Consider the following 57,671-nt stretch of genomic DNA (forward strand, 5'->3'; position numbering starts at 1 on the left):
CGCAAAGGAGAAACTCAATGGCACAGACATCGCGCGGACGCGCTCAGGATCGTGCGAAGGTCGCAGCAGGACAGGATCATGAGGTAAAGTACGAAGCCAAGAAGGAAAGTGTGTCGAAAGAGACCGTCAAGAAAGCGGTCAAGAGCGCCGGAAACTCGCGGAAGAAAGTTGAAGCGGAGATCGGCCGCCACTAACGAGGCGAGGTAACTGATGTCCAAGCCAGCACAAGATGGCCGCTCAATGATGTCGACCGCGGTGAAGGAATGGTATGTGTATTACAACGTGGGCTGGGACGATCAGGCCTCATCGTTCTTATGCGATGCCGCAATTGAACTTTACAACGAGGGCTGTCGGTCCGCCGAGGATATGGCCGCCATCCTCATCAGAACGTATGTCGGACTTGCGGCGACCCGCGTAAACGCACCGTCCTCGAATTCAGTGCACTGATCAGGGCGGAACTGGGCGAACCCGTTGCATGTTGTCCGACCGCGCATCTCCAGGGCCACGAATTCAAGAACGATCACAACATGGTCCGGAACTTCGACGCCCTCCCGAAGTTCTGTTTGCGGCCACGGAGGACGTCATGGACTACGAAGAAATCAGACGGCGTGCATATGAGAAGTGGGAAGCTGAAGGTCGTCCGGAAGGCGAGCACGATCGCCACTGGACCGAAGCCGAGAAGGAAGTTGCCGGCGGCGAGCTCCCGCAGACGTCGTCGCCCGCTCACCACAGCGGAGTAAACGTCCCGGAAGGCAATGCCCAGACGACGTCTGATGCGGTTCCCTCCGACAGCGGCCGACCGGGAAGCTTCAAGCCCGGCGAACTCGCTTCCGAGAACAAGTAGATACAAGCGGCCTCCTACCTCCTGGACGGATTCGCCGATAGCTATGATCTGCCACGGCTCGTCGTCCCGAGGATCGGCCCAGCGTGTCCGAACATATGCTCTTACAGCATTGCCAACTCACCGCAGAAGCTCGGACTTCGACCCCGATCGGCCCTTGGCACGGTCAAGGAGACGCCTGACCATTACAGTGGAATGCGCGTTTACGGACGATTGACGACACCTCTGCATATACCGCTGCGAACGACATGGCAGCACGGACGCGGCTGTGGGTGGCGGCGCGAGAGGCGGGACCTTTGGCTGACTGGTACCACCTCCCCATTATCGGGCGTTGACGAATGCTCGCCGGGATTTTGCGAAGGTAGTCTGCAGTCTTCAATCCGAGTCAGATCGCAGACGATGGAGCTTTGTTTCCCTGCCGGAGAATGTGGCCACCAACCTTCTTGCCGGATCCTCGCCATCCTCGTCCAACTCACCTCGGGCGTAACGTCAACTTCTTCGTCCGGAGCGATCTTTATCCCTGCGGAGTTTAATAATGTCACGGGCAGGAAGCGCCGTGTTGTGTTGCAAAGACCGCACCGGACGACGAGGAGGTCCCCGACTGCGCTCGCGTCTGTCAAAGACCAACGCGAGAGCTTCTTCGCCTTGTTCATTTCTGCCAGGGTAGCCTCGCCGTTGGTGTTGAGGCGGGGCGAGATGTCAGGCCAGATATCCTCTTTCCCTCACGCGGTCGTACAGGACTTTGAAGGCGAGATCGATGTCTTGCTCGAAGGCAAACCACATTGGCTCCTCCGCGCTTACTTCGCTGACGCTGTAGACTCCGCAGGCTCGATCGCGAGCCTCGCCAGAAGCAACCACCAAGGTTCCCATGGGGGCGCAGGTTTCCATATCGAAGGCATGGGATAGGTGTAATTCGAACTGGCCCATTTCCAAGCCAGTTCCGATGGCCATGGATATTGCGGCGCGAACCGCAGGGGAAAGCTCGTGAATGCTCACCGGGATAGGCGGCGTCCAATAGGTACCAACGGGGTTCCTCTCAAAGTCGTCTTCTTGGCGCAGTTCATCGATCGGCAAATTGATCATAGCCGTCATCCTTTGGTTCTGATGGTGAAGCCTCAGAAGAGGCGCTAAGGGCCGCGCAGCTTGGTGTAAAACAAGGAGGTAGCCGCGCGACCCGTTCTATCCCTTGGGATGTTCTTATTATGTTCTTGATTCCGGCAGAGTCAAGGACAGAGATTCGGAAGTTCTAAAATGCTATCGCTCCGACAGTCGCAACGAGTCTGCATCCTTCTGGATGAATGAAGCAGTTTCGCCTGCGTCATCTGTGATCACCTGCTCGCCCTTCTTATAAGATCGAGCGCGGCAGCGAGATGCCGGGGGTCGTACATACCCTGGTCAAAGGCGGAGCCGATGGCGGGCCAGGACGGAGTAGATGTGACAGCCGTCTTTGTAGGGCTCGCTCTCGTTGATCAATCAGCTGAGCGTAACAAACGTGCGTTCGTTCCGGCTTTAGCTGCCAAATCGGGTCGGTGAGTGGTGAGTACAAGGACCGCGATTGAAAATGATGTGTGCAACGGATCGGGGCAGCGCGCGGATGCCCCGGTTTGCCAAGAAGATTTTGACGATTGTCCGCGAACGAGGATTTCTACCGGTCATGTGTCACGCCTCTTGGTGCGGCCTGGTTAGCCACGGACCGGGATGCAGTTCGAAGAACCGCAACCACATCGGCTCATAGAGCTTTGTCCTCGCGCGCGGGGCTGGCTTACTGTCCACTGCCGCCTGAAACCGGGCAATACCGGTCTGATAAGATGAGCGAGGTCAGGCAAAACGCACCGGCGCAGAAATGACACGCGCTGCCTGACTGCGAACATGACCGATCGCACGCTTGCCGGCGATCGAAAGTGCAGCATTCTGGATATTCTGACCATTGGCAACGCCCCTTACGAAAGAAAGGGCATCGGCTGCATAGGGCGACGGCGGCAAAGCCCTGCCGGCAGCAGCAAAAGCCGCATCCTGCAGCCGCTTGCCCTGAGCAAGCGCCAAGGCTCCGTCGAACGCCGCTTTGGCAGCCGGCCCGCCAGGAAGGCGTTCCCGCGCCGCAGCCAATAATGACTGGGAGACGTTCTTGCCACTGGCAAGGTTAAGCGCGACGTCGAAACCGGCCTGCGCGATCGCTCCCCCAGGAACAGCGCTTCGCGCTGCAGATAACAACGCCTGCGTTATAGGCCTGCCGGCTGCAAGTGCATTGGCGGCACCGAGAGCGGCTGCGACGCCGGTGCCGATACCCGGCACGAAGGGGGCAACCATCTCGGCCAGTCGTAGCTGATCGCGTGCCGCATCAATCTGACCTTTTACCGCGCCCTTCAGGGCACGATCGATGCGCTCCCCCTTCGCCACCCTCAAACCGGCATCAACCGCGATGGCCATTGGTCCGGCTGTGAGCCGGACCGCATTGGCTCCCATGCGAGCGACATCACCGACCACCGGGATACGGCTGACGGTCCTGGCCGCTCCGCCGACGACATTCGATACCTTCTTCACAACTTTGCCGACGCTACGTACGACCCCGCCGAGAAAATACTCCATCTGCGGATCGTAATCGAAGGGGTCGAACGAAATCATATTTTCGTCTGCCCATTCCCCTTCGGATTCCAGGGTTACCGCAAGCGCCGGTGTGTAGAGTTCAGCCGCGGCCGCGAGCGCGCCCAGCGCTTCACGCCGGCCGCCATATCCGCCGAATTCCATCACCGCATGCCGGGCGGCTTCGCCAGCAAGGCGTGCGAAACGCCGGCTCTCGGCCAAGGCGCGGCGACGCCGGTCCGTTTCTCCATACTCCATATCGGTGTCGCTGCCGAGGGCGCCACTGAGCAGTCGGTGGCTGGCAACGTTCTTAAGAAGGCCCCCGAGCGCGGCGCCGAGCTGCGGACTGAGCGTCCCTCCAGATTTCGCCGCAGCGTGAGAAAGTGCGGCTCCGAGCAAATGATCAAAGGACTTTTCCGATCGGCTGCGTGAAAGGCGAATACCGAATTCGTATGCTTCGGCTTCACTCAGTGCTTCGTCGAATACCGGAATGGGAGAATAGCGCACGGCGGGGCTCCCGTAGGACTGCTCAATTGCTGCAATCGTCATCTCCGTTTCTCCGTGGTGATCGGCTGCGCCGCCGCAATCTCCTCCTGCAAGCGCAGTGCCAAGCCGAGATTGTCAGGCAGATCGCTGTAGGTGGGGCAGCTGAAAGCGAGCGCAGGCGCAATCTCTGAGCGTGAATCTTGAGTAAAACCAGGCGCTTGGTCGGGCGCCTTGCCTGAAAGACGTGATGGTTTCGTCAGCGCCCAAGCATTGGCTGGCGTCCAAGTCCAAGGCGAAAACAGTTTCGCCGGATTCCATCGATCCTTGACCGGCGGCGAAACCAGTTTCGCTACCAAAAAGCTTGGCGGCTAATAAAATCAACGGCTTAGATCTGGCACGGAAGTTGCGATGCTCTTTTTGTCACCGCAGGCCTCGCGCCGGCGAAACGAGTTTCAAAACTGGAGAGCATGACGATGAACGGTTTCGAGAAGGAAGCACTCGCAAGAGATGCGTTCGAGTTGAGCCCGCAGAACGAAGCTTTCGAGAGCGAGTTCGAATGGGGCGGCGAGGCTGAGGCCGAATGGGGACATGAGGCCGAAGCGGAATGGGGAGGCGAGGCCGAGGCCGAATGGGAGGCAGAAGGAGAGGGCGAAGCCGAATGGGGCGGTGAATATGAGTGGGAAGCCGAATCCGAGGCGCTCGGCGAAGCCGAGGTCATGGAACTCGCCGGCGAACTCCTCGAAGTCTCAAGCGAAGCCGAACTCGACCTATTCCTCGGCAATCTCATAAAAAGTGCCGCCCATGCCATCGGCCAAGGGGTAAAATCGCCGCTTGGTCACGCGATCGGAGGCTTTCTCAAAAGCGCTGCGAAGAAGGCCGTTCCGCTTGCCGGCGGAGCGCTCGGCGGTCTTGTTGGCGGCCCACTTGGCGCACAGATCGGCAGCGGGCTTGCGTCTGCGGCCGGCAATGCGCTTGGCCTGGAAGCGGAGATGGAAGCCGAGGATCGTGAATTCGAAGGCGCCAAGAATTTCGTGCGTATGGCTGGAGATGCCGTCAACAAGGTTCTGACATCATCCTCAAGTGGCGATCCCGCAGCTGTCGCCCGGGCCGCCGTCATGGAAGCTGCGGCGAAGTTTGCGCCAGGGCTGCTGCAGGGCGCCGGCCGACACGGCCATCATCGTCCCCAAAGCGGCCGTTGGCATCGCCAGGGCCACAACATCGTCATCGTCGGCATCTGAAGCCGGAAAACGTTTCAATAGGAGGCTGCGATGCCCACACCGCTCACGCCCGGCGACAGCCATTTTCGTGCCCGCCGCAGCGCAAGGCTGTCGGCTGGCCGGCCTGCACTTTGCAAGGGATGCGGTGAGCGGCTCGGGCAATGCCGCTGTGATTGCGCTCACTCTGCTCAAGTCGACAAAACATCATGGAGAAGGTCAATGCATGACATAGATCGCGTGCGGCTCGACATGGGCTCCCGGGAACAGGAGTTCGAAGCCGAGCAATTCGAATTCAACGAGATGGAAGCGTGGAGCGGCGAAGCCGAGACTGTCTTCGGCGAGATGGAGAATATGGAACTCGCCAGCGAATTGCTTGAGGTCGGCAGCGAGGCCGAGCTCGAATATTTCCTCGGCGGGCTGATCAAGAAGGCTGGCCGCGCCTTGGGCGGCTTCATCAAGTCAGGCGACGGGCAAGCGCTCGTCGGAATGCTCAAGAATGCTGCCGGCAAGCTTCTGCCGCAGGCCGGCGCGGCGCTTGGCGGGGCGATCGGCGGTTCCGAGGGCGCGCGCCTCGGTGGCCAGGCGGCTTCGCTTGCGGGCCGCGCCTTCGGCCTCGAACTGGAGGGATTGAGCAATGAGGATCGTGAATTCGAGGTGGCGCGACGCTTCGTCGATCTTGCTGGCGAGGCGGTCAAGAACCTCGTGCAGGCATCGCCGGGGCGGGCCGTCGGCGGTGGCGCCGCGGGTGCGCTTGCCGCCGCCATCCAGGCAAAGGCACCAGGCCTCGTTCCATCGACGACCGGTCAGCCCCACCACGGCCGCACAAAAAGCGGCAGCTGGGTTCGGCGCGGCCATACGATTATTCTCATCGGAGCGTGATAGCCATGTCGGCCGCCCCGCTTGCTCATTGGATGCTGGAACAGGAGGCGAGAGCCCTGCTGACGCGGCTCGCCCGGCTGAAGCCATTCGTGCTCAACCAGCCGATGGTCCCGGCGGCAAGCTTCCTGCCCACGGCGCAGCTTGCGATCGAGCGCTTTCTGGCGAAGGGGCGCAGCGAACTGAAGGCCCGCATTCGCCAGTTTATAGTCTGGGTCAACGGCCCCGGGCGACGGGTACCGGCAGCCGAGGCACAGCAGCGGTTCGTCTTTCTCAGGCTGCGTTTCAACGCCGTGCTGTCGCAGCTCGATCTTTTCGACCATGTGCTCGCGCAGCGCGGACAGAACGAGCTTGGTGTCTGGCTTTCGGGCCTCGACGCTGTGTCTTCCGACGCCCTGGCACTGCCCGATTATTACAAGGCGCCGCCGGTGGTCTGCTATCTCGATCGCGGCGTGGGGGCAGCCATCCGGCGCGCCCGCACACGCCTGCCTGGTGGCGGTGAGAATCCGGTCTCGATCATCCGCATTCCGCGCGAACGCATGATCAGCAGCGGCATCTCTTCGTCGCTGATCCATGAAGTCGGGCATCAGGGGGCAGAACTTCTTGGGCTCGTCGCTTCGCTGCGGCCGGCAATATGCCAAAAGGGCGCAAGATCTCGGGATCCTCTGGTCTGGAACCTCTGGGAGCGCTGGGTCTCCGAAGTGATCTCTGATTTCTGGTCGGTCGCCCGCCTCGGTATCGTATCGACCTTGGGCCTGATCGGCGTCGTAGGACTGCCGCGCCCCTTCGTATTCCGGCTCAATGTCGACGATCCGCACCCCATGCCCTGGATCCGGGTCAAGCTCAGCTGCGCGATCGGCGACGCACTCAACCCGCACCCTCAATGGCAGCGTGTCGCTCGGGTGTGGGAAAGCTACTATCCGCTCGACAGGCTTTCAGGCGCTCAGCGCAACTTGATCCTCCGGCTCGAGGAAAGCCTGCCGGCTTTTGCTGAACTGCTTGCTGGTCATCGCCCGCCGTCGCTTAAGGGACGCTCGCTCGCCGAGGCGCTTGAGGCGCACGACCGCCGGCCCGAGCGGCTCGGCTCCCTGTTTCACGCATGGCGGCGCGAGCCCGCGCAAATGTACCGGGCGCCGCCCTCGCTCGTCTTTGCCGCCATCGGCCAGGCGAAGGCCGACGGCTATCTCGGCCCGGAAGACGAAAGTGATCTTCTGGCGCGACTGCTGACCCATTGGGCGATCGGCAGCACCTTGAATGTCGTCCCGGTCTGGACGGCCGTGCCCGGCCGACCACCCGAAACTATCCCCGCAATCTGATCATGGAGTAACGAGCATGACCCTAGCCTCTCCTACGACAAATTACTGGTCCTGCAGGATCATCTATTCACCTGCGAAACTCTATGAAGGCTCGCGGGCGGAAGTTCGCGTCGTGTTAGGACACGACACGGACGGGGACGTGAACCCCGACAAGCATCCGGATTTTTATGGTCTCTTCGATTACAGTTTCACGCTTGACGGAGAGGATCTGGTCAACGCGCAGCAATTGAAGGCTTTCCAGAATCCGGACGTATTCATTGTCAACGTCCCCGAGGGAAGGCATGAGCTCAGGGTGACGGCGAAGCTCATGCGCACGCCGCGGCGCAAGATCAAGAATTTCGATCAGATCCCTTCCACCCTCGATAACGCCGTGACGATCGTGGTCTCCGACAGAGATGATCTTACGACGAAGGTGGCACTGCAGCGCTCAGTATCCTCGCCGACGCCCGACCAGGCTCTCTGGGCAGCGATCCGCAATCGCACCTCGGCGATGAGTTTTCCCCGATATCAGCGCTTCATCGACAACTTGCTCGGCGACAAGCAGGTCTTCGACAAGCTGGTCAAGACGGTGGAGGACAGGGTCACTGGTCTCGGGCGCCAAAGCCCGCCTCTCGGCGTCTTCGGTCCCCACGCCTACGGCATTCTCAAGCTCGCGACACAAGCCTTTGTGACTTTGGAGAGCGGTCTGGCCTTCCGCGACCGGGATGTCTTCGGACGTCGCGACGACATTTTCAGTGCCGAGCACGAAGACATCCGGATGGACCGGGAGGGCGTCACGGCCGACGAACTCGAAATGCATCTTCAGGAATACCTCAGAACGGCAGATGGGCAGCCTGTCGCCCCGCCCTACCTCAAACGCATTGTCCGCGCCTTCATCAGTCTCGACGACAATGATCCGGCCCACCTGGAGGGTTCGCCTTTCAGCGAGGGCATTCTCTGGAGGCGTTTCAGCCATCCAAGCATGATGGAACTGATCTGGTCCTATTGGCTGGAAGAGGGCATGCTGGTGCAGACGATCAACGCGATTGCCCTGCGCTTCCAGAATCGCCGCAGTTCTGCAGACGATCCGCTCGGGGAGCTGGAATTCGATCCGTTGCGCCCGCTCAACAATCTTCTCTGGGGCTATATCCAGGACGAGCACAACCGTCTCACAGTCTCGCGACGCGCCTATGAATACCAGCATCACTATGGCCTGGTGCTTCAAGGCAAGGCGGTTCGGGGCATGGCGCCGGCCGATACCCGCTCTAAGTTCATCGAAGCGTTCCACAATCTGCTCTATCGCACCAGCCAGTTCTACCGGGAAGACCGCGACACGACCGTGATCGCCGATGCCTTCCCACTCTTAAATGCACTGAAGGAAGTCCATCTCATCCTGGCGGAGGGCGCACACAACCAGTTCGGCGACCTGACCTGGACGGCGCGCGGCGAGATGCTGATCAACCAGTGGATGCTGGCACGACCTGAGATGCGCGAATTCCTGCGCGGCCGCTACATGGTGCCCTACCAGGAAGGGTGGATGGGTGCGGTCGACTGCATGAAGAAGCTGCAAGGCTGGTCGGATACGTCGATTACGCATTTCCACGAACTGGCGGTTACCGGCGAGCGTATCCTGCTGTCGATCCGGTACGGAGATTGGGTCGACATCAACAATATCGAGGAGCAGGCCAAAAACTGGGCCCGCAACTGCAAGCCCGAGATTCAGCGCTACCTGCACGGCTATCAGGCCGTCACCGGCGTTGATCTTGCGGCCGAGACGACCGAGGCGCAGGACGGTGCGGGAAGGCTCACCCAACCGTCGAAGCTCCTGCAGCGGCGACTGATGGTTCAGCGTAGCGGCTCTCCCGGACGCCGGCCAGGAGCCATGCGAACGATCGGCTCCTCCACCAGCTCACCCGAGGAGATGCAGCCGGTCCGCTCTGCCCAGAAATATCTCGCCGAGAAATAGGCCAGGGTCATGCCCGACTTTACCTCGGCCCTTTATCTGGGCCTCACCCACGGCCATGGCTCGCTCAAGCCATGGTCGCAACTGACGACCGGGCGCCCGGCAGCGCTCGGATTTTCCCGGGAGGCCGCTGACCTCGAATGCGCGCTCGCCGACTTTCTCGGATGCGGCGCCGTTGCGATCGGGCCTTCCACGTTTCATTTGTTCTGGGACCTGTTCGATATGTTTGCCGACAAAGACATTGCGGTTCACGTGGACAGCGGCGCCTATCCTATCGCGCGCTGGGCAGTCGGCAGTGTCTGCGCACGCGGAGCGCCACAATTAATGTTCCGCTCCCATGATCGAAACGCCCTTCAAGCCTCGCTTGCGCGGCGGCCGGCAGGCAGCAGGCCGCTTGTACTCGTGGATGGGCTGAACCCGCTGACCGGGCAGCCTGCTCCCCTGCCGGACTATCTTGATCTTGTCCGGCGAATGAAAGGATGGCTCGTTCTCGACGACACCCAGGCAATTGGAATTTTTGGCAAAAATCCCTGTTGCGATCGACCGCTCGGTAGCGGCGGGGCGGGCACACCAGCCTGGTTCGGGCTCAGTGACGCGCGCCTCATCCGCGTCGCCTCGCTTGCCAAGGGTTTTGGAGTGCCGCTTGCCCTGATCGGCGGCAGCCGTGCCTTCATCGAACGGTTCAAAGCAATGAGCAAGACGCGCGTGCACTGCAGTCCACCCTCGCAGGCAGACCTTGCGGCGACGCGCCGAGCGTTGATCGTCAACTCGCGGCATGGTGAGACGCTCCGCCGGCGATTGATCCAGGTGATCTCGTTGTTCCGGCAGGGGCTGAGCAGATTGGGCCTTACGGCCGGAGGCGGGTATTTTCCGGTCCAGACCCTGATCCTGCCCGGGTGCATATCCGCCGCTCGCCTGCATACGGCGCTTGAATGCTTGGGCGTTGCAACCGTTCTTCACCGTGCGCGTCGTGGCGGCCAGGCCCTTGTCAGCTTCGTTTTGAACGCCGGGCATCGCTTTGCCGATATCGAAGCGGGGCTTGCGGCCCTCAGCATGCTCATCACTTCCCGCACGCGACAGAAACCAGCCATGCTAATCCAGGAGTAACAGCCATGGACAGATTGTTGCGGTTCAATCCTGAGCCTTTCGGCCCGGAACTGGAACTGGAGAATTTCGAGCATCAGTTCGAAAGCGAAACCGAGATGGAAGAGGAGTTCCGCCCCCGCGGCGGGATGAGAGGTTCGGCGCGGCCAGGGCGATCCCAAACGCGTCCGTCGCCTTATCGCCCGCCGGCGCGCATATCAGGCTCCCCTCATCAGTTTCGGACGGCGCAGGGACGTTTCGCTGGTCAAACGGCTTCGTCTTTGCGCAGCCCGGGAGGTGGTTTGGGGCGATTGCGCAAGGGCGGCGGACAACAAGGCCACCCGTGGACGACGACGAAACCAGGCCAGCGCCATTTCGGCCTTGTCTATCACGGTTGGCGCAATCCCTGGAGGGACGTGATTTTTGCGCCGACGGGCGCCTATGACGGCGGCATGCCATCGGAATTCGTGAGCTGGATCCAGTCCAGCCTCAACGATCGGCTCGGCCTTCGCCTGCCTGTCGATGGCATCATGTCGGCTGCCACGCGCAGTGCCGTGCGCAGTTTCCAGGAGCGGCAGGGACTGCCCGTGACCGGCCTCGTCGGACCCGAGACCGAGGCCGCTCTCAGACAGGGGCCAGCGGGTGGCGGCGCGACGGGGGCGTCTGATCCGGCTGCAGCATCGGCCGCTGAGCCGGCACAGCCGCCGGCAGACGCGACGGCAGCGCCCAGCGATGGCGCGGCTGCAGGCGAACTGGAATTCGATATCGAGGCCTACCACCCGCAGCGTCGCCGCAAGAGGCCAAAGAGCGGCTATTCGAAATCGGCGCCGGCTCCAGGCCCAGCCCCCCTGCCGGCGGTAACGATTGCGGCGAATGCCGCGAGCATCGCCCGCAAGCAATACGCCCTCTGGGACAAGGGCAAACTGTCGGAAACGCAGTCACGCGCACTGCCCATGCTCCAGGACTATTGGAAGACCGGCCTGGGCATCAGCTATTCGTCCGCCCAACTGGCATCACCGGCCTTTCAGAAGGCGCATTACTGGAGCGCTGCCTTCATCAGTTGGGTCATGCGGAAGGCAGGCGCTGGCAGCGCCTTCAAATATGCGGCCTCCCACTCGGTCTATTTTGTCGCAGCGCGCAAGAACCGCGCGGAGAACAATAGCAATCCCTTCAAAGCTTACCGTCCGACCGAGATCGCTCCACGTCCGGGCGACCTGATCTGCAACTGGCGTGACAGGCCGGTCACCTATGACAGCGTAAAGCCGGGCGATCCCGGCCATTGCGATGTGGTCGTGGAGGTCAAATCCGATCACCTGCTGGCGATCGGCGGCAACAAAGGCACGAACGGCACCGTGCTGATGGTCAAAGTGCCGATTGATGCGAATGGCCGCCTCAAGGGTGCGAAGTTCTACGGCATCATCCGCGCCGAAGACACAGGCGGCTCCGTCAGCCCGGCTCCTTCGCCCCGGCCCCAGCCGTCTTGGGATCCCGCCCCTTCGGTCGTTCCCCTTCCCCATGTCGCCGTACCGTCGGTAACGAGGTCCGAACAAGTGCCGCCTGCCACGACGCTCTATGCCAGGATCGACCTCGCCATCACCGACAAATTCGGCATCAAGGCCGAACCGATGACCGGCATATTCGTCCCCAACGGCTTCGTCAGCGGTCGCACGACGGACATCGTGCTCTGGCTGCATGGACATAAGGGCGATGCCAACCGCAGGCTCACCATCGACCAATACTGGAAGGCGAGCCGTGTGCCCTACGGCGCATTCCGCGAGGGCGTCAATGACAGCGATCGCAACCTTGTGCTCGTCGCTCCTACTCTCGGCGCGCGGTCGGAGGCCGGCACTCTGGTGAAGCCTGGCGGCCTGGATCGATACCTTGCTCAGGTGCTTAGCGTTCTCGGTCAGGGCGTTCCATCCGGGCTCGGCAATCTCATTCTGGCCTGTCACAGCGGTGGCGGCTCGCCCATGCGGCGAATTGCAGGCGGCAGCGACAGGGCGTTGGCAAACCTGCGTGAATGCTGGGGGTACGATTGCACCTACAATACCGGCGACGACGGGTTCTGGGCGGACTGGGCCAAAAGGCATCCAGGCGCGCGCTGCTTCATCTACTACATCAAAGGGTCGCCCACCGCCAAGCTCGCCGAATCCCTGCAAAACAAGGGTGTACCGAACGCGATCGTCCTGCCGTCCAGGGACGGTCGTCACAACTACGTCCCCATCACGCATTGGAAGGAGCGCCTTCAGGGAGCGCCCTTCCTGCGCACGCGCAGGTCATCTGGCCCGGGACCATCGCCGCAACCGGTCCCGCAGCCACTTCCTTCGGGAGAACCCAATGACCTGAAATCGCTCAGCCATGCAGAGTTCATAGAATTCGTCGGTACACGCGCGCGCAAAGCGATGTCAGCCACCGGCGTGCCGGCTTCCGTCACGGTTGCGCAGGCCATCGTGGAGACCGGCTGGGGCAAACACACGATCGGCTCGGCCAAGAACCTCTTCGGGATCAAGGGCAAGGGACCGGCGGGCAGCGTGACCGTGCCGACCAAGGAATATGTCAACGGGCAATGGATCACGATTGAGGCTCCCTTCGCCAAGTATAACAGCTTCGAGGAGAGTATTGTCGAACACGCGCGCTTCTTCCTGCGCAACAAGCGATATGCGAAGGCACTCAGCGTGAAAGATGATGCCGAAGCATTCGCACGCGAGATTCACAAGGCCGGATATGCGACGGGTCCGGACTATGCGAGCCAGCTGATCAAGTTGATGCGGCAGAACAATCTGCGTCGCTTCGATAGCTAGGCGCTGAATCGGTGCATTTAAATGCGCAGATGGCGGCTGGTTTGCCGCCATCACGCTCCGCCGAAATCCACGACATCGGCCGATCCGAGATATTGCCTGATCCGGTTCCGTCGCGGCAACAAGGGAGGCGATCAATTGATCGGTCGCACTTCGCCTATGCGACGATCGGGCAGGTCGCGTGTGTTGGCTCGCCGGATCTGCAGGGCCCTGTCCGTCACTCCCAGCCGCTGCGCCGCCTTTTGCAGGCTACCGTTCTCAAGGCGTGTGGCGCAGCGAATGGCGCAGTCTTCAGCCGCCCGCCCGATTTCCTTCAGTCCGACACCGAGCAGGACAGCGCGCTGGACAAGCGTCTCGAAAACGTCGTCGGGCCAATCCTGGAGCCTGGTGAGATCGGTGGGACGCTCGTTGCGAGGAACGTAGCCGATACTGATGATGCCGTCCTCCGCACAGCGATACATGAGGCGAGCGATGACCTGCTGGAGGTCCCTGATATTGCCCGGATAGTTTCGCTCCATAAGATACCGGCAGACCGCATCATCGAGAACTGGCGGACGCTTCGAACCGGACATCCTGCGAATGAAATAATGTGCGAGCGGGATAATGTCTTCGGTCCGCTCGCGCAGCGGCGGCAGGCGTGTGACGAAGCCGGCGATGCGAAAATAGAGATCGGCGCGGAAGGTGCCTTGCTCCACCATCTCGACAAGATCACGGTTGGTCGCGCAGACCAGCCTGAAGCGTGTGCGGTGCCAGGTCGTCCCGCCGACACGTTTATAGGAATGCTCCTGGATGACGCGCAGGAGTTGGGCCTGCAGCGCGAGCGGCAATTCGCCGACCTCGTCAAGGAACAGCGTGCCGCCATCCGCTAAGGCGAAGGCACCCTGGCGATCGCTGAACGCGCCGGTAAAGGCGCCGCGCTCATGGCCGAAAAATTCGCTTCCTGACAGTTCCGGAACGATCGTCGAGCAATCAAGTATCACCATGTCGCGCTTTTGAGGGCGTGGATCGAGCTCGTGAATGAGCCTGGCTGTCACTTCTTTGCCGGTGCCACTTTCGCCCATCAACAGAACCGAGCTGTCGCCGAAATGGGCGGTTTCGACGATATCGCGCAGAAGGCTGCGCCATTGGCGGCTATTGCCCACAACAACATCGCCGAGGACTGATTGTTCAAAGAGCCGGTCGATCGACAGTTTCCGTTGAATGCGCGCCTTGATCTGAGAAGCGACCCTGCCGGGATCGCTCCAGTAGATGACGTCGGCAGCGCCGGCCCGAAGCAAAGACCAGCCTTCGGTTTCAGAAAGACCGCTGGATGCGAGCACGACCGCGATCACGTGGTCCGTGTCGCGGCGAAACCGAAGTCTTCCGTCTTCCAGGGGAGGAGCGACGAAATGGAGCCCGAGGGACCCCGCATCGGCTCCATCCGCTGTCGTCACGATGCCTTCCGCTGCCAAAGCGGCCGTGATCTGTGTCTTCAGATCGTCGGCAATCTCGCCCGAGTATTCTACCCAGCAATTCGCTTTCATGGCTATTGCTCCTGCGCGAACGCAAGGGATGTCGCGACGACCGGGCTTGTGATGAGCGAAAGCGACCGAACTTCGACGAGAAACAACCCTTTCCGGACACGATACAATCCTTCGCGACAACGTCCGTCGATCAATTATGCGATGTCGACTGCCAGGCTTGCTGGCACAGCGATGACGGCCTGTCCTTCAATTGCAAGGCCAAGGGCGCACAAGCCACCCGTGCGCAATCGGCAGATAGGGCCCGCCCCGAAAGGGGCAGGCCGGTTCTTTGAGCAGGCTGATATTCAACAGTGAGGTCACCCGCAGACCTGATCGCAATCATGCTTATCCTCGGGCGCGTGAACCACACGCCCAGCCACGACTGTTTCGGCTCCCTGCCAATTTCAAGGTGACATCATTGCGAGCAATAAAGCGGTAGTACCAAGCGGCTGCTGAACAGCAAACATTTCCCGGCAGATGGTAAACCTAACCCTTAGGAAGTATATAATAGGCTTAAATCTTCGAAGCGTCTACTACTAGTTAGAAATTTTAATGTATCGTCTGTTAGTCCAAAAATGAAACACCTCGAAAGGCAGTTCGTCATAGCATCGATCTGGACCGCATAAACGCCTAATTCTGTACCGGCATATCCCAGGGATTGATCACGGTTTCGTCGGTGTCTTCGAAGTCCTTGATGTTGCGGGTGACGACGATCAGGTCGTGGATGATCGCGGTTTCGGCGAGCAGCCCAGCCCACATGCTTTGAGCCGCCTTTCCGCCTCACTCGTTCTCCAGAAGGAGTCAGCGTCGCGAGCCAGCAAACGCTCACGGCTCGAACCAGTTAAAAATCCCATGGATTAAGGAGATGACCGGAGGTTCAAGACCGGGTTGAACTGGCAAAATACCAAGGCTAGGTTGCCCCTCCACCATGAGCGCAAACACGAGGATGTCATGCCAACTGGCAAGGTAAAGTTTTTCAATCAGGATAAGGGCTTTGGTTTCATCACGCCGGAGACAGGGGGATCCGATGTTTTCGTACACGTCACCGCGCTCCAATATGGCGACGGGTTGAAGGAGGGTCAGAGCGTCTCCTACGATCTGGGCCAGGATCGCAAGACCGGCAAGTCGAAGGCGGAAAATGTCAGACCGCTCTGACGTCGCCTTCCAAAGATGCCAGGCAATTGAAGGGCGGCGATCAAGGCGCCCTTCTGCCTATTAGTTCAATCTGCAAGTGAGCTCTAACAGGTCGGTGACGCCAGCGACGAGCTTACCCCGGAGGTACCATCCGCTCACATCTATTGCGATCCGTCAACGCATGGCACGAAGGCCGGACCGTCCGACTGTCGGCAATATTGCTTATCTATCTTAGGTTGCCATCAGGAAGGTAATCCCGTAAAGATTACAGATGCGCAACGATAGGTGAGCCGCTAGGATGGAGACGAATCCCACCGAAGGCTTTGATGCGGCTTTGACACTCACTGATACGCTCGACCATCTGCCGACCAACAAACGGCGTGAGCTCGCCCAGGTGTTGGAGATCATCTTTTCCGAAGTCGAGCAGTTCCGCGCCACCAAGTTGTCGGCGAGACGTGCCGGCAGCCAGGTTCTCAAGGTCATCCTCTATGGCTCTTATGCCCGCGGCGACTGGGTGGAGGATCGCTCCAGCGGCTATCGTTCCGATTACGATCTGCTGATCGTCGTCAACTCGGATAGTTTTGCCCAGGAGCACGAACTGTGGCTTATGCTCGACGAGCGGCTCTTGCAGGAGCAGATCGCCCACAGGATCGAGACACCGGTCATTCCGATCGTCCACAGTCTGCATGACGTCAACGACCAGCTGTCGCGCGGTCGGCCGTTCTTCGTCGATATCGCAAGAGACGGCAAAGTCCTCTACGAGGAGGAAGGACATCCCCTCGCGCAGCCGAAGGCTCTGAACAAGGAGCAGGCTCGAGCGGAGGCACGCCGGCATTTTGAGCAATGGTTTCCGGATGCAGAATTCTACCTGAAACTTGCCGAGTTCTCGATCGCAGAAGACAAGCCAAAGCACGCCGCGTTCAATCTGCATCAGGCTACCGAGCGGCTCTATCACTGCTTCCTGCTAACTCTGACCCTCTACAGCCCGAAATCACACCGCATCAAGGTGCTGCGTTCCAAAGCGGAGGAGGTCGACAAACGGCTGATCGAGGCATGGCCGCGAGACAACCGTATCGCCCGGCGGCGTTTCGAGCTCCTGTCGCGCGCCTATGTCGAGGCACGGTACTCGCCAAATTACGAGATCAGTTCACAGGATCTCGCGTGGCTGATCGAGCGGGTGAAGATTCTTCAGCAAACGGTCGAGTCGATATGCAGAGAGAAGTTGGAGGATGCCGGTTAGAGGAAGCGGTCGACTTGAGGGCGGAACCGACCGGGACCACAGTGGTCATATCGGCCGGTCACTGACCATATTGCCGTCGAATGGGGCCGTATCGCAGGGATGCGACGCCGAGGCGATATCAATTGGGCTGCCCGGCCACTGCGCCGGGTCGCGTCGTTGTAGTAGCTTGATGCCTGCTGGACCGATCGATGGCGGGATTGCTCCATCGCCTCGGGAAGGGGAATGCCGCGATTGGCGGCTTCGGTGAGATAACCCGATCTTAGCCCGTGTGCCGAAAACTCCCCCGCATCTAACCCAGCCATCGCCGCCCGCTGCTTCAGGATGGCATTGACCGACTGCGGATCCAGCGCCCGCCGCGAGACGGTGCCCCATCGCCCGATCCCCCGGAACACGCTGCCCTTGTCGATCTTGGCGGTCGCCAGCCACGCATTTAACGCCTCGACAGGCAGGCCCGTGAGGTAGACGACATCGTCCTGCTCGCCGGTCGCCGTTTTTGTGCGGCCAAGATGAATGGCCAGAGAGGGGAGGGGAGGGCCACTCGATCGGCGCCTCGACGATCAGCTGCTCGACGCGAAGCGCGGCGATTTCGCTGCGCCGGCGGCCACCGGAGGCAAAGGCGACCATAAGGATCGCCCGGTCACGGAGATCGCGCAGGCTGTCGGTCGCGCACGTCGCCAGCAGCTTGGTCAGCACGTCGCCGGTGACTGCCTTGGCGCTCTTGCGGCGCGGCGTCCGCGGCACGGCGCGCACGGCGAGACGAATGGCGGATTTCAGGGCGGGGGACCGGAAAGCGCCGTCGAGGCCGCGCCATTTGGTCAGCGTCGACCAGTTCGCCAGCCGCCGGCGCACGGTGGCCGGCGCATGCGGGCCGGTGGATTTCAAAAAACTTTGGCGCCGTAGGTTGTCGGCGGCGTCATCAGGCATGCCGTGATCGGGATCGCTGGCACGCTTCTCCGGGTCCCACAGATTATGGGCGACGAATTTCAACAGCAGCGCTTCCGGTGCCGGCCAGGGCAGGGGAGCGCCGGTCGCGGCGAGTGACCAGGCTTCCAGATAGGCAAGGTCGGAGGTCAGCGCCCGCAGCGTGTTCTCTCCCATGCCTTCGCTGACGAGGTGCTTGAGCGTCTCGATGTCCTGATCGGTCAGCAGCTCGGCGAGCTAGTCGCGCCGATCGATCGGCAGCACCGCGGCGATCGTATCCAGCTCTTTCGCGCGGCGATCGACAGCGTTCATTTCGGCAGGCCGCGCTCGTCGTACAGATCGTCGTGTGCGGACGTAATGCCATTCGGTACGCTAGCCCGGTCCTCGGCCGCAAGGAACTCCTCCATCGTCCCTGCTTTTTTGGCGATATAGGTTGCTACCCGCCTCTCATCGCGACTGATAATGATTTCGTCGCCGCGAGCTGCGAACTCGATGAGCTCCTCAAGCCGTTCCGCAGCCTCTGCAATTTCGATGAAAATTTTCACCGCGGGCCCTCACCAAACTCTCTGGTGCAGTACTGCATCGAACACCACATCCGTCGAGACGAAGGTGCAATGCTCGAGCCGCGCCTGGGCCGCCAGAATCCGATCCCAGGGATCCCGATGCTCCCAGTCAAAGGCGGCCGCTAGCTCTGCATGCAGATCGCTAATCGACAGCGTCTGCAGGCCGCTGTCGATGACCGCGGCGCGCAGTTCCTGCGGTTTCAGATCGAGCTTCTTCAGCCGCATTTTGTTGTCAAGCTCATAGAAGGACACGGCACTGACCAGGACGTTGTTTCCCTTGTCCTCAATCAGCGACCGTGCCTTTATGGAAAGGCGGTCGCTGCCGATCGTCCACCAGTAGACTGCGTGGCTGTCGAGCAGAACCTTCATGCCTTGGGTCCGCGGTCGGTCGGTGTGCCCTGGAAGACGCCGACGTCGTCGTTGAAGTCGCCGGCGTCGATCGCCGCTTGTTCGCTATCGATATCGTCGAACAGATCGTCGGGCAGGCCGCGTTGCCGCAACAGGCCAAAAGGGCGCTTCCCGCCGTCGGCCGGCCCGATACGGGCGTAAATCTCGTTGCCGCGCATGATCAAAATTTCCTCACCGTGGTTGGCGCGTTGGAGCACCTCGGCAAAGTTTTTGCGCGCCTCGCTGATCTTGTAGCTGGTCTGCGGCATTCTGCGCTCCGATTTCGGTTTCGATCCGAACGTTAGCAGCGCGAATGGGGGCGTACAAGTCGAATGTACATCGAACCGATCGATCGCACCCCAAGATTTACACGCTTAGGCAGAAAGAATACGACATCTTATGGGAACGCGATTGTCTTCTTCAGTCGGATCTCATTGGGGGCAAAGTAAACGTGGACATCAACATCACACAGGCTCAGCGAACGTTGCAGCCGCCACTCTTTTGGCGGCGTGCAGTCGCCTATGTTATTGACATGACTATTTTTGAAATAGTGCTTGGGGCGATAATGATCATCGTTGCATTTAACTTCGGGATACCTCCCAGAGCACGCAGTGTGAAGAGCTTGTCGCTGTGCTGGCTGAGGTATAGTTCCGGCTCGGCGAGCTTGGCGCGATCAGCATCCGATTCCAGATCGAGATATATCGAGGGCCGATGGTCGGCTATGGAGAGTGCCAATGTCGTCTTTCCGACCTGACGCGGGCCGATGAGCGCGACAGCTGGGCGCGTGGCGAGCAGTTCGCTCAGTTCGGATGATATTCTTCGCTCAGTTCGGATGATATTCGACGATTGATCATCCTTGCATTTATGGAGTGAAACTCCAGAATTGCAAGGAAAACTTGGCGACCTTTCTCACGAAGACCGGACGGGATGCGCCCTTACATAAACAACCGCGCGGCGCGACCGTTCTTCCGTTCGGCATTGTTGTAGTAGCTTGCGGCCTGAGGCACTGATTTATGCAGCGATTGCTGCATGGCCTCCTGCAGCGGCACCCCGCGGTTGGCGGCTTCCGTCAGGTAGCCCGACCGCAGTCCGTGTGCCGAAAACGCGCCGATCTCCAGCCCAGCCTGTTTTACCCGTGCCTTAACAATATCATTGACCGCCTTCGGGTCGAGCGCGCGACGGGAAACATTGCCCCAGCGATCGATCGCCCGAAACACGCTGCCGCTGTCGATCTTCGCGGCAGCCAGCCAGGCATTCAGCGCGTCCACAGGCCGGCCCGTGAGATAGACGACCTCATCCTGGCTGGCGCCGGAGTTCTTGGTGCGGCCGAGATGGATGGACAGAGAGGGGAGGGGGATATCGTCCTCGCCGGTGACCGGCGGCTCGATCGCCAGTTGATCCCTGCGCAGACCAGCCACTTCGCTGCGGCGGCGACCGCCGGAGGCGACGGCGAGCATCAGGATTGCCCGATCGCGGATATCGCGCAAGCTGTCGCCGCCACAGGTCGCCAAGAGTTTGGCAAGGACGTCGCCGGTGACCGCCTTGGCGCTTTTGCGGCGGCGTGGCCGCGGCACGGCGCGAACGGCCAGCCGGATCGCCGATTTGAGGGCAGGGGAGGCGAAGGCGCCGTCGAGGCCGCGCCACTTGGTCAGCGTCGACCAGCTGGCGAGCCGACGGCGCACGGTGTCCGGAGCATGCGGTCCGACAACCCGCAGGAAGCCGCTATCCCGCAGGACCTGGTCAACGTCGGCCGGCATGCCGTGATCGGGATCGCTTTCTCGTTTCGCCGGGTCCCAAAGATGATGGGCAACGAACTTCAGCAGCAGCGCTTCCGGCGCCGGCCAGGGCAGGGGGGATGCGGTCGCGGCCAGCGACCAGGCTTCCAGATAGGCGAGGTCGGAGGTGAGTGCGCGCAACGTGTTGTCGCCCATGCCTTCGTTGACGAGGTGTTTGAGCGTCTCGACGTCCTGGTCGGTCAGGAGCTCGGCGAGCTTGTCGCGGCGGTCGATCGGCAGGATGGCGGCCATGGTGTCGAGCGCTTCGGCGCGGCGTGCGACGTCGCCCGAAAAAAGCGGCGCCGGCGACACGGCCATCAGACGCTCTCCGCCGGCGGTCGCCAGCGCGCGATGATCGCTTCGATCTCGCTGCGATAGTCGTAGGGGTAGACGACATCGTCGGCGCGGGCGAGAAAGGTGAAGATCGTCGCCATGTCATCGCCGATGTGTGGGTCGACATTGGCGAGATCGGTGAGATCAAAGCCGCCGTGGACCTCGGCGTTCCACCAGGCGAGCAGGAAATTGGCCACCCGCCGCCCCTGGCCGCTGTCTTCATGGGCAACGTTCAGCAGTTTTTCGAGGGCAAATCTGACGCGGTCTTCCATGGCGAACCACCTTTATTTCCGGAATCGGGCAATGCGACATCAGGGGCCAAGGGCTGCGACGCCTTCCGTGCGTGCGGCCTCGGCCAGCCGGCGGTCGAGCGTGGCAAGCGGCAGACGCTCGAGCAGGGCGAGGGCGAGATAGGCGGCATCATAGGCGCTGAGACGGTACTTGCGCGACAAACGGACAACCTCGGTATCGTCGCCGGGGCCGACGAGCTTTAAGGGCAGGGCACGAAACCGCGACAGTGCTGAATGGACAAGGTCGTCCGAAATCCGACCACGCCGCTCGGCACTCAAGAGAATGCTACGGATCTCATGGCGCAGCAGATCGGGCGCTACGGCGTCCTCGTCGGCCATGCGCGTCATTGCCTGTTCGGCCAGCGTATTATCCTCGTCCGGCAACAGCCAGGCGCCGGCGATCGAGGCATCGACGACAAAGGCCATCAGCGACGGCCTTCCTGCTTCCAGGCCTGAATCTCTTCGTGTGTGACCGGCTTGGCCTGGGTGCGCAGCGCACGGACTGCCTCGATAGCGGCCAGGCGCTGGCGACGCTCGTCGATGGCGACCAAACGGGCAATGGGATCGTTACCACGGGCAATAATAAAGTCCTCACCGGCTTCGACCCGCGCCAGCAGGTCGGACAGGTGGGTTTTGGCCTCGGCGACCTTGACGGTGACGGTCATGATATTTCCTTCCGCTCGCAATCGTCCCGTAGTGTTTCGTGCGCAGGATAGGGCCAATGTCGATGTTGGTCAATGGGTGGACTATCTCACTTCCGATAAGCATTACTTATCGGAAGTGAGCCATCGCGCACATCACCGTCATGGCCGACGGAAGTTATCAGCTTTGTGACTTCCGTGACAGAAAAGAACAGCATTAATTCATATGGTTAATGGGATGGAAACAGCATGCACTTCCGCCAAATTGGCGGTAACGGAGGCGGCGAATGACGCAGGCAATTGAGGGGAGGCCGAACCTGCCCGCGCCTCGGCGGCAAGCTCGGCCGAACCCCTGAGGCGATAGGCCGTTCCGGCCTACGCCGCTTCCCAGACCTGGTTCAGGATTTTTGCGGCCAGCGCCGCCTTATCCTGCGGCAGGAAACGGCCATAGTGCTGCTGCACCACGTCAGGAGTATCCTGGATTGCATAGCTCGCCTGCTCGTAGGATCCTGTCTGCTTGAGGATATGGGTCGCCAGAATATCCCGGACATTGTGCGGCCCGTGCGGTAGCAGGCCCTTGATGGCGCCGCGCCCGGTATACGGGTTGTAGATGCCATATCGTTGAATGACGGTCCGCCAGGCCTCATAGAAGGTCGTCGAGTCGTATGCTGCGTCGATGCTGGTCGTCTTGACCGTCTTGACGAACAGCGTGCCGGGATCCTTCGCCCCGGCCAGCAACACACCGCGATGCCGGTCGATGTACGCGTCCAGGTATTTGTAAAGGTCGAGCAGGTCGGGCAGGATCAGCCGGAACGGTTTCTGGCCGAAGAAGGACGAGCCGGAATTCTTGAACGCGACGGACGGAATGAGCACTTCCCAGCCACGCTCGCGGTCGCTCCAGCGCAGCTCCCCGCACTTCATGTCTTCCAGCCGGCGCTCCGCAGTCGGAAAATGACCGCGCGGGCAGACGCGAAGCTGGCGGAGGTTCTTCTGCCGCAGTCCCAGATGCAACCCAAGCCGAAGCATCAGGAAGGAGCGGACCGCTTCCGCCGCTGGCCGCGGATAGAGATGCTCGTCCGGCATCCGCTTCAGGATCTCATCGGTGGTTTTGCGATACTCTGCCAAAGGGCTGTCTGCTTCGAGGATCACCATGATCGGCTCGAACGGATCGCGATGCACCCGCATGACCCGCTGAACTTCCTTGGAGCGATTGGCAGCATGCCGATGAAACGCGTCGCAGGCGCCATGCCAGTTACGCGAAGCGAATTCGATCTCCTCTGGGGCGATCAGGCCTTCGATCGGCCTGACATTCTTCAGAAGCTCCGGATGCTGCCGGATCCAGCCAACCTCGGCACGGGTGAGGGCTTGTGCGACCATCAGCATGTCTTCTTCCCATTTGGTGTAGAAGCCGCGCCGCTGCTCGCGCCATTGCAGATACCAGTCCCAGACGCCTGGGAAAATCAGCAGACCGAAGGTCAGCTGGCTGAGCGGAACGCCGCGGCCTTTGACGATGCCGGTGGGCGAGGCGGCCAGCGCCCCGAACATCAGTCCAAGATGCTCGACCTTCTGCGATGCCGTTTCCTCGCCCCACACGCCATTGCGCTGGAAGCCGATCGCTGTCAGCGTCGAGGTTTTGAAGCGGATCAGATCCGCCATCTCCATCGCCAGCCGCGGTGGCGCATCGACCACGCCGGACAGAAGATCCGGATCCTCGAAGGATTCGTCCGCACTGCGACTGGCGCCGCTGGACAGCACGGCAGACCGGGGAGACAGGGATCCTCCGCCATAGGTGATGCCGGGAAACCGGATGGCATAACGTTGCTTGCTGGCCGCCGCCTGGTATCGGCGATAGTCGGTGGAACCGGAGATGATGACGCGTCGCACCCAGTCGATGATCTCCTCGCGCTTGGAGAACGGCAGGCTGCCAAAATCGTCCGGCAGATGCCACGCCAGTCGCCGCCGCTCGGCAGGGCTGATATCGCCAAGATCGTGTCCATTGAGCGAACGCGACTGATGCGGGAGCTTGGCCTTGAAATATCCTGGCGTCAGTTGATAGCGCCGCTCGATGCGGGCGAGGATTTCGAAGCTGGCAATGGACCTCGGCGCGCGTTCACCCTGGATCCATGACAACAGGGTCTTGTGGTCGAAGTTCTCGCCGAGGCGAATGATGGCGCGATAGAGTTGCCAGTAACTGTCGCCGAACCGGCGCATCTGGTAGATGAGCGCGTCCTGAAAGCTCTCGGGATCTTCCGCCGCTTCGAACAGCGGTTCGGGAAATTCCTGGATCGGCTTTGGCTTTGCGCCTCGCGGCGCAGAGGCGGGTTGGGCCGGGGTGTTGTCGCCGCCCAGCCGTTGGGGCTTACGGGTGGAGGATGCCGTTGGCGCTGTAGCACGACGAACGGTTTTGGGCGATCTGGTTTTTGGTTTTGGCCGCCGAATGTCTTCCGCCGCGGGTGGCATGCGGAGCCAGCGGAGGATGGCGTCGAGGCCGGGGCGCAGCTGGTTTTTCAGCTCCACTGTCAGGTCGTCTTCGATCCCGCAGGCATCCGCAATGGCCGCCCAGTTGATGCGGCCAGTCAGCAATGGAGGTGATTTGCGGTAAATGATCAGGCTGACGAGGTAGGGCTTGATATTCTCCAGGGCCCGTTTCGAAGTGACTGGTGCGATGCGCACCTCACAGAAGTCTGAGATTTTTCGTTGAAACTGACGTGATGCAATATCTTGTTTTGGCATGCTAATATTCCTTTCGGCCCCAATGCCGAGGGCGAGCGGAAATAAAAGCTCTCCTTTAACAAAGAATGTAACGTCCAGAACGAACAGGTAGGCAGTTAACGGCTGTCGCAAAGGTCCGGTGAAGCACCCGGACACACAGCCTACTCTTCTGACGGAGCGGTAAGCCGTACTGGAGATATTGTTAGCTTCGTGCTACATAAGGCTAATTTCTGTAGCGTGAAGGTCTCACATGCCTACCCCACATCAACCATCGGCGGCCGTCAGGCGAGCTTTGCGAAAGCTCGGTGCGGATATCCAGGATGCTCGTCGTCGACGTAAGCTGCCGATGGCTGTGGTGGCGGAACGAGCATTTACCTCGCGCTCGACGCTGCAAAAGATCGAGGCGGGCGACACGAATGTCAGCATCGGTATCTACGCGGGCGTCCTCCAGGCATTAGGGCTGCTCGACGAGCTGGCCCAGATTGCAGACATTAGCAACGACAGTGTCGGCCAGGCGCTTGCCAGTGCCGATCTGCCAAAGCGCGTTCGCTTGAAGCCAGCGTCGGGATCGTCTCGCGATGGCTGACTTCGAGGTTCATATCGACCTTGCTGGAGACACCCGCAGAATTGGACTAGCGCGGAGCAATCGCATCCGCGGGTCTGAGACTATACTGTTCGAGTATGACGATGCCTGGCTGAAGGATCCTGATCGCTTCTCGCTGGAGCCCGCGCTCGCATTGACCCGCGGGGCCTTCGCTCCGCCGGCAGGATTGGCAACGTTCGGGTCGATTGGAGACTCTGCTCCTGACACCTGGGGGCGACGGCTCATGCAACGCGCGGAGCGTCGCAGCGCGGAACGCGAGGCGCGAGCTGTTCGCACCCTCGCCGAAAGCGACTACCTACTGGGTGTTGCCGACGAAACCCGTCTAGGCGCGCTTCGATTCCGGCGGATCGGAGAGGAGGTCTTCCAGGCTCCCATCCAGAACGGTGTTCCCGCCGTCATCGAGCTTGGTCGGCTTCTGCAGATCACCGAGCGCATTCTGCGTGACGAGGAGACGGACGAAGACCTCCGGCTCATTTTCGCTCCGGGTTCGTCACTGGGCGGCGCGCGACCGAAAGCCTCAGTTGTCGATCAGCATGGCCATCTTTCCATCGCCAAGTTTCCGAAGGAGACCGACGAATACAGCATGGAGACCTGGGAGGAGATCGCACTTAGGCTCGCCGATCAGGCCGGTATAGTGACCCCAAGGCACGAACTAATCGAAGTGGCCGGAAAAGCCGTCATGTTGTCTCGACGCTTCGACCGCAGTGGCGTCATTCGCATTCCGTTTCTGTCGGCAATGGCGATGATGAGTGCCAGGGACGGCGAGCGCGGCAGTTATCCCGAAATTGTCGATGCGCTCGCGGAGCACGGGGCCCAAGGAAAGACCGACGCCCACGCTCTTTATCGGCGGGTAGTCTTCAACGTGCTGATCTCCAATGTCGACGATCATCTGCGCAATCACGGGTTCCTGTGGCTGGGAAAGGCGGGCTGGTCGTTGTCGCCGGCCTACGATCTCAATCCCGTTCCGACCGATCTTAAGGCACGGGTGCTGACCACCAATATCGATCTCGATGAAGGCACCTGCTCGCTCGATCTCCTAGAGGCTGCATCAGGATATTTTGCGCTCACGCTTGCCCAAGGACGAACCATCATTAAGGAGGTGGCGACCGTTACCTCGACCTGGCGAGATACGGCCAAGGCGGTTGGCGCGCGGAATAGCGAAATCAATCGTATGGCCAGTGCATTCGAGCATGACGACCTGAAGCGAGCGTCTGTACTGTAATGAAGGCAGCGGCCTAGATTTAAGCGGGTTATTTTCAAACGAATCCACGCCATTGCTGTCAGCCACCCGCAAGCCGAAAATGCCCTCGCCGGTCCTTATCGCCTTCTTCGACCATCTCGCCCCGGACTAGTCGCCGCAAGACCCTCAGAACATCCCACGGGATCTCGTCGATATCGATGGCGATATCGGAGCCGCTACGATAGGTCGCCTCATCCAGTGCGGCGATGACCTTGGCTTCGAGGCGACCGTCATAGGACGGTTCTTCATTGCCGTATTCGAAGCGCCCGCACCATACGATATGATCACGCCAGACGATAAAATGGCTGCGGCAGCCGTCCTCGCGCCATATCGACGGATAAAGCGTGCAACGCTCGTCCCGAACCATCAGAGACCATGCCTTGCCCGCTCGAGGATCAAGGTTGACGACCAGGGTGTCACCGCACCCGTCTGGGCATTTTATCAACAGCGAACGGGGGCGGGTGCGGATGACGGCGGCGGTATCGCCCGGGTGTTCGAGCAAGGCTTCGGTCTCATCACGATATTCGCCCGTTCCGCGCCAGCGGATTTTGCGCGCAGGCGAAGTCATGGTGTTCCTCCGCAAAGGTCGGCAACAAGATGGGCGGCGATCCGGTAGCCCCTTGCGCGGCGACCGCGGTCGGCATCGGGACCATCCGCCCATTGGCAGCGCCGCAGAAGCTGCACGGCGACGGCGGTCTGATATTCGCCGGGGCAGGTCTGAATGGCGATCCCCATCGTGCGTATTTGGCGAACGACCGCTTCAATCCAGGCAAAGCGCGTTGCCGGTCGAGCAGGCCCCGGGGGATGGCGAAAGGCTGCTGGCGCATAGATCCTTTCGATCACTGTGGCCCAATCCGGATCATCGTAGCGGTGTTGGTCGACGTCGGGCGGGACCTCGAATGCCAGCCAGGCTTCGAGTGCTGCAAGATCTGCGGTCAAGGGGCCAAGCGTCACCGAAGCCAGATCGATCAGGATGGCACTCGATCCGCGCACCCGTACATTATCGCCATGCAGATCGCCATGAATCGGGGCTTGACGATAGGTCTGCTCGAGTGATGCAAGAGCGGTCCACAACATCTCCGGTGTCTCGAAGACCCCGGCCTCGGTGGCGCGCTCAACGTAACAAGGATCAATCCGATCCGGGTTCCATAAGCCGATATTCCTGAGGGCAACCGCTACGGCACCTTTGACCGGATCGCTTGCATAACCTTGGTCGCGCCAGCCGCCCAAGGTTTCGTCCAACAGGGCGGTGATGGCCGGTCCTGCGACATTGCGCCGGGCAAGCGTCCAGAGCGATTCCGAGCGGTCCACGAAACTGCCGACGAGAAGACTGCGCTGGCTGCCGTGGATCAATTCATCGATATTGGGACGCAGCCCGAACGGGATGAAGCGCTCGGCGAAATTCCGATAATTGTCGTGTTCTTGCGCTATCTTATCGCGCCGATCGAGCTTTGCGAATGCTGGTTGCGGCCAGGCACCGATGTTGGAACGGTCGACGATCATATGGACGGCAAAGACCCGCGCCGCCGAGCGCCCGCCACCCAGTTCGACAAGCGTAATCCTGCTGCATTGAGGAAAAGCCCGTTTGAACAGGATCTTGTCGGCTTCGCGCAACGGCTCGCGGTCATCGGCCGTGTTGATGTCCAGGTCTAGGCGCGGTATCTTGCCCGCATCGTAGCGGGCGATCACCTCGGCGATGGCGGGCGCTTGAGGCGCGGTATGCAGGCCGACGGAAGGCAAGCCGGCAAGCGTTCCCAGACGATCCTGGATACGGCCGGTCGCGGCATCGTCGGGGGCAATCACATCGACACGCAGACCGTGATCCACAAGCTGCAGGGCGTCGCGTCCGATCGCCTGGAGGAGCTCATCTTCCTGCCGCCCGTTGACGTTCACGACGACCGCACGTGCGAAGCCAGCATTTGGAAGCAGCGATGTCGGATCACATCGTTCTATGATGCAACGGCGATTGGCAAACTCACGCATCATCAGTGCGCCGGGCGCTTCACCGATCCACAGCACGTTGCGGCGTTCGTCAAACATGGTGTGCTCCTGCGGGGCGGACGGGCAACGGCCAGCTGGGGCCATGGCCGAGCGCGCCGGACGGTGAACAGACGATGCAGCCGCAGCGCTGGGCGGCAGCCGTTGGCCTCACCGTGCCGCGCACGCCGTCATAATATTGGAAGCGGCTTTGCGCGGGCATGGCCGTGACGGCTCCGAGGAACATCGTGATCGCAAGCGAGGCGACCGTCGAATTGATGGAAACGACCGCGGGCTGGGGAACATGTGCGCCGAGCACATAGGGATCGGCTGCGCGTTGTGTCGGGGTGAGCATCTCACGGCGGATCTGTTCGCCGTTCAAGGCACCGGTGCAGGTGAGGCAGGGCAGACCGGGCGCCAGCATTTGTACCCGGCCGGTCATGTGCGAGACCAGACCGTCGGCAACCGTCAGACTGACGCCGAGATCGATGGTCGGCACGAGATACTGGTAGGCGGCCTGACCGACGACGGCGCGGCTGGCATGCGAATCCGTGCACAGGAAGATGAAATCGAAGCCGCCGATCAGACCTGCGACCGGGCCGTCGATGATATCGCCGACAATGCCCTGCACAGCCGCCTTCGGATTGACGGCAAGTATGGCCCGGCGCGCGACATCGACCTTCGGCGTGCCGATATCTGCTGCCGTCGCCCCGATTAGCCGATTGAGGTTGGTCGCCTCGACACTGTCGGGATCGACGATCGTCACGTTTTCGGCTCCGAGATAGGCAAGCTGCTGCACTGTCGCCGATCCCGTGCCGCCGGCGCCGACAACCAGGATTTTCAGCCTTGCGATCATCTGCTGGCCGTCCCGGCCAAAGGCGCGGATCTGCCGATCGTGGCGCAGATCGCCCTCCTGGAAACCTCCCGCCTCGTCGCTCAACAACGTCAGCCCGGTTCCGACCTCCCAGACGTCGACGGGCGTCTGCAGGCCGAGACGGCGGGCGCTCAGCCCTTGCGGTCCGATCACCATTGCCAATGGTCTCGCCTGCGGGGCACGCCGATCGAAAAAGGCCTTCATCTCCTTTTCGCCGGCATCGTCGATCAGCGAAAAGACAGGCCTCCCGGCGGCGTGCGGATGCGTATGGATCATGACGGGGCTGAGGCGCTTGGCGCGCGCTCGATTCGCAATGTCGACCAGGACGGCGGGGTGAAGGCAGACCGACGTCGAGGTCCGGCTCACATAGGCCGACTGGTCGACCGGCGAGGCTTCAGCAAGCACCCAGCTTTCGGTAATCGGGTCGAAATGAGCGTAGCCGATTGCGCACGCCTCGGCGGCGGTTGCCGCCAGCAGATCGTCGGCCAGGCTCCTGCAGGTCCCTTGCAGCGTGCGAAGTCCGCTCATTGAAGCCTCCGTAGCCGATCGTTGATAGTGTTCATCCAGCCCGACAGCGTGTCGCGGTTCGCGTCCCATGGCGTTGTCAGATGCCATGAAAACCACAGCCCGCTTTCGCTGGTTTCCGGGATCGCATTGTCCGAGGCCGCATTCTGCGGCAGGTTGCCGGAGGAAAGCCTGAGGTTATTGTCAGCCCAGAAGCAGTCCAGGGCGGCGTAAGGATAGGCCACCGGAACCAGAAAACGGATCGTGGTCTGCCTTGCCGACCATCCTTCGGGCAGCAGGACGGCCGGTACGCTCACGAGCGTCGTTCCGCTCGGCAAGGGGCGTTTTTCGGCAGCTGAAAAGCGCGCCCGGAGGTCGTCAAATTGACGTTCGAGGATCGTGCTCATTAGCCAAAATTCGCCTTCGGGACAGAGGAGAAGCGGCGTGCAGGCGTCACATCGAGATCAACGATGCCGTCGTCTGCGATGATGCGGTCCGGATCGTCGCCATGGCCTTCCAGCATAAGATCGTGTTCGGGGTTCCAGCCCGAAACGCGTGCCTTGATCTGCAGACCGGTCAGCTGCGGCTGGTCGGTTTCGTATTTCTGGCCGTTGACGAAGAAGTGATAGGTCTTCGGACGCGGCGCGGTGATGAAGCGCTCGACGCCGTCGCGCGTGAGGTCGATGGCTTCGTCTTGCTTGATCAGTCGGTCGGTGCCGCCGCGAACCTCGAGAAAAACCGCCTCATTGTCTGACGCGCCGCTGAACAGCCGCAGCGCCGCCTCGTTGATCGTTTCGAGACCCCATTTGATTTCCCGGTTGTTGGCAAAGAGGCGGAAGATACGGTCACCGGTAAAGGCGATGAAACGTTCCGTGCCCTTGGCGCGCAGATCGAAGGTTTCGTCGAGACGGACATCCTCGAAGTCACCCGTTTGAAGAATGGCAAAGAGGCTATAGACCTCGGGCGGCGCAAGTTTGCCGGCGCCCAGAATCTGGCGGCCCAGTGGCACGGGGTCGGAAAGCGCGATCGGCTTGAAGACGATACCGTCGACGGCGAGTTCGGCGGGATGGCCCTTGTTGCTACTGTTATCTTGCATCGGAATTGATCCTCATGATTGTCACCGCGGTCTGCTGTGACGTGCAATGGATCAATCCCTGCGAGGAACGATAACCGGAAAGGTCAGGCGAAATTTTTTTCGAATGTTCCGCCCGGCACGGTTCCGCACATAAAAAACGCCGGGCATTTCGGACAGCTGCGCGGCGATGCCTTGGTCGGAAATTGGCCGGACAGTATGGCGGCGATATTGGCCTCGAGCTTGCGCCGCCGCGTGTCGAGCGGCCCATCCTTCAGGCTGAGGCGCTCGTGGCCTGCGTCGGAAAGAAACAGGATTTCGGCGCTGCAGCCAGGTGCCTGATCGTTGACGGCGAGGAGCGTTGCCATGACGGCAGCGCCTTCCATCGCCGTCGTGCGCCTGTGGCCTGTCTGGACCTGCCGCAATTCCCTCAGCACGCCGGCGGCATCCGTCTGCGCATAGTCGATCTCGATTTCGATCGTTGCCCCGGCGAGCGTAAAGGACAGGCGGTGCGCCGGGGCGATGGGCCTGCCGTCGTTCATGGCGACGAAATGCCTGACGAGTTCGCCGGCAAGGCGGCGATAGGCCGGCGCGGCCGGCAATGCAGCAAGAGGCGAGGCCGACCAGAGACGTTCGACGATCTCATCCGGCCCGGCCGTGTCCGTCGCGATGGTGCCGGTGGCGATCAGCTCGCGGACCGCCTGCCGGACGATCTCGTGCATGTCCTCATAGGCAGTCGTGGTGCGCCGGCCGCCGAGTTTGAGGATATGGGTATAAAAGAAACGGCGCGCACAGCGCTCGTAGAGGGCAAGCTCGCTCTGCCGGAAGAGGGGCTGTCCGTGATAGATCATCGGGATCGACGGGTTATCGGGCGGCAGATTGAAGCTGGACGGTGTAACGCACAGCCGAGACAGACCGGATCCGAGCCGGGCGACGAAAGGGGAGGGCTGTCGCTCGGACTTTTTCGTGCGACCGGGCGCATAGACGAGGAGCCGATCGCGCGCCCGCGACAGGGCCACATAAAACAGGCACTGCTGCTCCTGCATATGCTCGCGTTCGGCGAAACTTTCGCCGTCAAGGTCCGATCCTTCGATCATGCCGTCCGGCGGCGGACAGGCTGGCGCGGCGGCGTTGCGCGGCAAGGTACCCTTCGCCATGCCGGGGATGTGAACGACGCGAAACTCAAGGCCCTTGCTCGCATGCATGGTCATCAACCGCATCGCGTCGATGCCGCCTGCCGCCTGCGGGATATGTCTCAGGTCCCGGTCGTCGGAGAGCCGCACAAGCCGGCGGATCCTCTCGAGCAGGGCGGGAATGGCCCCGCTGCGGCCTGCGGGCTGGGCCCGCACGAAATTCATCAACTGCCAAAGGGCGATCCCTTTTGCGCGTGCCTGCATGTTGCCAGCGCCGGCAATCTGTGCCGCCACACGGCTGCGGTCGAGCAACAATTGCGCCAGGGTATCCCAGGGCGGAGAATTTCCGTCGAAGCCGGCAAGCAAGGAGGAATAGGCGGCAACGGCCGCCGCGGCCGGCTCGCTGAGGCCGGCAGGCGGGTGCTTTATCCAATCGAGTGGCCTGGCCGTGTCGTTATTGAGTGCTTCATTGAAACGACCAAGATCGCCAAGCGGTATCGTCAGCCCCGGTGTGGCGAACTCGCGCGCAAGCGCCATGGCGCGCCGGTCGATCAACAGCGAAAGCCATGCCAAAAGATCCTTCACCTCCGGCCGCTCAAACAGGCTGCCAAGATAGAGGACGGGAATGCCCCTGGCCTCGAGGCCGGCGCCGATCTTGGCGAGCCGGTCGTTGCCGCTGCACAAGAGCGCTTGGTCGCGGAAGGCATGACCGGCATTGCGCATTTCCAGGATGCCGTCGGCGAGAGCGTCAATTTCCCTTTCGGTGTCGCCGTCGATGGAGCGGAATTCGACCGGATTGCCGCTGGGCCCGCGGTTCGATTTCAACGCCACGGGCGTGGCCCCTTCGATCTGCATGCCTTCTGCGAAGGCCTGGTAGCTGTCGACGATCTCGCCCACCGAGCGATAGTTCACCTCCAGCTGATCGCGGCTGCCGCCCCTGAAGTCCTGCGTCTCGAAACGGGAAAGGTTGAAGGACGATGCGCCCCGAAAGCGATAGATCGACTGACGGACATCGCCGACGCACCAGAGGTTGCGACCGCCTGGGCTCAATTGCTGCAGGAGCCGCACGCTTGCCCGGTTCACATCCTGATATTCGTCGACAAGGATATGGCCGATATCGGCGGCTACGGCGCGCGCGATCTCGGGGCGCGTCTCAAGCAGATGCGTTGGCAAGGCGACGAGATCGCCAAAATCGACGCAGTCGAGCGACCTCTTCAGGTCGCTGTAGCTTTCATAGACGCGCGCGACTTCGCGGGCGCGGTCCGCCCGTCCGCCTGGCGCGCCGTCCGAAGCGGCCAACTTGTCGACGAGAGCGGCATAATCTGGCGCAAGCACGACCTCATCCTGCGCCCGGGAGATCGCAGACAGGAGATCGCGCAGCTTGTCGGTCGGATCGGAGAGATCCCGGTAGTGGGTAAGATCAAGACCGGCGACCCTGTCGAGCATAAGATCGATGGCTTCGGTGTGATCGAGCAGCCGTGGTTCGCGAGCAAACCCGAGCTCCCTATGATAGCTGCGCACCAGGTTGAGGCCATAGGCGTGGAAGGTGCCGATCCACATGGCCGCTGCAGCTTGCGGGGCACGCTTTGCGATACGCTCCGACAATTCGCCGGCCGCTTTGTTGGAATAGGTCAGGACGACCATAGTGCGCGGGTCGACCGCATCCTTGTCGATGAGGTCGCAGATGCGGCTGACGAGGGTCTTCGTCTTGCCCGTACCCGGGCCCGCCTCGAGCAGAAAGGCACCACCGCGGTGGGCTGCGGCACGCGCCTGACGATCGTTCAGCGGCGACGTGTCTCCGGCGTCCTGTCTGAGCTCGACCGACGGCAGGAGCAGCGCATCCAACAATTGCTGGGCAACCGCGCCGTAGGGTGCGCCCAGCTTCGCCGCTATGGCGTTCGCGCTCATGCCCGCCAGGTGTTGCTCACGCAGGAAGGCGCGCGGCATCAGCAGCTCGCGCGAAAAGAGGTCCATCTGCACCTCGCGACGCGACTTGCGACTATAATCGGCGACGCGCTCTTCGCCATCGGGCGCCGCCTCGACCGAACGGGCCGGATCTGGGTCGCGCGCCTGATCGGGCAATCGCGCGTCACCGAGGGTGGCATGGCCGATTTCGTGACCGATCAGGAAGGCGTTCATGAACGCATTGCCGGTGTCTTCGTGCAGAATGCTATGGCTGTGCGGGTCGTAGCTCGCACGTGCTTGGGCCAGAAGCGCGCTGCCCGGTTTCAAACCGGTTATGTCGATGATGCCGCAGCGATCGGCGGCCGCTTCCACCAGCGCCAACGGGTCCCAGGGATCGATGCCTTGTTCAACCAGACGGGCGTGGATCCTTGCGGCCTCCTGACGGCCGAGTTCGACCGTATCCATCCTAGTCCTCGTCGAGAAGAAGTTCTGCAATGCGTTCCGGGGATACATTCGCCTCTTCCAGCACCGCCTTGAAACTTAGCTTGTCGCTTGCCGCCCCAGGCTTGCCGTCCGACTTGTACTGGACCCCGCGCGACAGGGTCGGAGGAGCGGAAAGATGGTCCGCAAGTTCCTGGATGCCGACATTCAGCCCGGCGGCGAACTTCTCTAGGAAGGACAGCGGCACGCTCCCGAGCGTTATCAATCGATCGCGAAAGGCGTTGATGACGGGGCCGGGAACGCCGAGGGTCTCGCGGAGCGCGGCATAGGCTGAACGATCAAGGCCCGCAAAGGGGCTGGTCTGGGACGGGCCGGTAGCGGGGAGGTTGGCAATCCATCGTTCGGTGGCCGCGTCGATGGGAGTGTCCTGTTCAACGCTCTGCAACAAGAGCAGTTCATGGGCGAGCGCGACGAAGTCGTGCGTATTCTGCGGATAGCGCTGACAGTAGAGGCCGAGCGACACAGGATCCTTGCGGAAATCGACAGCGAAGCTTGTCAGCAATGTCTCAGGGGTCGGCTGATTTTTGCTCATTTGTCCTCTCCGAGGCCGAGTGCCTGTCGCAATGCGGCAATAGCCCGCTTGCGGCGATTGTGCACGGTGCGCGGATCGCAGTGCAAGAGGCCGCTGATTGAAGCAATATCAGGATCGCTCGACTGGCTCGGGATATTTGCAAGCGTCATAGTGATGACCTCCTTTTGTTCCTGTGGCAAAGCTTCAATCGCCGCCAACAGCCGAGGCCGGAAAATAGGATCTGAAAGAATTGCATCATCGGCATCATTTGCATGCGCGCCGGTGGTCTGGGCCGACGCGACGAGAACCCCACTGTCGTCATCGACTTCGATCGGGGTCTCGCGTTCGGCGCGAGCGGAGACACGCCTGCGTGCGCTCAGGCGAAGCTTGGCGACCGCCTCGTCGAAATGGACCTCGTAGAAATCGAGACGGTCGCCGCCACTGCGGTCAAGGGTGACGAGCAGGCGAATACGATCGAGTGCCGCATCGTTGATGTCTTTCGTGGCCGCATCGACCAGAACTTTGCCGTCGACCGTGCGTTCGGCGCGCGGCAACGCGCGGGCGATGCGCCGGAGAAAAAGCACAAACAACCGGTTGAACCTTGCGTCATTATTGTCCGACCGCGTCGCCCGCATCCTGTGGACCAGCGATTCCGAGCGTATATAGCCGGGGTTCGAGCGGTCGGAAATTTCGCAACGCGCAATAAGTTCGTCGAACCCAAGCGTTTCAAGACTGGCAATCTCGGCCTCGACCTCGGTCATTCTTGTATATTTGCTGAGCGGCGGGATGGTCCGCGGGTTCATTTTGTCGGCTCTGCGTCAAAATTTGATTCGAATCACATTTCGAAAATCCAACATCTTTAAGTTGATGTCGAGCGGGGCACCGGACTTAAAATGCGACAAGGCCTCTTGAAGGCTAGTCTCGTGGTCGATGAGTCGGACTATGACTCGGCCCAGGCCTTCAAAGAAAACGTCTTAAAAGTTCATCTTGTCTCTAATACTGGTCTTCTTAAAGTTGAAAAACACCGCTAGTCTCGCTCACCAGGGGGAGAGAGCAATGCAGATTTTCGAAAATAATGGTATCGAGGAACAGGAAGCCGACAAATCGGACAATCCTGCCGTTGTTGTCGATGTTGCCGCCAGCTTCACCTACGCATCTTACCAAAATGCCATCCCGGTCATCCGATCAATTCTGATTGAGAATAATACTGCTAGGAACATTGAAAACTGCCGCCTCGATCTGACGTCTTCGCCTTCGTTTCTAAGGCCGAAATCATGGATCATTGATCGTCTGATGCCGAGCGATCGGCTCTCGCTGGTCGATCGAAAGGTCGAATTCGACGCTGGTTATCTCTCGGGCCTAAATGAGGCAGAGCGCGGTGAGATCACGCTACGCCTATCCAGGGGTGGAGAGATTCTGGACGAACGGCGCCTTCCCGTCAGACTGCTTGCGCGGGACGAATGGGGAGGCGTTGCCGATATGGTGCAACTGCTGCCAGCCTTCGTCATGCCGAACGATCCGGGAGTTGCCCAAATCCTCCGGATGGCAGCGGAAAGGCTAGCTGCACACGGTCAGCCAGGAGGATTGGACGGCTATCAGTCGCAGGATCCTAAGCGGGCCTACATGATCACCGCAGCTATCTATTCAGCCGTTGCCGGGATGGGGTTGCACTACGCAGAGCCACCGGCAAGTTTCGAGAGCCGCGGCCAGAAGATTCGGCGTCCCAGCACAATTGCCGAGGAGCGGCTGGCGACCTGCCTTGATACTTCCCTTCTTTTTGCCGCCGGGCTGGAAGCCGCCGGATTACATCCGGTCGTCTTGATGTTCGACGGGCATGCGGCAGTTGGTGTATGGCTGTCCAAGAGAACGTTTGCCCATGCGATCGAGACGGATCATATGGAGGTCCGAAAGGCCCTGGCATCGCGCGAGCTGATAGTGTTTGAAACGACTGGCGTGACGCATCGTCCCGCCATGACCTTGGAAAGTGCACAGCGGGCCCTGGACAGCCGTCTCGGAGAAGGCGAAGCTCACGCATTCGTCGCGGCGATCGATGTCAGGCGATCGAGAAGCGGCGGGGTCATGCCACTCGCCTCACATGAGCCGATCCGGCGCAATGTCCTCGATGATGAAATGTCATCCGTCGCAGATCTGCCACTTCCCTCAGCCCCCAGTTTTGGTGAGTTACCGGCTGATATCATCGAGGTCAAACCGACCACCGCCGCCGGCCGCATCGACCGATGGCAGAAGAAGCTGTTGGATCTCACCCTTCGCAACCGGCTCCTCAACTTTCCAGAATCGAAGAAGACGATTCCATTTCTTTGTACTGACGTTGCCTATCTCGAAGACCGACTCGCGAATGGCGCTGCAGTACGGATCATTTCATTGCCCGAACAGAACCCACTCGGCGAACGGGACGCGGCGCTCTATCGCGACGTGCACGGCCGCGATCTTCAGCGCAATTTTGCTGCCGAAGCTCTACTAAGGGACGAACTGCCGTCACCATTGGACATCCACCAGCTTGAGGCTCGGTTGATCGACCTGTACAGGCAGGTCCGTAATGATTTCGCCGAGGGCGGAGCAAACACACTCTTTCTTGCCGTCGGCTTCCTGCGGTGGAAGAAGAAACCGGAAGATGAGCGCAGCTATCGAGCGCCGCTTTTGTTGGTTCCGGTAAAGCTTGAGCGCCGCAGTGCCAGTTCGCGCTTCACGATCCGCTTTCATGAGGATGAGCCGCGCTTCAATGCGACCCTATTGCAATTCCTGGAACGGGATTTTGACCTGACGCTTCCTCAGTTCGGCGGCGATCTGCCGCTCGATGACAATGGGGTGGATGTCCCACGTCTTCTCGCGATGATGCGGCAGGCGGTCCGTGATGTGCCTGGTATGGAGGTTGTGGACGAGACAGCATTGTCGACCTTCTCCTTCGCGAAATTCCTCATGTGGAAGGATCTCGTCGAACGCACCGAGGCGCTTCGCGAGAACCGCGTGGTCCGCCATCTGATCGATACGCCGGAGGACGCCTTCCAAGAAGGCGGCGGGCAATCGGCGTTCCGCGATGAGCGTGAGCTCGATCTTGCTTACGCGCCAGCGGACATCATTTGCCTTCTTCCGTCAGATTCATCCCAGACAGCGGCAAGCCTGGCGGCCGCTGAGGGCCGAGATTTCGTCATTGTCGGTCCTCCCGGTACTGGCAAGAGCCAGACTATCGCAAACATGATCGCGAACTGCCTTGCGGTGGGAAAAACGGTCCTGTTCGTCGCTGAAAAGACGGCTGCGCTCGACGTTGTTTATCGTCGGTTACGCACGCATGGCCTCGGAGATCACTGTATCGAATTGCACTCGCACAAGGCTGATCGCCGACATTTCCTTGGACAGCTCAAGGCAGCTTGGGAGTATGGCGGCCGGACAGATGCGTCGGAGTGGGTGGCGATCAACGAGCGACTTCGATTGCGCCGCGACGAGCTCAATGCCTACGTCGAGGCTTTGCACAATCGTTACCCAAACGGATGGACGCCTTATCTGGCATTGGGCATCGCTCTCAAGGCTGTCGACGCTCCGGCACCAGCCTTGTCATGGTTGGAACGGGACGCTCATGACGCGCAGACACTATGCGAGCTTGAAGACCTTGCGGGCGAACTCGGCCTGGTCTTCGCATCGGTCGAGCGGCAGCCGGCACTGGACCTTGTGAGGGTTGGCGAATGGACTTCCGCCTGGCAGGATGGGTTGTTAGCGTCCGCACAATCCTTGCAGAATGCGATCGATCTGTTGGCCAGCTCAATCGACGGGTATCTCGCGAGCATGGGCCTGAAGCCGCGGGAACGGTCCTCACAAGCCGAACTCCAAGCACTGGAAGGTCTAGCGCGAGCACTGCAGAAATGCCGAGGTCGCGACATCACGATCGTATTCGATCGGGACTTCGCGCGATGTGCCGAGGCGCTGGAAAGTCTTCGAAATTCTATCGAGGCCTATCGCGAAGCAGAGCGCGGACTCGCAGCATCTTATGGAGCCTCCGCCATTCGAGACCTTGATCCGGACGTGCTAGATCGCCAATGGCGAGAGGCGAACGCTTCGTTTTGGCCAAACGCGATGCTTGCCAAGCGCAAGATTCAAAAGCTGCTGCAAAGCTATGCCGATAAAGGTACTGCGGAACCGGAGCGGGATCTCCCACTATTGCGCCGCATGAAGGATTGCCTGGCGGCGATCGACCAGAACCTGTTGAACGGAAAACCCTTGCCGGTACACGGCCTGGGTACAGATGTCGGAGTGGTTACCCAAACTCTGGAACTGGCGCGAGAGTTTCGTGCCACCATGCCGCTTCCGGGACGTGATCAGGAGGAGATACGGTCGGCGCTCCGCATCATCGCGCCATGTCTCCACGCAGTGGTTGAAAACGATGGCGTCCGGCAAGCGGGAGACAGGCTTCTTGCCGCAGTCGAAGGCTTTAAGGAAGCGCGACAGCGCTTCAGCACGATTGCGGGGTGGGATCGCTCTATTGAGAAAGACGTGGTCGACCCTACGACGCTTAGGGAGAAGCTTGATGCTCTCATCGGTGCACGACATCTGCTTCGCGATTGGTCCGCCTGGTGCCGGATCAGAAGCCGCGCAATGCACGCGAACCTGTCCTCTCTGGTCGAACAGATTGAGAATGGGGTGATCCGGCCCGATGAAGCGCGAGCTGCGTTTCGCCTCGGTTACGCGAGGTGGTGGCTTCCTAAGGTTCTGGACGCAGACCGTGTTCTGCGGAGTTTCCGCCGTTTCCAGCACGAAAACGCAATCCGTGAATTTCGTGAAATCGATGATCTCGTTCGATCACACGCTACTTCACGTGTCGTCAGTGTGATTGCCCACGGATTACCGCCCGTTCAGAGCGTTCCACGGAATTCGGAACTCGGCCTCTTGCGCTACCAGATGGAGTTGCAACGGCCGAGCCAGTCGATACGAGACATGATCGGCAAGATGCCGCAGAACTTTTCAAAGCTTGCGCCCTGCATGCTTATGTCGCCGCTCTCCATTGCTCAGTATCTCCCACCGAACCAAGCGTTGTTTGACGTTGTGATCTTCGATGAGGCGTCGCAGATAACAACCTGGGACGCTGTTGGCGCCATCGCGCGGGCTCGCCAGACTATTATTGTCGGGGATCCGAAGCAGTTGCCGCCGACGAACTTCTTCGGGCGCAACGAGGACGAGGAGGACGTCGCCGACCATGAGAAGGATCTGGAGAGCATTCTTGACGAGGTGAAGGCAGCTGGCATTCCAGTCCGCGATTTGCGATGGCATTATCGCAGCCGAAGCGAGTCTCTGATCGCTTTCTCAAACCATCACTACTACCAGAACCGTCTGGTAACGTTTCCGTCGCCTGCCGTTGAAGACCGCGCCGTACATCTACGCAAGGTACCTAACGGCATTTACGACCGTGGGAAGAGCAGAACCAACCGGATCGAAGCAGAGGCAGTCGCAAAAGAAGCCGTTTCCCGAATGAAGGCGTGGCTGAAATTGCCTGAAAAAGATCGCCCGACGCTTGGGATAATCACCTTCAACGCGCAGCAGCAGTCGCTGATCCTCGATCTCCTCGATTCCGCGCGCCGAGACGATCCGGAGCTCGAGTGGTTCTTTGTCGAGGAACGGGTCGAGCCCACGATCGTCAAGAACCTGGAGAACGTGCAGGGCGACGAGCGAGACGTCATCCTGTTTTCGATCACGTTCTGGAAGGACGCCGCTGGCAAGCTCACGATGGATTTCGGCGCGCTCAACCGGGACGGTGGCGAGCGCCGCCTCAATGTTGCTGTGACACGTGCGCGGCAGGAACTCATCGTCTTCTCCGGCTTCACGGCTGACCAGATCGACCCGACCCGCACAAAGGCACTCGCCGTACAACATCTGAAGACATTCCTCGACTATGCCGACCGTGGCGCGATTGCCCTGCCGGCCCAGGATATCGGTTCTGTCGGCGGTTTCGACTCCCCCTTCGAGGAGGCCGTCGCTGCGCAATTGGAGCGCCACGGCTGGCGGGTCGTGCCGCAGGTTGGGATTTCCGGATTTCGGATCGATTTCGGTATCCGCCATCCCGATTTGGCTGGTAGCTATCTGGCGGGCGTGGAGTGCGATGGCGCCACTTACCACGGATCGGCCACCGCCAGAGACCGCGACAAGGTCCGTGAACAGGTGTTGAGAGGTCTTGGCTGGAACATATTGCGAGTCTGGTCGACCGATTGGTGGTTCGATGCGGCAGGCTGCGCCGAGCGACTCCATGCCAGCCTCGAAGCCCTCCTGGAGGAGAGCAGGGCGCGCCGTGCTACGGAAACGGAGGACACCGCGACCCGTTGGAACATGGGGCACGAGGTGGAGGGGATTGACGAAATTCATGACGACGAAGCTGCCCCTCCTGTCGAGCAGGCTATTTTGCCTCCAGCGATCGTCGAGACCGAACTCGTCTCTGCGGAGACGCCGCCCTCTTCAAGCATGTTTGAATCGGTGGGAACGCAACCACCTGCCGCTTCGGTCGGCGACGAAGCATCGGATGGACAGCGATATCGTGTCACCGATCTGTCCAGCTTCCGAGCCAATCCCGATCAGTTCTTCGAATTCGGCTATAGAGATACCCTGCGAGGTATGATCGAAGCGGTCATCGAAACCGAAAGCCCGGTACGCACAGACATACTAGCCCAGCGCATTTCGCGAGCGCACGGCTGGTTGCGTACCGGTGGACGAATCCGAGAGAGGATCGACCTTCATCTCCGCGGTCTCCACACGACCAGGGAATCGAGCGGCGAGTTCGTCTGGAAGGTGGGAACCGTTTCCGAAATTATTCCATACCGGCAACCAGCCAGCGAGGATGCACGCAGATCGATCGCCGATATCCCGCTTGCGGAACTCGCTTTTGTGGTACTCGACAATCCCGATCTATTGGACCAATTAGATCCCGCGCGAGATCTGGCTCGGCTGCTTGGTGTCGAACGCCTTGCCGCTGTTTCCCGTGCACGGCTTGACGAAGCGATTGCGAGAGCGCGGCAGCATATTTCAACCCCCCATTCATTCGAGTAGCCATGTTCCGATTTATCCATTCAAGCGACCTGCATCTTGGCAAGCGCTTCGGCAATTTCTCGGGCGACTTGCCCAGTCGATTGCGCGAAGCAAGACACGCAGTCATCGCGCGGCTCGCTCAGCACGCCCGCGAACAAGGCGCCACCACTATTCTGCTCGCGGGCGACACATTCGACACCGAAACGCCTGCGTCGGATGTGCGAAGACAGGCTCTCGCCGAGATGCAGAGCCACGCCCCGATCCAATGGATAATTTTGCCCGGCAACCACGATTCGCTGCAGGCAACGCAGCTTTGGACGACGCTAAATGTAGAAGTGCCGGAAAATGTCGTGCTCGCGGTCGAGCCTCGGCCGGTCGAGTTGGCGAGGGACGTTGTTCTATTGCCGGCCCCTTGCACCACACGCCGTCCTGGCCGGGATTTGACTGAATGGATGGATGGCGAAGCAACGCCAGAGGGAGCGCTTCGCATCGGGCTTGCCCATGGCGCAATTCAGAGTTTCTCAGAGGAGGCAACCGCCTCGGATGTTATTGCGGTGGACCGGGCACGGCGAGCCGGCCTTGACTATCTGGCGCTTGGCGATTGGCACGGCGCGGTCGAGGTCGATCAGCGAACCCATTACTGTGGTACGCCGGAACCCGACCGTTTCAAACACCAACGTCCAGGCACCGCGTTGCTTGTCAGCATTGCCGGCCCCTCCGCCCAGCCCGAGGTAACGCCGTTGTCGACGGAAAGCTTTGCCTGGCGCAGGCTGGATCTTCACCTTCTCGAAGGGGACGATCCCGTCTCGGCCTTAGAAACGCTCCTGCCGGATTCCAAGCATCGAAGGATGACACTCGCACGCGTGGTGGCGACGGGCCGCAGTCGTCTGGCGGCGCGGGCGGCGTTGGCGGGTGCGGCCGAGAGACTGTTGCCGGATTTCGCATTCCTCGAGTTGGATGACATGGGTATTGTGACGGAGTGCGAAGTCGAAGACCTTGACCAAATAGATCGCGGAGGCGCGCTTCGCGAGGCAGCGAATGCGTTACGTGCCGAGGCCGACGACGAGAGTCGCGCATCGTCAGAACGTGATATCGCACGGGCGGCGCTGGTACGCCTTTATTCTTATGCCCAGGCGATCACACCATGAAAATTTCGGCACTACGCTTATTCAACGTGAAGCGGTTTGCCAATCGTGGTGTTGCCATTGATGGTATTGGCGATGGCGTTAACGTCCTTTGCGCTGCCAACGAGTTTGGCAAGTCGACGAGCTTTGAAGCGCTGCACGCACTCTTTTTTCAACCACATTCTGGCACTCCCGCCGATGTTCAAAGATTGCGGCCCTACAGCGGTGGAAATCCACTGCTCGAAGCCGATATCTCCACGGCGGAAGGCCGCTTTCGGATTACCAAGCAATACTATGGCGGCCGATCCGCACGCGTTACCGATCTTGGGACCGGTCGGCTATTGGCCCAGGCAGACGAGGCCGAAAACTTTATTGCTAGTCTAATCAGAGGGGGTACCGCCGGGCCAGCCGGTCTCCTTTGGGTGCGCCAGGGAATTACAGGTATCGAAAAGCGAACCCGCTCAGAAGAAGATGGTGAAAAGCAGGTCCGACAGAGCTTGCTCGAATCCGTGCAGGGCGAGGTTGAGGCGGTTACTGGTGGGCGCCGGATGGCTGAGATCATGGCCGCCGCGAGAGATGCACTTTTGGAGATGGTCACCCCCACCGGGAGACCGAAGAATGGTGGACGCTACGCCGCCGCGATCGAAGAGTGCGAAAAACTCGCTGCGGACGAGCAGAGGCTTGCAAACGAAGTCACGATTCTACGAGAGGCGTTGAACAAGCGGGCGAACGCAGCAAAGCGGCTTGCCGAGCTCGACAGTGCCGAAGATAGGGCAGAGCGGCGAAAAGCAATCGAGAAGGCACAGGCTGGTTTTGACGCTGCGAAGGCGCACAGGGAGAAGTTGAAGACGGCTGAAGCGGAACTAAAACTCGTTCGAGAACGACGGAACAATGCCGAGCGGGAGCTTGAGGCGTTGTTAGCAGCCCTTGAAAAGGCAAAGGCACTGCGGGAGAGGCTATTTGCAGCCGAGGGGCGCCGTGCCGATACCGTGAGCAAACGCCGCGAGGCCGCGAAGGCCATCGAAAGGATTCGTGAGGACGTCGAGACTGCTGAGGCGGAGGAGCAGGAGGCACGGGATCGACTTGTTCGGTTGGACGCTGCATTGAGGTCGCGTGAGGCAGCGGAACGCTTAACGCAATTGAAGGAACAACTGGCCAAGTCGGAGGTGGTCCGTCAGGCTCTCGAAGAGGGCGAAGCGCAACTTTCACTTCTGAAGATACCTCCTAATGCCATCGATGAGCTTCACATCCTGGAAGTCGAAATTGCGAAGCTCCGCGCCGTTCATGAGGCCGCTCGTCCTTCACTTGCGATGAACTACAGTAAGGATGCGACAGGCCTTGTGACCATGAACGGTACACCCTTGACCGACGGGGAAGAGCGCACCTACGATGGTCAAGCGCAGCTTGAAGTGCCAGGATTTGGAACGATTACAGTTCGCTCAAACCATCAGGCTGGGAGCGACAAACGCCTGGAGCAGGCCGAAGCGAATCGGCGCACCCTCCTTGCATCAATGGGTGTCGACAGCCTGGCTACGGCACGGGCGCGGCAGGTCAGCGCACAGCAGGTTGACGCCGACCTGCGTGAGCTGCGGGCTCGGCTTTCGCTTCTCGCGCCGGAGGGACTCTCCAAGCTTCGAGAGGATGTTGCCGCGGATGAGTTGATCAGCGCCGAGGCCGTCGAATTGAAAGAGGATCCCACCTTGGTCCGGGCGGCTCTTGTCGAAGCCGAAGAGCGGCGGAAGAAGACGCGACAGGCCCTGCGGGAGGTAGAGCCTCGACAGGCACGAGCCGACGAAGCCTTCGTGGCAGCGGAGACGGCGTTGGCCTCGCTGATCGCCGAACAGGCCCAGGTCGAAGCAATCCTGGGTCCAGAAGAAGCTCGGGTTGGACGCACGCAGGCTTTATCGAATACATTGGCTGACCTCGACGTGGCGCTCTTCACGTCCGAAACGCATTTTGAGAAGCTCGGCTCTGCCGCAGTCGATCTGGACTCGGTCGAGGCCGCATTGAAGCGCGCTTTTTCAGTCGAGCAGGCAACTGATAAGGAGATCAACGCGCTACGCGAGATCATGGCCGGCCTGAACGCCGAGATCCGTGCGCAGTCAGACGAGGCGGTGGAAGAGAAATGGCGTGAGGCCGCCGAGGCTTATTCTGCCGCGAAGGCGCGTGTCGAGGCGTTTGATAAGGAAGTAGCTGTCCTGCAGCGTTTGACCATAGCATTGGAGACTGCCCGGTCTGAAGCCCGCGAACTTTATCTCAAGCCCGTCATGGCAGAGCTGGGGCCACTTCTAAGACTGCTCTTCGACGACGTTTCGATTACCTTCGACGAGAAGACGCTTCTGCCGCAGACGATTCTGCGCAACGGACAGGAGGAGGAGGTCGACCGCCTAAGCGGCGGTATGCGGGAGCAGCTGTCAGTGCTAACACGGCTGGCCTTTGCGAGGCTGCTTGCGCGCGACGGGCGGCCGGCGCCGGTCATCCTGGACGACGCACTCGTCTATTCGGATGACGATCGCATTGAGAAGATGTTTGACGCACTCCATCGACAGTCGAGAGATCAGCAGATCATCGTTTTTTCCTGTCGCCAACGGGCTTTTCAGAAGCTCGGGGGAAACATACTCCACATGTCAGAGTGGCAGCCGAGCCTTTGATCAGCAGCTCTGATTTATGGAATAAAATCAATGCTTCGTTTACGATTCGTTTTGTTACTCGTTTGATGTATTTTGCTTATCCGCACTTTCCGGCCTCGGGCGCTTCTGGTTCGAATCCCATCAAGAGCACCAGGTAGGCCACGGCGTCGCTGATGATCCGCCTCGCCGTGAAGCCGAGAATACCGCTCAAGTAAGCAATATCTTTCGTCGCGCCGCCCGCATCCGTTCGCTCTCAGTCGGGCATCCACTCGAACACGTTCTTCCCGATGTCCTCGTTAGCAAGGGGCCAGGCGGCGAGCACGTCAGCTTTGGTGATCTTCGCCGCCGCTAGCGGGAACGTGCGGTGCAGTCTCGCGAACATCGCATCGACTGTTCCCAATTGATACCAGCTAAGATCCCATCGCCAAACGCCGTGGGGCGTCGAGGTGAACAACTGACTGCCATCGCCGCTGAAGCTTACCGCTTGGACGTGATCGATTGCGGAGTCGTGCCGCATGGGTTCGCCGAGTGGCCGGCCGGTGTAAGCATCCCATATGCGCGCGGTCCCGTCGTCGCCGCCGGTGGCGACGAGGCGCCCGTCCGGACTGAAGCGCGCGCAGTAGACCCCGCGCAAGCCGTGGCTGGGTGTCGCCGCGATTGGCTTGCCTGTCGATGCTCGCCACAGACGGACGGTGCCGTCCTTCGACGAAGTGACGATACGGTCTCCGCCGGGGTCGAAGCAGGCCGATAGGATCGCTTCCAGATGCACCAGTGGCTCGCCGATCCGCTTGCCATTAGCCGTGTCCCACACCTGTGCCACGGACGCACAGGTGGTGACCAAACGCGTCCCATCCGGGCTGAAGGCCACTGACGAGACATTTCCAGCGTGTGCCATAGGAGCGGTCAAAGGCTGTGACGTGGCGACGTCCCATATGCGCGCGGCCCCGGGCGCATGCTCCCATTCGCCGGGAACTTCGACGTCGCAGCGAAAGACGCGGCCCCTCCTGGCGTCCATCGAAGCCGTCGCCAACCGCCCGCCGTCTTCGCTAAAGGCGACGGCGTTGACACCCCATGCGTGCTGCAGCGGCAAGCCGAGCGGCGCGCCGCTTGCGCTATCCCAGATTCGCGCCGTTCCGTCCCACGAAGCCGTCGCGAGATATCGTCCGTCGGGGCTGAACACCACTTGTGCGATGCGCGCTTCATGCACCATGGCCGCGCCTCTGCGTTCACTGCTCTGCAAATCCCAAATCTCGGCGACGCTGTGCGGCAGCAGCGCTATCGCGCCGGACCGCGCGGTTCGGTAACGGTAACGGCCCGATGCCGTCCCCTCGGCGCCGTCCGCGACCGTAACAATGCCTTCGGAGGAGGAGATGAAAACTACCGAGCGAGTACGCCCCTCGGGCTTAAACGGAGGTGCGGACGGTGCGTTAGCTTCTGCATCCCAGAAGCGCACCGTGCCATCGAGATCCACCGCCGCCACGCGGCCCGCCGCGTCGATCGCCGTCAACAGAAATCTGTCTGAAGCCCGCCCACTACGGATCGTCGTGAGCGGTCGTATGGCCTGCCAGACGAGGCTTCTCTTCGCGGAGACCGAAAGGACCCGGCGTCCGTCGGCCGAGAAGACTACCTGATCGACCGTCTCGCCATGCAGCATTGCCGGGCCGAGCTTCTCCCCCGTCGCCGCCGACCAGATCCGCGCCATGCCATCTTGCGATGCTGTTACGACGCGCTTGCCGTCTGGACTGAAGTGGGGGGACTTTACAGGGCCGAAGTGATCGAGCCTGAGCTCCCTTTTCTCCATTGGCTTCGACTCAAGGTTCATCGCCAGGATGATAGCCGCGGTCCGTTCCTCAGCCGCATCGATCTCCCAGATACGCGCCGTGCCATCATCGCAGGCGGTGACCACCTTTCTGCCACTAGGGGAGAACGCGGCCGACCAGATCGCCTTGCCATGCCGCAAAGCGTCGCCGATCTGCTGCCCGCTTTGTGCGTCCCAGATCTTCGCTTCGCCGTCCCAAGCGGTGGTTACGACGCATCGTCCGTCCGGACTGAACGCAGCGGAGGTGATGCTCTCCGAATGCGCGAAGGGCGCGCCCAATGCTATCGTCCGCCCGGTTGCGAGATCGCTGACATGGGCCATGCCCATAACCCATCCTGTGCAGGTCAGGATGACACGTTCGGGCCGCTCGTCGAAGCTTGCCGCGATCTGCCACTCCAGTCTTTCCTTGCCGGTATCCTGCGGTGGTTCGAATGTCAGCGGTCCCAGAACGCTTTCGTGCGTCTCAAGGCTCCAGACGCAGAGCGTCAGCTTTCCCGAAACCGCGACAATACTCTGGCCGTCCGCGGATATCTTTGCCCAGGTTATGTCCTGGTGGACGAGGGCTTCACCGATCGGTTCGCCAGTAATTGCGTCAGCGATCATGACCTCGCGGTTATTCCAAGTGAGGATGAGCCGTCCGTCCGGAGAGAATCCGCCTCCACCCGACCCCTCCGACCAGGCATTCTGCGCGACGAGTGGGTTCCCGTCGACCGCCCGAAGCAGTGCGGCTTGCGCTTGAGCCGGCGCATAGTCGCGCCCCGCGGCCAGGCACGCCATCACGCCGCGGCGGACGGCGGCGACGAAATTCGCGGGCGTGGGACCGTCCGCCTCGCAGGCCCGCTCCGCCGCGGCGGCGAGGGCAAGCGCACGGTCGATCCCGACGCGGCCATAGTTCCGGCAGAGCCACAATCGGTCGTGAAGCTTTGCGCCGCTGAAATAGATATGCTGCGGCCGATCCCCATCATAAGACTGTTCGACGACAGGCTTAAGGTCGTGAATATAAAGATGATCCGATCCGTTGGCCGGCAGGCCGGAGCGCATGGCGTTCACGAGTGCCTTCGTGAAAAGGCAATCATAGGTCACGCGTTCCTTATCGGTAGACGTGAAGACCTCGAAGGCGAGCTTGCCTTTCAATTGGTTGATCCACCTATCGGCGGCCCTCGGCGCACTTCCGCCCGAATAACAGGAGTCGAGAAGCAGGATCAGGCTCGCCAAAGGCCGTTGTTTTTGGCCCAACAGGACGTCCTTGATGCGGCCCACGAGATCGAAGTAGTCCTCGGTGGGGGAAGCAAAACTGGCATCGCGCGGCTGAAGGTAGAAATCATCCTCCACGGCATGACCGTGGCCGAGCCAAGCCAGGATCAGCGTCTCGCCGTTCCTGGCACAGATATCTAGCGCCGCCTTGATCGTTTTACGGGCCATCTTGATAGTCGGATCGTCGAGGTAGCCGGCCCTTGCAAGTCCATCCAGGTGCAGAGGAGTGCAGCCGCCGCGCTCGGCATCGGTCAGCACGTCAAACAGCGCCGCCGCCGCATCAGGCACCTTCGTGAGCTGTTGGTCGGTGCCCGCGCAGTGCGCCGCCACAACGAGCAGGCGGCGTGCGGCCGGCGCGGTCATGCGAGCACCGCGCCCATCGCCTCTCCGACCTCTTGCTTGACAAGGTAGTGCTCAGCGCTGTGCGGATCATCCTCGTTGTCGACGGCCCAATTGTCGAAACGGGCCTCGCCGGGCATCGCCCCGCAAAACAGCGGCGCAAGGTTCGGCACTGCGGCGACAAGGTCGTTCCTGTCGGCAACGTTCACCCACTGGAGGACCTGTCTTGGGAAGCTTGGGGGCGGCCGCAGCCTGTCGAACACGATCGAAGGCAGGCCCAGCGGCGAGCCGAGCGTCAGCAGCAAGAGAAGCGGGCGGTCGAGGCGGTGGGCCGCTTCATAGGCCGCGACCGAGCCGAGCGAGTGCCCGATGATGACGCGCGTATCGGCGGTGACCAACTTTGCGACGCGTTGCTGCACAGTCTCGCGAATCAGATCGTCGGTGAGATACTTGGTCACCTGCCGGAGAGTCTGGTTCACGAACAGGCTCACGAAGGCAAACCCCACGTGGGCAACGCCGGGCACCCGGCAGAGCGCCGTCACCGCGCTGCGGCCCAACGCGCGGGCTCCCATCTGCTCCTGTCCAGGGGCAGGGCCGGCAAGATCGATCAACTCGTCGCGGGCGTCGCTCCTGGTATTGAAGTCCTTTGCCTGCTCCGCTGCATTTTGCAGCCAGTTCAGTGCGATCGCCTCGCTAAGGGCTTCCTGCTCGGCGCTAAGGGGCTCGTCATCGCCTTCGCCCATTTTCTCTCCCGGCCTGCCGAACAGATCGCCATAATAGGCCATTCGCGCGTCGATGCGCCCAGCCACGCCGATTGGCTTGCGCAGCCGATCAGCGATCGCCTGGAAGCCAGCGATCTCCAGCCCACCGGCCAAGGCCAGGACCCAGTCGTTTTCCGCTTTCGGTCCTGCCGTCTGCTGATTTGCGATGCCGTGAATGAAGACTACCTCGGACATCTTCCCCTCGCTGTCGTGCCGCCGGTATCTATCGCCTAAGATAATAGCGTCGCGCGTAATCATTGGCACTTATTTTCAACGCAGTTGCGTCCGAAATACAGGGCGCGTTTTACGAGATGCGTTCCGGGATGATCCAAATTACTTCTTGCACTTCGATCTGAGTCCGGCCCCAATTGCATTGGATAGTCTGAAACGAAAGCGGCTTTCGGAAGAACAGATCATTGCCGTCATGCACGAGATACAAATGTCGTGACAGCAGCCATTGGTGTTTGCCAGCCGTTCGAGCGGCTCACGATCGCTTCTGCGGGCTCCCGAGCAGGACAACTCCGGCGCTCAGGGTTGAACACCCAACACAAAGGTTTCCCAATCCTGCGGATTGGTCTTATCCGCGCCGACGGCCGCCCCTCCGCCATTGTTAGCCGTCCAGAAATGGCTCTCGTCGATGCATTGAATGGTCACTCTCGGGCTGTTTGACACGTCAAGATAGAAGGTTTCCCAGGGGCCGATCGCTGTCGCCTCTGCGATTAAATGAGAGCCTCCGCCGCCGACGGCGCCCACGTAGTGACTGTCGTGGGTTTGGAAAACAACCAGTCGTCGCTGCTTGCCGGAATCTGTGGTGACAGTCCTAAGGTCCAACATTCGCAGCTTTTCCCAGTCGCCGATCAACTCACCCTCTGCACCCATTCCGTCGCCGCCGCCATTCTTGGCTTGGACAAAATGTCCGTCAGAGGCTTGCAGAACAACGATGGAGTTACCCTGGTATTGACTCATCGCTGGCTTGAAGTCCGGATCCGGAGACCAAGAGGCGATATTCACCTGACCGGCTGGGTCAATGAAAGCGATGTCGAGAGACTCTTTGTGGCGCGAGAATGCCGAGAGCCCGCCCGATAGCTGCCGCAACACAGCGCCCAGTAACTCCTCCTCCCAGGCGGCTCCTTTCCAGAGCTGCAAACTCAGCGGCGTGGTACCAAATACGACCGCGTCGTTCAGCCCAATCGGGATGGCCGCAGTGATAGCCGTGGCGGGATCAAAACTCATTTTCCCGACCACTCCCCAGCTTTGAGCATCGGGCGAGGCGATATCCGGGGTTGCCCACAAGCTGCGATCAGGGTTAGCCGCATCGACACCGTAGATCCTGCCACGGATGGGAGCGCCTGTGGTGGCTCCGATGTGTCGAACGGCCCGCGGTGGTGCGGATGTCCAGTCACCGCGCAAGCCCTGATCGATGACTTCAACTCGCGAGACCTGCCGGTCCGGGCGAACCCCGCAGAGCAAAGTGCTGTCTTCATCGATTTTCGCGCAGGCTAGCGAGGTTTTGGCTCCCAGCCCACCTCCCGGCAATGTCTCCCAAACCGGCGAAAAACCGCCGCCCAGCCGCTTGCGCCTTCTGACTAGACCCTCGGTATCTGTCACAAATACCTCAACCAGCCCTGCGTGCCGCGAAATCGCGGCGATACCACCTTGAGGGTCGCATTTAACTCCGTCAATGACTTGCCAGGGCAGCAATTCCCACCCGTGCCCATTGAAATGATTGAAGCGGACGTCCCCGGCAGTGTCGATGACAAATGCGTCCGCCAATTCCCCGGAGGCGGCCGTCGCCACCTGAGCGGCCGGATCGCAGGTGACCCCCGACAGCGCAACAGAGCCACGCCAGGAGCTGCGCTCGAATTCGATGGTCACTCCCTCGGGGCTGACCTCGTTGACAGTTATGCGGATGGGCGCGATTCCGAGCGAGATCGCGGTGTTGGCGGCGGCAGGCTCGTTCGCGAGCAATAAGCTATCGCCCGATGAAGTGCTCAGGTAAACGCGAAGTCGAAGAGCCGGCAACGGATTGAGCGCACTCGGAAAGTTGCGGTCCCAAGCGGTCGATTCGCGAATGCAGGCGTAAATGCGACCGGCATCCGGACCCCATCCATCGAGCGTAGCCAACACTGCAGGTCCCCTGTTTTCCGCGGGAGCAGGTGCTCCGTGCCAAGGCTTCAAAAGGGCTGAACCCAATGCCTGCTGATCGACACGGCGCACTCTCGGGGCATCGGCATCTATCCAACCGCACTGGTCGACGAGAGCAGGGTTCATTCCAGGACCGGTGTCGCGCGACGTGCTGACCGCGATGAGCGCGGGAAATGTAGCGTCGACGAAAGTAAACTTCGTATCCTCACCACCCATTATACAGGTAGGGTCGCCGTATTCCTCACGGAAGAATGGAACAGTAGTATCGGCATGACCGGCTTTGCGGGTGCCGCGCCATTCGAAATAGTGACCCATTTCGTGGCTGACGCCGGCTGGAGAAATCAACGTTGCATGGACGTAGCAGTTGGAGTCGCCCCTCTTGCTGGAAGGTCTGCGTCGTTGGTAATTAGTAAAACCTCCACCCCGTCCGCGAGTAGCCCTTTATCTTTGGCTTGCGCTCCGGCCTGATCAATCTTCTCACGCGTCGTGAGCTTTCTCCAATCGGCTAATGTCTGGCTCAATTGAAGGGCAACATCGTTATCCCAGGTCAAATTGATGCGGCCACCTGACATGTCGCGCCAATAATTGGTGAGGGAGGCTTTGAGACCGGCGGAATAGGCGCCTGAAATACGACCTACCGGGCCAGGGACGAGATTTCCTTCTTCGTCCGACACGAAGCTCTCGACTAACACGAACGCCACATCCATCATTCCTGCTCCCGGTTGACGGTCACTCGCTCAGGCCTTCCGATTTACCCATAAGCAACTGGGGGATGCGGAGCGATCATTATCGAAGCATTTCGCCTGATATGCAGAATGAGATTAGCTGTATTTTGAACGAGCTGATCCAGAGGATCGATCGCAAGGGGAAATGTGATAGGCGATCTGGGGCATATCGGTTGGCGCTAAAGGCGATGCCTCGTCGCATTCTCGGATGGTCAGCTGTGTTCGTGGCCCTGGATGTCAATTGTCGGTGATAGTGCCACAGAGATGGTGTTCTGGCAATGTCCTCTGGAGCGCTCGCTCTCGCGGTGGTTGCGCGGCTTACTACAATTGGGGCCGACGTCGGCATTTACATCCTAGACTTTGCCGCCGGCGGCGGCATCGCACCTGAAGGTCTTCAATAAAGCTGCTGGAGTCCGGATTGGGGAACTCGACGCCAATGACAGCTTCTTGATGATGGCCCCGCTTGAAAACGGTGCCACCGGAGTCGTCCACGCGACCCGATGAGCAACTGCTGTGGGTTGAACGTGGAGGCACCATCGGCGAGGCCTCCTGACCAGCCTCAGCGTGGGCCGCGAACTCGGTGACGACGGCAACGAGTTCGGCTATTACCGCATCTCGGCCGGTGGTGACGACCGTCGATTGCCGTTGTTTACTGATTGTGGCCGCGTTATGACCTTTCAATTATCTGTGGGGTAGTCCATGACCACGGGTCCTATCAAGCCTCGTGATGAAGCGCTGACATCAGACGATCTTGCAATCTGCGATCGCGTTCTCGCAGCTGTCAAAGCGGAATTCAGTCTCGACGAGGGAAGCAAAGAGCTCACTCGATCAGCATCCATCATTATCGAACTTTATCGACAAGGTGTTCGCAACGAGCAGCAGTTGAAAATGCTCGTCTATGCAGCGCGCGGCAAATTTGACGCGCTGTAAATGTGAACATTTACAAGAATGCGGGAGAGACCGGCTGGGATTGACGCCATGTATCGTCGGCGGGGATTTACTTCGTCGCCAAAATCCGCACAATTTCGCGATCAGGTCGTGCTAGCGCTGCACCGGGAGTTGGTCGAACTGATCTTGCTAGAGCTGACCGACGGCAGGATCTCATCAAAGAGGTAATCGAGGGCGCTTGATACTGAGAGGGTGTAGTCTCACGCGCTGTGTTCTGCCAGAAGCTTAAGGCCAAGGGCGCGCGGTCAGCCGTCTCTTTGCGCGCCAATCATTAAAATTCTTCGAGGATCGCCCTCGCGACCGCGGCGGCACAAACGCTGGCATAGGTCTGCCAGTCGTCATTCTTTCTAACGTCGCCATAGTCGCATATGCCCCTGACATTCAGATAGGCGAGACCGGCCGACGCGGCCGCGATCGCAACGCCTGCGCCCTCCATCTCATATGCGATCATGCCGTAGGCTTGGTTCAACTTGTCGCGGTACTTCTCGTCCTTGAGCAGCGTGCTTGCCGAACCGATCGTGCCGACATGGAGGTAGGGTGCATCCGCGGGCCTTTGATAGGTCAATCCCTTGGTATAGTTGCGACCGGCGGAATTCGGATCGCGATCGCCGTCCGGGCGGGTGGAACTGCGGACTTTATCGCTACCCCGGCGTATATAGCCGTCCCAGGGCTTTTCGGCGACCTCGGGGCCTGTTCGCTCCTGCAGCGAGCGGAGGCGATCGACTGCGTCGAGCAGTTCGCGATCTCCAGGCGCGATATTGTCGCCGCGAAGCAGGAACTTGCCGTCGCTTCGTTTGACGTGGTCGTATTGAATCAGCTTGTCGCCAACTACGACGTCGCCCAGCCGCACGTCCTTTTCCTTGTCGGAAAGATTGGGTTGTCCAGCCGCAATGCCGATGAGCACCACGCGCTTCAGAAAATGGCACTTCGCAACGACACGGGCGGTGGCGGCCGCGGCCTGCGCTATTCCCTGCCCCGTCGTGCCTGCGATTGCGACATAGATATCGTTGCCGACTTTGTCCTGGAGGGTCACATAGCGAACCTTGAGGTCGGACCTGAACGGGGTCGGAATTACCTCAGCGTCACCGAAGATCACTTCGGTTGCGGCCAGTTCGTGCGGAATGGCGTTGATGACGGCAGAGTTGAGGCGCTTATAGACCGCAGCCCGCTTACGAACGATTTCCTCGAGCACCTGATTTGGCTGCATGTCGCTCTCTGGCCGGCCGGTATCGTGATGAACGTCGGCGGCCATGGACTATTACGCCTGCACCAGCGCCAGAGCGCGTTCTGCTGCCCCGAACTGGCCGAAATGCGCGAACGCCTCGGCCGCTTCCAAGGCATACATGTCGCGGCTCATCCCTTTGCCGATCTGGTCGAAGAGTTTCGCCTGCGCCACGAGGACATTTCCGACATATTTTTCTTGTTCCGTTGCAAGCAGGAACTCATGAAGCAGGTCGCAATAGGCGATTGCCGCACGCTCGCCCTCAAGGTTTGCGATATAGAAGCAGAAGTCTACGTATAGGCTAAGATCGTCGGCAGTCAGCGATGACGTGCCGATCGTGCCGGATATCGATCCGGTTTCCTTGTATCGCGAATAGAGCGCCGAAAAGAACGCGTTGATGTTCAATCCCAATTGGCGATGATTCTCATACATTGGGTTTACCCAAACTCCAGCTCGTCAAACGAACCCGGCTTTCGTCATGCCTTGATGAAACATCATCTGGCCGAACCTCTCAAGTGGTAGACCGGGCTACATAGAGAGGAAACTTTTAAGTTGTGTCAACAAGCATTACAGTCTGATTTGGTTAATAATTGGAAAACGGCGACGGAGTTAGATGTCATTTTCGTCGAATTTATGAGCCGAATATATCTTTGTAGGGCTGTCGTTACCGATCGCCTACCGCTTTTGGACGCTGTCTGGAGGAAACCTCGCCGTGCTGCGGTTGGAATGCTCACTGGGTATGCTGAATGGCCGTTTCAACTCCTCAAAGGCAAGCTGCTGATGCGGACAGCGGAATCTGCTTAATTCATTGAGCCCGCGCCAATGGATCTTCGCCCGATATGTCGGCCGCGTATCGCGAAGGCCATGGCGAAGCAGGAAGCTCAGGAGTTGTTGCTTGGCAATCTTCAACGCTTCCAAAGCCTGCTTGCGGGTTCGGATCAGATCGCGGATAGCCTTCTACTCTTCATCTGGCGTCTAGACCGGGGTGAGTTCCCCGGCTCGCCATAATTGGATAAGAATTTCCGCATCTTGTCGATCAACTCAGAGAGTATCAGTACAGCCAAGAGCTTATGGCGGCTGATTGTCCGAGCGTGAGTGGGCCCGCGTAGGATCAGAAGGTGGTCGCCGGCAGCCTCATCTCGCGGGGATCTCCTAGAAAATTCGTCGTGATGATCGCGAGGCCGTACCGGTTTTCGGGAGACGCGGTGTTTGGCTCGAAGCTGCGCGGTGTCGGGTGGAACGGAAAGCTGCATCCGGCGCGGCCGACGATCAATGCGGCTCAAAATATCCAACACTGCCGGAGCGGGCACGAGGACTGCGTTGGTCGAGACATCCATGGGATGTCTTGTCAAAAGCGTGATGCCGATCGTTGGATCCGTCTTCCCCCTTGATGTGTGGCCCCTTGACGTCTTCCCCACTGCCGTCTGACCATCAAGACACGGAGGTCTTCGCCAGGTCAGCCCTTCCTCGGGCTTTGAGCGTCACGGCCTTCAGATTCATTCCCGGGCCGATTCCCACAGTCTCGATGGGAGGCATTGGTGCGCGGAGCAGCATTTGTCCGGAATTCGGTCTTTGATGCGTGTCTATTTCGTTGCCGCCGTTGGCGCCTTGCAGCGAACGGATTTCGGGCGTCCGCAGGCGAGCATTCGGTTCAAAATGACGATGCCGATCGCGGCCTCTGTCTGCTGAGCGGCGAATGAACGAGCGCGTAAACGTGGCCCAATGATGCCCTTGTATCGGCCCATCGCGGTTTCAGCCAAAGCTCGTTTGCCATAGCCGCTGGATGTCTGCCATTTCAACCGGCCATCTATCCGCATGGAGGCTATGTGGTCGTCTCTCTGGCAGGATGCTTGGGCGTTGGGCCGTTCAACCGCGTTCGAGCGCGGCGGGATGACTACCTTTGCGCCTACACTGTGACGCAGCACGGCGTCATAGCTTGGCTCGCCATCATAAGCTCCATCGGCAGTGAACTGGCCAATCCTGCCGTCGATCTGGGCATCGCCGGCCTCCTGATCTGTCAGACTATGTGCAATAATCTCGCCACCATCGGCATCAACAGCCAGGTGCAGTTTTCGCCAACCACGCCGGGACTTCGCTCCGTGCTTTTCTTCCAGCCATTGGCCAGCGCCATAGATCTTCAGCCCGGTACTGTCGACCAGAACGTGAATGTGGCCATCCGCAACATGCTGCCGGTCGTTGCTTCTGGTCGATGGCTTCCAGGTTCTGGCCCTCCGGCTGAGTGTCATGTGATCGGGCACAGGCAAATCCAAACCCATCATGTCAAGCACCGAACTCAGAAGCCCTTCGCTCTGGCGCAAACGCAATCCGAATACCATGCCCAGCATCAGCGTAGTTTCGATCGCCAGATCCGAATAGAGAGGTTGACCACCGCGCGTCTTGCGACGTGGGGCTGCCCAGCCAGCCAGCGCTTCCGGCGTTATCCAAAGGGTTAAACTGCCACGGCCGCGAAGGCCCGCCTCATACTCCGCCCAGTTCGTCACTTTGAACTTCATTTTACCGATGTGATGGCGGCGGGCGGCGTTATGTTTGTGCGGCATGCTTGCAAATCGCGCTACGAACACTTTCTGAAGCAGGGCCAGCCCGGCTCCCGAAGCGGCTGCGTCTTATCTTGATCGCCGAGGAATTTGTTTAGTTGTTTCAACGCCTCGCATTATCCCTGCGACATGGTCGATGGTTCATATCCGTTCAAGGCGGAGTATTCGTCA

44 protein-coding genes and 3 pseudogenes are annotated in these 57,671 nt (G+C 60.4%); 18 read left to right on the forward strand and 29 right to left on the reverse strand.

The features are described 5' to 3' along the window. Positions 1-17: 17 nt before the first annotated feature. The 3 genes from FHX15_RS25620 to FHX15_RS25630 all read left to right on the forward strand — a co-directional run bounded on the left by FHX15_RS25620 (position 18) and on the right by FHX15_RS25630 (position 844). Positions 18-194 carry a DUF3606 domain-containing protein gene (locus FHX15_RS25620; RefSeq protein WP_184401177.1) on the forward strand — a complete coding sequence of 59 codons (177 nt, stop codon included), beginning with the start codon at positions 18-20 and terminating at the stop codon, positions 192-194. A 16-nt stretch (positions 195-210) separates the two neighbouring features. After that, entirely contained in the window at positions 211-447 is a 237-nt protein-coding gene (locus FHX15_RS25625) for a hypothetical protein (RefSeq protein ID WP_184401178.1), read from the forward strand. 136 nt (positions 448-583) lie between these two features. After that, positions 584-844 (forward strand): DUF2934 domain-containing protein, encoded by a 261-nt coding sequence (locus FHX15_RS25630; RefSeq protein ID WP_184401179.1) that lies wholly within the window; start codon positions 584-586, stop codon positions 842-844. Between the two features lie 696 nt (positions 845-1,540). Here FHX15_RS25630 and FHX15_RS25635 read toward each other — a convergent pair. After that, entirely contained in the window at positions 1,541-1,924 is a 384-nt protein-coding gene (locus FHX15_RS25635; protein WP_184401180.1) for a hypothetical protein, read from the reverse strand. 735 nt (positions 1,925-2,659) lie between these two features. Then, positions 2,660-3,970 (reverse strand): hypothetical protein, encoded by a 1,311-nt coding sequence (locus tag FHX15_RS25640; RefSeq protein WP_184401181.1) that lies wholly within the window; start codon positions 3,968-3,970, stop codon positions 2,660-2,662. Between the two features lie 410 nt (positions 3,971-4,380). On the opposite strand from FHX15_RS25640, the gene FHX15_RS25645 reads away from it, so the two are divergent. From FHX15_RS25645 to FHX15_RS25670, 6 genes are all read left to right on the forward strand, one after another. Next, on the forward strand, positions 4,381-5,145 hold the full coding sequence (locus FHX15_RS25645) for a hypothetical protein (RefSeq protein ID WP_184401182.1): 765 nt from the start codon (positions 4,381-4,383) through the stop codon (positions 5,143-5,145). 198 nt (positions 5,146-5,343) lie between these two features. After that, positions 5,344-6,003: a hypothetical protein gene (locus tag FHX15_RS25650; RefSeq protein ID WP_184401183.1), complete on the forward strand. Its 660-nt coding sequence runs from the start codon at positions 5,344-5,346 to the stop codon at positions 6,001-6,003. 5 nt (positions 6,004-6,008) lie between these two features. Then, entirely contained in the window at positions 6,009-7,316 is a 1,308-nt protein-coding gene (locus FHX15_RS25655) for a hypothetical protein (RefSeq protein WP_184401184.1), read from the forward strand. 16 nt (positions 7,317-7,332) lie between these two features. After that, the gene (locus FHX15_RS25660) at positions 7,333-9,261 is read left to right on the forward strand and encodes a hypothetical protein (protein ID WP_184401185.1); all 1,929 of its coding nucleotides are present in this window, start codon (positions 7,333-7,335) and stop codon (positions 9,259-9,261) included. 9 nt (positions 9,262-9,270) lie between these two features. Continuing rightward, positions 9,271-10,365: an aminotransferase class I/II-fold pyridoxal phosphate-dependent enzyme gene (locus tag FHX15_RS25665; protein ID WP_184401186.1), complete on the forward strand. Its 1,095-nt coding sequence runs from the start codon at positions 9,271-9,273 to the stop codon at positions 10,363-10,365. 5 nt (positions 10,366-10,370) lie between these two features. Next, on the forward strand, positions 10,371-13,142 hold the full coding sequence (locus tag FHX15_RS25670; protein ID WP_184401187.1) for a DUF2272 domain-containing protein: 2,772 nt from the start codon (positions 10,371-10,373) through the stop codon (positions 13,140-13,142). A gap of 131 nt (positions 13,143-13,273) precedes the next feature. Here the strand turns inward: FHX15_RS25670 and FHX15_RS25675 are convergent, their stop codons facing one another. Next, a complete protein-coding gene (locus tag FHX15_RS25675) occupies positions 13,274-14,662 on the reverse strand; it encodes a sigma 54-interacting transcriptional regulator (protein ID WP_184401188.1) in 1,389 nt (462 codons plus the stop codon). A gap of 609 nt (positions 14,663-15,271) precedes the next feature. Next, positions 15,272-15,391, reverse strand: a pseudogene (locus tag FHX15_RS31120) (type II toxin-antitoxin system VapC family toxin); the annotation flags it as partial. A 201-nt stretch (positions 15,392-15,592) separates the two neighbouring features. Between FHX15_RS31120 and FHX15_RS25680 the strand changes: the two are divergent. After that, positions 15,593-15,796: a cold-shock protein gene (locus FHX15_RS25680; protein WP_184401189.1), complete on the forward strand. Its 204-nt coding sequence runs from the start codon at positions 15,593-15,595 to the stop codon at positions 15,794-15,796. A 277-nt stretch (positions 15,797-16,073) separates the two neighbouring features. Continuing rightward, entirely contained in the window at positions 16,074-17,015 is a 942-nt protein-coding gene (locus FHX15_RS25685) for a HEPN domain-containing protein (protein WP_184401190.1), read from the forward strand. Between the two features lie 116 nt (positions 17,016-17,131). Here FHX15_RS25685 and FHX15_RS25690 read toward each other — a convergent pair. The 10 genes and pseudogenes from FHX15_RS25690 to FHX15_RS25735 all read right to left on the reverse strand — a co-directional run. Beyond that, positions 17,132-18,248: pseudogene (locus tag FHX15_RS25690) on the reverse strand (site-specific integrase); the annotation flags it as partial. Continuing rightward, positions 18,245-18,481: a prevent-host-death family protein gene (locus tag FHX15_RS25695; RefSeq protein ID WP_184401191.1), complete on the reverse strand. Its 237-nt coding sequence runs from the start codon at positions 18,479-18,481 to the stop codon at positions 18,245-18,247. The pseudogene FHX15_RS25690 and the gene FHX15_RS25695, both read right to left, overlap by 4 nt. Positions 18,482-18,490: 9 nt before the next feature. Further along, positions 18,491-18,868 carry a type II toxin-antitoxin system VapC family toxin gene (locus FHX15_RS25700; protein WP_184401192.1) on the reverse strand — a complete coding sequence of 126 codons (378 nt, stop codon included), beginning with the start codon at positions 18,866-18,868 and terminating at the stop codon, positions 18,491-18,493. Beyond that, positions 18,865-19,155, reverse strand: coding sequence for a type II toxin-antitoxin system Phd/YefM family antitoxin (locus FHX15_RS25705; protein ID WP_184401193.1), 291 nt, complete (start codon positions 19,153-19,155; stop codon positions 18,865-18,867). Before FHX15_RS25705 ends, FHX15_RS25700 begins: the two co-directional genes overlap by 4 nt. A gap of 250 nt (positions 19,156-19,405) precedes the next feature. Then, positions 19,406-19,723 (reverse strand): AAA family ATPase, encoded by a 318-nt coding sequence (locus tag FHX15_RS25710; protein ID WP_409527036.1) that lies wholly within the window; start codon positions 19,721-19,723, stop codon positions 19,406-19,408. Positions 19,724-19,821: 98 nt separating this feature from the next. Beyond that, entirely contained in the window at positions 19,822-20,979 is a 1,158-nt protein-coding gene (locus FHX15_RS25715) for a site-specific integrase (RefSeq protein ID WP_184401194.1), read from the reverse strand. Beyond that, complete coding sequence (locus tag FHX15_RS25720) at positions 20,979-21,266, reverse strand: hypothetical protein (RefSeq protein WP_184401195.1); 288 nt, start codon at positions 21,264-21,266, stop codon at positions 20,979-20,981. Before FHX15_RS25720 ends, FHX15_RS25715 begins: the two co-directional genes overlap by 1 nt. 39 nt (positions 21,267-21,305) lie before the next feature. Next, positions 21,306-21,710 carry a type II toxin-antitoxin system VapC family toxin gene (locus tag FHX15_RS25725; protein ID WP_184401196.1) on the reverse strand — a complete coding sequence of 135 codons (405 nt, stop codon included), beginning with the start codon at positions 21,708-21,710 and terminating at the stop codon, positions 21,306-21,308. Further along, positions 21,710-21,949 carry a type II toxin-antitoxin system Phd/YefM family antitoxin gene (locus FHX15_RS25730; protein WP_184401197.1) on the reverse strand — a complete coding sequence of 80 codons (240 nt, stop codon included), beginning with the start codon at positions 21,947-21,949 and terminating at the stop codon, positions 21,710-21,712. Before FHX15_RS25730 ends, FHX15_RS25725 begins: the two co-directional genes overlap by 1 nt. Before the next feature lie 351 nt (positions 21,950-22,300). Next, positions 22,301-24,658, reverse strand: a complete 2,358-nt coding sequence (locus tag FHX15_RS25735; RefSeq protein ID WP_184401198.1) for a hypothetical protein — start codon at positions 24,656-24,658, stop codon at positions 22,301-22,303. Positions 24,659-24,887: 229 nt separating this feature from the next. Between FHX15_RS25735 and FHX15_RS25740 the strand changes: the two genes are divergently transcribed. Beyond that, positions 24,888-25,223, forward strand: coding sequence for a helix-turn-helix domain-containing protein (locus tag FHX15_RS25740; RefSeq protein ID WP_184401199.1), 336 nt, complete (start codon positions 24,888-24,890; stop codon positions 25,221-25,223). After that, positions 25,216-26,463, forward strand: coding sequence for a type II toxin-antitoxin system HipA family toxin (locus FHX15_RS25745; RefSeq protein WP_184401200.1), 1,248 nt, complete (start codon positions 25,216-25,218; stop codon positions 26,461-26,463). The genes FHX15_RS25740 and FHX15_RS25745 overlap by 8 nt, the downstream gene beginning before the upstream one ends. A 58-nt stretch (positions 26,464-26,521) precedes the next feature. On the opposite strand, the gene FHX15_RS25750 is transcribed toward FHX15_RS25745, so the two are convergent. The 8 genes from FHX15_RS25750 to FHX15_RS25785 form a co-directional block, all read right to left on the reverse strand. Next, the gene (locus FHX15_RS25750; RefSeq protein ID WP_184401201.1) at positions 26,522-27,049 is read right to left on the reverse strand and encodes a DUF6527 family protein; all 528 of its coding nucleotides are present in this window, start codon (positions 27,047-27,049) and stop codon (positions 26,522-26,524) included. After that, positions 27,046-28,521 (reverse strand): phosphotransferase, encoded by a 1,476-nt coding sequence (locus tag FHX15_RS25755; protein WP_184401202.1) that lies wholly within the window; start codon positions 28,519-28,521, stop codon positions 27,046-27,048. Before FHX15_RS25755 ends, FHX15_RS25750 begins: the two co-directional genes overlap by 4 nt. After that, positions 28,514-29,860 (reverse strand): ThiF family adenylyltransferase, encoded by a 1,347-nt coding sequence (locus FHX15_RS25760; RefSeq protein ID WP_184401203.1) that lies wholly within the window; start codon positions 29,858-29,860, stop codon positions 28,514-28,516. Before FHX15_RS25760 ends, FHX15_RS25755 begins: the two co-directional genes overlap by 8 nt. After that, on the reverse strand, positions 29,857-30,243 hold the full coding sequence (locus FHX15_RS25765; protein ID WP_184401204.1) for an E2/UBC family protein: 387 nt from the start codon (positions 30,241-30,243) through the stop codon (positions 29,857-29,859). Before FHX15_RS25765 ends, FHX15_RS25760 begins: the two co-directional genes overlap by 4 nt. Beyond that, the gene (locus FHX15_RS25770) at positions 30,243-30,932 is read right to left on the reverse strand and encodes a multiubiquitin domain-containing protein (RefSeq protein WP_184401205.1); all 690 of its coding nucleotides are present in this window, start codon (positions 30,930-30,932) and stop codon (positions 30,243-30,245) included. Before FHX15_RS25770 ends, FHX15_RS25765 begins: the two co-directional genes overlap by 1 nt. Before the next feature lie 83 nt (positions 30,933-31,015). Next, positions 31,016-34,411, reverse strand: coding sequence for an ATP-dependent helicase (locus FHX15_RS25775; RefSeq protein ID WP_184401206.1), 3,396 nt, complete (start codon positions 34,409-34,411; stop codon positions 31,016-31,018). 1 nt (position 34,412) lies between these two features. Further along, positions 34,413-34,979, reverse strand: coding sequence for a hypothetical protein (locus FHX15_RS25780; protein WP_184401207.1), 567 nt, complete (start codon positions 34,977-34,979; stop codon positions 34,413-34,415). Next, a complete protein-coding gene (locus FHX15_RS25785) occupies positions 34,976-35,761 on the reverse strand; it encodes a DNA-binding response regulator (protein WP_184401208.1) in 786 nt (261 codons plus the stop codon). Before FHX15_RS25785 ends, FHX15_RS25780 begins: the two co-directional genes overlap by 4 nt. 253 nt (positions 35,762-36,014) lie before the next feature. Here FHX15_RS25785 and FHX15_RS25790 point away from each other — a divergent pair, with 253 nt between their 5' ends. Genes FHX15_RS25790 through FHX15_RS25800 form a run of 3 tightly spaced genes read left to right on the forward strand, consistent with a single transcriptional unit; the run spans position 36,015 to position 45,753 of the window. Then, on the forward strand, positions 36,015-41,999 hold the full coding sequence (locus tag FHX15_RS25790) for a DUF3320 domain-containing protein (protein WP_184401209.1): 5,985 nt from the start codon (positions 36,015-36,017) through the stop codon (positions 41,997-41,999). 2 nt (positions 42,000-42,001) lie between these two features. Continuing rightward, the gene (locus FHX15_RS25795; protein WP_184401210.1) at positions 42,002-43,126 is read left to right on the forward strand and encodes an exonuclease SbcCD subunit D; all 1,125 of its coding nucleotides are present in this window, start codon (positions 42,002-42,004) and stop codon (positions 43,124-43,126) included. Next, positions 43,123-45,753: an AAA family ATPase gene (locus FHX15_RS25800; protein ID WP_184401211.1), complete on the forward strand. Its 2,631-nt coding sequence runs from the start codon at positions 43,123-43,125 to the stop codon at positions 45,751-45,753. Before FHX15_RS25795 ends, FHX15_RS25800 begins: the two co-directional genes overlap by 4 nt. A gap of 232 nt (positions 45,754-45,985) precedes the next feature. Here FHX15_RS25800 and FHX15_RS25805 read toward each other — a convergent pair whose 3' ends face one another. From FHX15_RS25805 to FHX15_RS25820, 4 genes are all read right to left on the reverse strand, one after another. Further along, on the reverse strand, positions 45,986-49,168 hold the full coding sequence (locus FHX15_RS25805; RefSeq protein WP_184401212.1) for a WD40 repeat domain-containing protein: 3,183 nt from the start codon (positions 49,166-49,168) through the stop codon (positions 45,986-45,988). Beyond that, positions 49,165-50,100: a hypothetical protein gene (locus tag FHX15_RS25810; protein ID WP_184401213.1), complete on the reverse strand. Its 936-nt coding sequence runs from the start codon at positions 50,098-50,100 to the stop codon at positions 49,165-49,167. The genes FHX15_RS25805 and FHX15_RS25810 overlap by 4 nt, the downstream gene beginning before the upstream one ends. A gap of 333 nt (positions 50,101-50,433) precedes the next feature. Next, positions 50,434-52,365 (reverse strand): hypothetical protein, encoded by a 1,932-nt coding sequence (locus FHX15_RS25815; RefSeq protein WP_184401214.1) that lies wholly within the window; start codon positions 52,363-52,365, stop codon positions 50,434-50,436. A gap of 26 nt (positions 52,366-52,391) precedes the next feature. Continuing rightward, a complete protein-coding gene (locus FHX15_RS25820) occupies positions 52,392-52,760 on the reverse strand; it encodes a hypothetical protein (RefSeq protein WP_184401215.1) in 369 nt (122 codons plus the stop codon). Between the two features lie 350 nt (positions 52,761-53,110). On the opposite strand from FHX15_RS25820, the pseudogene FHX15_RS31125 reads away from it, so the two are divergent. After that, positions 53,111-53,276, forward strand: a pseudogene (locus FHX15_RS31125) (gfo/Idh/MocA family oxidoreductase); the annotation flags it as partial. 198 nt (positions 53,277-53,474) lie between these two features. Next, positions 53,475-53,705 carry a hypothetical protein gene (locus tag FHX15_RS25825; protein ID WP_184401216.1) on the forward strand — a complete coding sequence of 77 codons (231 nt, stop codon included), beginning with the start codon at positions 53,475-53,477 and terminating at the stop codon, positions 53,703-53,705. A gap of 289 nt (positions 53,706-53,994) precedes the next feature. Here the strand turns inward: FHX15_RS25825 and FHX15_RS25830 are convergent, their stop codons facing one another. The 3 genes from FHX15_RS25830 to FHX15_RS25840 all read right to left on the reverse strand — a co-directional run bounded on the left by FHX15_RS25830 (position 53,995) and on the right by FHX15_RS25840 (position 57,503). Next, a complete protein-coding gene (locus tag FHX15_RS25830) occupies positions 53,995-54,975 on the reverse strand; it encodes a phosphorylase (protein ID WP_246779080.1) in 981 nt (326 codons plus the stop codon). Between the two features lie 6 nt (positions 54,976-54,981). Then, positions 54,982-55,377 carry a hypothetical protein gene (locus FHX15_RS25835; RefSeq protein ID WP_184401217.1) on the reverse strand — a complete coding sequence of 132 codons (396 nt, stop codon included), beginning with the start codon at positions 55,375-55,377 and terminating at the stop codon, positions 54,982-54,984. A 1,151-nt stretch (positions 55,378-56,528) separates the two neighbouring features. Continuing rightward, entirely contained in the window at positions 56,529-57,503 is a 975-nt protein-coding gene (locus FHX15_RS25840) for an IS5 family transposase (RefSeq protein WP_184401218.1), read from the reverse strand. Between the last annotated feature and the right edge of the window lie 168 nt (positions 57,504-57,671).

Origin of the sequence: Rhizobium sp. BK650 (assembly GCF_014195325.1) — a bacterium.
Lineage (GTDB): Bacteria > Pseudomonadota > Alphaproteobacteria > Rhizobiales > Rhizobiaceae > Rhizobium.

Coding starts and splice junctions, on each gene's coding strand:
- FHX15_RS25620 (WP_184401177.1), top strand. CDS start 18: ATGGCACAGACATCGCGCGGACGCGCTCAGGATCGTGCGAAGGTCGCA.
- FHX15_RS25625 (WP_184401178.1), top strand. CDS start 211: ATGTCCAAGCCAGCACAAGATGGCCGCTCAATGATGTCGACCGCGGTG.
- FHX15_RS25630 (WP_184401179.1), top strand. CDS start 584: ATGGACTACGAAGAAATCAGACGGCGTGCATATGAGAAGTGGGAAGCT.
- FHX15_RS25635 (WP_184401180.1), bottom strand. CDS start 1,924: ATGATCAATTTGCCGATCGATGAACTGCGCCAAGAAGACGACTTTGAG.
- FHX15_RS25640 (WP_184401181.1), bottom strand. CDS start 3,970: ATGACGATTGCAGCAATTGAGCAGTCCTACGGGAGCCCCGCCGTGCGC.
- FHX15_RS25645 (WP_184401182.1), top strand. CDS start 4,381: ATGAACGGTTTCGAGAAGGAAGCACTCGCAAGAGATGCGTTCGAGTTG.
- FHX15_RS25650 (WP_184401183.1), top strand. CDS start 5,344: ATGCATGACATAGATCGCGTGCGGCTCGACATGGGCTCCCGGGAACAG.
- FHX15_RS25655 (WP_184401184.1), top strand. CDS start 6,009: ATGTCGGCCGCCCCGCTTGCTCATTGGATGCTGGAACAGGAGGCGAGA.
- FHX15_RS25660 (WP_184401185.1), top strand. CDS start 7,333: ATGACCCTAGCCTCTCCTACGACAAATTACTGGTCCTGCAGGATCATC.
- FHX15_RS25665 (WP_184401186.1), top strand. CDS start 9,271: ATGCCCGACTTTACCTCGGCCCTTTATCTGGGCCTCACCCACGGCCAT.
- FHX15_RS25670 (WP_184401187.1), top strand. CDS start 10,371: ATGGACAGATTGTTGCGGTTCAATCCTGAGCCTTTCGGCCCGGAACTG.
- FHX15_RS25675 (WP_184401188.1), bottom strand. CDS start 14,662: ATGAAAGCGAATTGCTGGGTAGAATACTCGGGCGAGATTGCCGACGAT.
- FHX15_RS25680 (WP_184401189.1), top strand. CDS start 15,593: ATGCCAACTGGCAAGGTAAAGTTTTTCAATCAGGATAAGGGCTTTGGT.
- FHX15_RS25685 (WP_184401190.1), top strand. CDS start 16,074: ATGGAGACGAATCCCACCGAAGGCTTTGATGCGGCTTTGACACTCACT.
- FHX15_RS25700 (WP_184401192.1), bottom strand. CDS start 18,868: ATGAAGGTTCTGCTCGACAGCCACGCAGTCTACTGGTGGACGATCGGC.
- FHX15_RS25705 (WP_184401193.1), bottom strand. CDS start 19,155: ATGCCGCAGACCAGCTACAAGATCAGCGAGGCGCGCAAAAACTTTGCC.
- FHX15_RS25715 (WP_184401194.1), bottom strand. CDS start 20,979: ATGGCCGTGTCGCCGGCGCCGCTTTTTTCGGGCGACGTCGCACGCCGC.
- FHX15_RS25720 (WP_184401195.1), bottom strand. CDS start 21,266: ATGGAAGACCGCGTCAGATTTGCCCTCGAAAAACTGCTGAACGTTGCC.
- FHX15_RS25725 (WP_184401196.1), bottom strand. CDS start 21,710: ATGGCCTTTGTCGTCGATGCCTCGATCGCCGGCGCCTGGCTGTTGCCG.
- FHX15_RS25730 (WP_184401197.1), bottom strand. CDS start 21,949: ATGACCGTCACCGTCAAGGTCGCCGAGGCCAAAACCCACCTGTCCGAC.
- FHX15_RS25735 (WP_184401198.1), bottom strand. CDS start 24,658: ATGCCAAAACAAGATATTGCATCACGTCAGTTTCAACGAAAAATCTCA.
- FHX15_RS25740 (WP_184401199.1), top strand. CDS start 24,888: ATGCCTACCCCACATCAACCATCGGCGGCCGTCAGGCGAGCTTTGCGA.
- FHX15_RS25745 (WP_184401200.1), top strand. CDS start 25,216: ATGGCTGACTTCGAGGTTCATATCGACCTTGCTGGAGACACCCGCAGA.
- FHX15_RS25750 (WP_184401201.1), bottom strand. CDS start 27,049: ATGACTTCGCCTGCGCGCAAAATCCGCTGGCGCGGAACGGGCGAATAT.
- FHX15_RS25755 (WP_184401202.1), bottom strand. CDS start 28,521: ATGTTTGACGAACGCCGCAACGTGCTGTGGATCGGTGAAGCGCCCGGC.
- FHX15_RS25760 (WP_184401203.1), bottom strand. CDS start 29,860: ATGAGCGGACTTCGCACGCTGCAAGGGACCTGCAGGAGCCTGGCCGAC.
- FHX15_RS25765 (WP_184401204.1), bottom strand. CDS start 30,243: ATGAGCACGATCCTCGAACGTCAATTTGACGACCTCCGGGCGCGCTTT.
- FHX15_RS25770 (WP_184401205.1), bottom strand. CDS start 30,932: ATGCAAGATAACAGTAGCAACAAGGGCCATCCCGCCGAACTCGCCGTC.
- FHX15_RS25775 (WP_184401206.1), bottom strand. CDS start 34,411: ATGGATACGGTCGAACTCGGCCGTCAGGAGGCCGCAAGGATCCACGCC.
- FHX15_RS25780 (WP_184401207.1), bottom strand. CDS start 34,979: ATGAGCAAAAATCAGCCGACCCCTGAGACATTGCTGACAAGCTTCGCT.
- FHX15_RS25785 (WP_184401208.1), bottom strand. CDS start 35,761: ATGAACCCGCGGACCATCCCGCCGCTCAGCAAATATACAAGAATGACC.
- FHX15_RS25790 (WP_184401209.1), top strand. CDS start 36,015: ATGCAGATTTTCGAAAATAATGGTATCGAGGAACAGGAAGCCGACAAA.
- FHX15_RS25795 (WP_184401210.1), top strand. CDS start 42,002: ATGTTCCGATTTATCCATTCAAGCGACCTGCATCTTGGCAAGCGCTTC.
- FHX15_RS25800 (WP_184401211.1), top strand. CDS start 43,123: ATGAAAATTTCGGCACTACGCTTATTCAACGTGAAGCGGTTTGCCAAT.
- FHX15_RS25805 (WP_184401212.1), bottom strand. CDS start 49,168: ATGACCGCGCCGGCCGCACGCCGCCTGCTCGTTGTGGCGGCGCACTGC.
- FHX15_RS25810 (WP_184401213.1), bottom strand. CDS start 50,100: ATGTCCGAGGTAGTCTTCATTCACGGCATCGCAAATCAGCAGACGGCA.
- FHX15_RS25815 (WP_184401214.1), bottom strand. CDS start 52,365: ATGGGTCACTATTTCGAATGGCGCGGCACCCGCAAAGCCGGTCATGCC.
- FHX15_RS25820 (WP_184401215.1), bottom strand. CDS start 52,760: ATGATGGATGTGGCGTTCGTGTTAGTCGAGAGCTTCGTGTCGGACGAA.
- FHX15_RS25825 (WP_184401216.1), top strand. CDS start 53,475: ATGACCACGGGTCCTATCAAGCCTCGTGATGAAGCGCTGACATCAGAC.
- FHX15_RS25830 (WP_246779080.1), bottom strand. CDS start 54,975: ATGGCCGCCGACGTTCATCACGATACCGGCCGGCCAGAGAGCGACATG.
- FHX15_RS25835 (WP_184401217.1), bottom strand. CDS start 55,377: ATGTATGAGAATCATCGCCAATTGGGATTGAACATCAACGCGTTCTTT.
- FHX15_RS25840 (WP_184401218.1), bottom strand. CDS start 57,503: ATGCCGCACAAACATAACGCCGCCCGCCGCCATCACATCGGTAAAATG.